Below are 56,185 nucleotides of genomic sequence, written 5' to 3'. Positions count from 1 at the left end.
ACAGGCCGAGGTTGCGCACCCCGGTGTCCGGGTCCTTGGTGTGGGTCAGGCCCAGGTTGAAGAAGGAGCCGCCGTCCTCGGGCCAGGTGAAGAGCGCGGGCAGCCGCTCCAGGTCCACGTCGTCGCCGGTGAGGACCACTTCCTGGACGGGCGCGTTCTCCGCCTTCACCTTCTTCGGCGGTACGTGCGTCATCGCGCCGAGCTTGCCGAACGCCTCGCGCACCCCGACGAAGCCGTGCGGCAGCTCCGGCTTGAGCAGGCCGCCGATCTTCTCGCTGATCTCGCCGTACGACTTCAGGCCGAGCGCCTTCAGTAGGCGGCGGTCCGTCCCGTACACGTTCATCGCCAGGGGCATCGCCGAGCCCTTGACGTTCTCGAAGAGGAGCGCGGGACCGCCGGACTTCTGCACCCGGTCGACGATCTCACCGACCTCCAGGTACGGGTCGACCTCGGCCTTGATGCGCTTGAGATCGCCCTCGCGCTCCAGTGCGCGGAGCAGGGAGCGAAGATCGTCGTAAGCCATGCGTTCCAGTATCCGGCACCGGTTACCCTGGCCCCGTCACCGGGGGGCTCGCACGCCTCCCGCCGTCGCCACTTGGGGGATCGCGCCACCATGCTCAGGTATCTGCCGTTCCTGCTGGTCCTGGCGGTGTGGATCTACGCCTTCATCGATGTCCTGAACACTCCGGAGAAGGACGTCAAGCATCTGCCCAAGGTGGTGTGGGTCATCATCGTGCTCCTCTTCGGCGAGGTGCTGCTCGGCCCGATCGCCTGGTTCGCCACCGGCAAGGTGCGGCACGCCTCCGGGGCGTCCGGCGGCGCGGGGCGCTCTCGCGGCCGCGCTCAGTGGGTGGCGCCCGACGACAACCCGGAGTTCCTGAAGTCCCTCAAGGACGAGGACCCCGACGACGACGGGAAGAAGCGGGACAAGGGGACCGAGGACTGACGGGCCGTGGAACTGCGGCTCCTCGTGACCTTCGAGAAGGTCGCCACCGTCCGCAGTTTCACCCGCGCCGCCACCGACCTGGCGTACGCGCAGTCCAGCGTCACCAGCCAGATCCGGGCCCTGGAGTCCTCCCTCGGCACGGAACTCTTCGACCGGCTCGGCAGCCGCATCCGGCCGACCGAGGCCGGGGAGCGGCTGCTGCCCTACGCCCGGCGGATCATCGGACTCACCGACGAGGCGCGCGCCGCGGTCGTCGGCGCCGAGGAACCGGCCGGGACCATCGCGGTCGGCACGATGGAGTCGCTGACCTCCTCCCGGCTGCCGCCGCTGCTCGAACTCCTCCACCACCGCTACCCGAAGGTGCGGCTCTCGCTGCGTCCGACGCTGGGCGACGAGACGCGGCAGGCGCTGCGGCAGGGGACGTACGCCGTGGGGTTCCTCATGGAGCCGGACACCGAGCACCAGGGCCTGGAGAGCACGATCCTCGCCCGGGAGCCGCTCGTCCTGGTCTGCGCCCCCGGCCATCCGCTGGCGGCAGGCGACGCGGACCGCCCCAGGGCCACCTTGAGACTGGCCTGGACGAGCCCGATGCAGCTTCGCGTACGCCGCGTACATCAGGACGTACATCAGCCCGGTGTGGATGACGCCGGGGCCGACGAGCCAGGCCCAGCGGCCGCCGATGCCGCTCATCGCGCCGAAGTCGGCGAAGGGCAGCAACAGCGGGTTGGCGACGAGGGCCTGGACCAGTGTGACCAGGTGGGGGCGTACGCCCGTGACGCGCTTGGTGACGAGCGTGGACAGGGCGTAGAGGACGGCCGCGAGGAGCACGAGGCCGATGCCGGCGGGCGAGCCGGTGCCGCCGGGGCGCACCCCGGAGACCAGCACGAGGCCCGTGAACGCGGCGGCGAGCTCTGCGTGGCATTCCCTGAGGTCATGCCAGGAACGTACGAGCGGGCGTACGCGCTGGTCCACGCGCTGCCGCGGTGTCCGCCCGATGGCTCCATCGGCACCGTCGACGAGGCCTGACCACAGCCTCGGGTGGGCACGATGGCAGGCATGAGCGACAGCGCGTCCCGCATCCCGACGGTCGATCTGCGGCCATGGCTGTCCGGCGACCCCGAGGCCCGCGCGCACGCGGCACGCACCGTGGACGCGGCCCTGCGCACCGCGGGGTTCCTGCTGGTGACCGGGCACGGCGTCGATCCGGCCCTGCGCGCGGCGATCAGGGAGTCGGCCCGCGGCTTCTTCCACCTGCCCGCGGAGGCGAAGCGCGCGTACGCGGTGAAGGTCGGCGGACGCGGCTGGCTGGGGCCCGGCGCCGAGGCCAACAGCTACGCGGAGGGGACCGCCGCGCCCCCGGACCTGAAGGAGTCCCTGTCCTTCGCGGCGGACGATCCGACGGGGGACGAGGCGGTGGACGCCGAGTGGTTCACGCCGAACACGTGGCCGCGGGAGACGCCCGGGCTGCGGGATCTCGTGGAGACGTACCTGCGGCGGATGCGGTCGCTCTCCGACCGCCTCCTCGAACTGCTCGGCGCCGCGCTCGGCGAGGAGGAGGACTTCTTCACCCGGCACACCGGCCACCCCACCTGGGGGTTCAACATCAACTGGTATCCGGGCAGGGAGCGCGTCGGCGAGCCGGCGCCGGGCCAGTTCCGCATCGGCCCGCACACCGACTTCGGCACGGTCACCGTCCTGGACCGGCAGGCGGGCCGGGGCGGGCTCCAGGTGTTCACGGAGGAGGGCGGCTGGGAGGACGCGCCGTTCGATCCGGCGGCGTTCACGGTCAACATCGGGGACCTGATGGAGCGTTGGACCGGCGGTCGCTGGCAGTCGGGCCGTCACCGCGTGCTGCCGCCGCCCGCCGACGCGCCCGCCGAGGAGCTGATGTCGCTCGTGTACTTCTACGAGTGCGATCCGGGCACGGACGTCAGGGGCCTGGACTCGCACACGTATCTGCGCGGCCAACTCGACGCGATCACGGTGGAGGCCGGGAATGAGTGACGCCCGCGACCGTACGTGGCTCGCGGCCGCCGTCGAGGAGGCCCGACTGGGCCTCGCCGAGGGCGGCGTCCCCATCGGCGCCGCGCATCTGGGACGCGGGCACAACAGGCGCGGGCAGGACGGCGACCCGGGCACGGACGTCAGGGGGCTGGACGCTCATACGTATCGGCGCCGCCGACTCGACACGATCACCGTGGAGGCCGGGAATGAGTGACGCCCGCGACCGTACGTGGCTCGCGGCCGCCGTCGAGGAGGCCCGACTGGGCCTCGCCGAGGGCGGCGTCCCCATCGGCGCCGTCCTCTACGCCGCCGACGGCACGCTGCTGGGGCGCGGGCGCAACCGCCGGGTGCAGGACGGCGATCCGTCGGCGCACGCGGAGACGGCGGCGTTCCGCGCGGCGGGGCGGCAGCGCGGTTACCGCGGGACGACGATGGTCACGACGCTCTCGCCCTGCTGGTACTGCAGCGGCCTGGTGCGGCAGTTCGGCATCTCGCGGGTCGTCGTGGGCGAGGCGCGGACCTTCCACGGCGGCCACGACTGGCTCGCGGAACACGGCGTGGAGGTCGTGGTGCTGGATGACGCGGGGTGCGTGGCGATGATGCGAGGGTTCATCGCGGAGCGCCCGGAGTTGTGGGCGGAGGACATCGGGGGCCTCGGGGCGTGAGGTTCCCCCGGTCCGCCGGGGTCAGTCCCCGCGCAGCACCAGGGCGAGCAGCCCCGGGAAGCGGGCCTCGAACTCCGCGCGGCGCAGGCGGTTGACGCGCCGGGCGCCCTCGTCGCGCTGCTCGACGAGGCCCGCCGCCCGCAGCGTCGCGAAGTGGTGGCTCAGGGCGGCCTTGCCGACGGAGACGTCGAAGCTGCCGCAGGCCCGGGTCCAGTCACCGGACGCGGCCAACTCCCGTACCAGGTAAAGCCGTACGGGGTCGGCGAGCGCCGCCAGCGCGGTCTGCACGGGGACGTCGTCGGGGTGCGTGTGCGCCGGTGCCGCGCGGTGACTCGCCATGCCTGCCCGTGCCCTTCCCGCCCTGCCGTCTTACCGCCTTGCCGAGTGTTCGATGAAAACCATACACTCCCAGGTGTTCGCTTTTGATTGAACACCCGATTCTCATCGAGCACCCGGCGGAGAGGTGGCACAACCATGCGCGCAGTCCAGTTCAAGGAGTACGGCGGGCCCGAGGTCCTGGAGGTGGTGGACGCCGCCGTCCCCGAACCGGGCCCCGGCCAGGTGACCGTCGACGTCGCCTACACCGGCGTGAACTTCGCCGACCTCAAGGCCCGCTCCGACGGCTACCGCGTGCCCGCCCTGCCCCACGTCCCCGGCATCGAGGTCTCCGGCCGTGTCCGCGCGGTCGGCGCGGACGTCACCGGGCTCCGGCCCGGCCAGGAGGTGGCCGCGCTCACCGCGGGCGGCGCCTACGCCGAGGTCGCCCTCGCCGACGCCGCCACCGTCTTCGCGATCCCCGAGGGCGTGGACCCGCGCACCGCGGCGACCCTGCCGACCGTGCTGCCGACCGCGCACGCCCTGGTCCACGAGGTGGGGCGCCTCACGGCCGGGGAGAGCGTGCTCGTGCAGGGAGCCGCAGGCGGCGTGGGCACGGTCGTCGGCCAGGTGGCGAAGGCGGTGGGCGCCACGGTGTACGGCGTGGTCTCCGGCCCGGCCAAGGCCGAGTACGCCCTGAAGCACGGCTACGACGAGGTGTTCGTCGGCGACGCCTTCGCGGCCGACGCACGCCGGGCGACCGGGGGCCGCGGCGTCGACCTCGCGCTCGACCCGGTCGGCGGCGACACCTTCCGGCAGTCGCTGGCCACCCTCGCGACCTTCGGGCGGCTGGTCTCCTTCGGCAACGCGAGCGGGGCCGAGCCGTGGCGGGTGGGCCAGCCCGAGCTGTTCCCCGGGGCGCACACGGTCTCGGCGTTCTCGATCCTCACCCTGGCCCAGAGCGGCCCCGAGGCGCTGCGCGAGCTGGCCGGGCGCGCGTTCCGCCTGGTCGCCGACGGCACGGTGACGCTGCCGGTGACCGCCGAGTTCCCGCTGGCCGAGGCGGCCGAGGCGCACCGCCTGATGGGCGGGCGGACCACGACGGGGAAGCTGCTGCTGCGGGTCAGTCCGTAGCGGCGTAGGTCTCACGCAGTTGCCGCCAGCGGTCGAGGTGCCACGTCGACCAGTCCTTGGGGCGGCCGGCGAGCGCGTCCACCAGGAACTCGAAGTGCTGGTGCCACCCCGCGAGGCAGTCGAGCCGCAGCGCCTCGTCGCCGTCGAACTCGTTGGTGAAGCGCAGCGTGGTACCGGAGTGTCCGGCCCCCGGTTCGAGGTGGAAGCGGCAGCGGCCGTGCAGGTCGATGGTGTACTCGGCGACGACGTCCGGGTCCCAGGCGGTGATGTGCCCGGAGTGCACGGCGTCGGCCTCGCCGTTGAGCCAGCGCAGCGCGACGGCGCCGCCGAGCCGGGGCTCGAACACGTCGGCGGCGGCCAGCCACCCCGGGAGCCCCTCGGGGGTGGCCACCGCCGCCCAGACGTTTTCCACAGGGTGGGGAAGGTTCAGCTCGTAGTGCAGGTGCTGGGTGGTGCCTTCGGTGCGGCTGGTGCCCTGCCCGATCGTCTCGGTCATGACACCAGCCTGGCCCGCGACGGGCCTTTCCGCACCCTTGGCGCGTACGGCGGGGTCAGACCCCGGCGTACGAGTGCTTGCCGGTGACGAAGATGTTGACGCCGTAGTAGTTGAACAGCCAGCAGCCGAAGGCGATCAGCGCGAGGTAGGCGGCCTTGCGGCCCTTCCAGCCGGCCGTCGCGCGGGCGTGCAGGTAGCAGGCGTAGGCGACCCAGGTGATGAAGGACCAGACCTCCTTGGGGTCCCAGCCCCAGTAGCGGCCCCAGGCGTCGCCCGCCCAGATGGCGCCCGCGATGATCGTGAACGTCCACAGCGGGAAGATCGCGGCGTTCAGGCGGTACGAGAACTTGTCGAGGGAGGCCGCGGCGGGCAGCCGCTCCATCACGGACGTGGCGAACTTGCCGGGCTGTCCGCCGTTCTGGAGCTTCGTCTCGTAGCTGTCGCGGAAGAGGTAGAGCATCGTCGCGACGAAGCCGACGTAGAAGACCGCGCCGCAGAAGATCGCCGTGGAGACGTGGATCCACAGCCAGTACGAGTGCAGGGCCGGGACCAGCTGGTCGCTGGAGGTGTACAGCACGGTGACGGCGAGCCCGAGGTCGAGCAGGACCGTCGTGACCAGGGGCAGGCCGAGCCAGGCGATGTTCTTCTTCAGCGCCATCAGCACCAGGTACACGCCGACGGCGACGGTGGAGAAGGTGATGGAGAACTCGTACATGTTGCCCCACGGCGCCCGCTGCACCGACAGGGCGCGGGTGAGGACACCGCCGAACTCCAGCAGGAACGCCAGCACGGTCAGGGAGACCGCGATGCGCCCGTACAGGTCGCCCTTCTCGTCGCCCGCCGCGGCGCCGGGACCGTCCGGCACGTCACGCGCGCCGGTGACGGAGCGCGTGACGACCTTCGGGCGCTCCAGGGTGGCGGTGCCGCCCTTGGCCTGAACGGTCACCGCGGGCGTCACGGCCGCGGTCTTGCTCGGGGTGAGCGCGGCGGCGGTGCGGGCGACCTTGCTGCGGCTGCCGAAGAGCCACTCCGCCATGTGCGCGAAGAAGGCCAGGAGGTAGACGGCCATCGCGGAGTAGATCAGCACATTGCTGATGTGCGCGAGGTCCTCGTTGGGTTCGGCGGCCAGGGTGGTGGCGAGATTCACTTCTCAGCCCCTTCGGCAGGTACGGCGTCGGGCTCGGAGTCGGAGGCGGCGCGGGCGCGGGCGCCCGGTTCGGGGTCGGGCGCGCTCGGCGCCTTCTCGTACAGGTGGGCGGCGAGGGCGGCCAGTTCCTCGGGGAGCTTCGCGGACTCGCTGCGGCCCAGGCCCGCCATCTCCACGACCGTGACGCCGTCGGCGCCCCTGACCGCCCGCACCCACACGCGGCGGCGCTGGATGAACAGCGAGCCGGCGAGGCCCGCGATCGCGGCGACCGCGCCCACCAGCGCCCACACGGAGCCGGGCTCCTGCGAGATCTGGAAGGTCGCCCACTCCTTGAGGTCCTTCTCGAAGGTGATCGAACCCGCGCCGTTCGGCAGCTTCATGGTCTCACCGGGCAGCAGCCGCTTCTTGAACAGCTCACCCTGGGAGTCCTTGAACTTCTGCATCTTCCGGGTGTCCAGCTGGTACACGTTCTGCGGGACACCGGAGTCGACGCCCAGGCTGCCGTGGTACGCGGACAGCGCGAGCACCGGGAAGTCGGGGGCGGGGAACTGCGAGAACATCTGGCCCTTGCCCTCGCCCGCGAAGGTCGGCACGAAGAAGGCGTTGAAGCCCAGCTGCTCCTTCACGCCGCTCTTGTTCTTGTAGCCGTCCAGGACCTTGATGGCGCCGGTCGCGGTGCCGTTCTGGTCGATGGGCAGCAGCGGCACGGCGGCCTCGTAGATCACCTTGCCCTTGGGGTCGCGGACGGTGACCTTGGGGGCGTAGCCGTGGCCGATGAGGTAGACCTTCGAGCCGTCGATCTCCAGCGGCTTGTTGACCTCGATGGACTTCTTCTTCTCGGGGCCGTCGGCGCCCTCGCTGTAGGTGACGTTCGCCCGGTAGGTGCGGGGCGTGCCGCGGTTGGGGCCCGACTTCTCGTACGTGCCCTTGAAGTCGTCGAGGATGAAGTGGAACGGCGCCAGGTCGTTGGTGTCGAAGAGGCTGCCGGACTTGAAGTCGTCGTACTGGGAGAGCGTGTTGGAGAAGCCGTCGCCCTCCATGACCAGCTTGCCGCCCTCGGACTTCAGGAGCTGTCCGGCGGCGAAGGCGATCAGCATCACGATCAACGCGATGTGGAAGATCAGATTCCCGGCCTCGCGCAGGTAGCCCTTCTCGGCGGCGACCGAACCGGCGGCGGTGTGCGCGCGGAAGCGGCGCTCCTTGAGCAGCGCGAGCGCGGCCTCGTGGACCTGCTCGGGCTCGGCGGCGGTGCGCCACGTCGTGTAGGCGGGCAGCCGCGTCAGCTTCTTGGGGGCGCCCGGCGGGCGGCCGCGGAGCTGGCCGACGAACTGCCAGGTGCGGGGCACGATGCAGCCGATGAGGGAGACGAACAGCAGGATGTAGATCGCGGAGAACCACACCGAGCTGTAGACGTCGAAGAGCTGGAGCTTGTCGTAGAGCGGCCCGAGCGTGGTGTGCCGGTCCATGAAGTCCTGGACCTTCAGCTCGTCGACGTTGCGCTGCGGGATCAGCGAGCCCGGGATCGCGCCGAGCGAGAGCAGCAGGAGCAGGATCAGCGCGACCCGCATCGAGGTGAGCTGCCGCCAGAACCAGCGCAGCCACCCGATGACGCCGAGGGAGGGGAGGTTCGGCGCGTCCTCCTTGGGGGCCGTCGAAAGCTGCTCGCCCGCGGCGCCGAGGTCGTCTCGCTGCTCGGGGGCTTCGGTCTTGCTCATGGATCAGATCCCCACGGAGTAACTGCTTGTCCAGACCTGCATCTGCTGCACCATGCTGTCCCACACACCGGTGACGAGCAGCAGGCCGGTCGCGATCATCATGATGCCGCCGACGCGCATCACCCACGCATAGTGCCGCTTGATCCACCCGAAGGCGCCGAGCGCCTTGCGGAAGGCGACGGCCGCGAGGATGAACGGGATACCGAGACCCAGGCTGTACGCGACTCCGAGGAGCGCGCCGCGCTGCGCGTTGCCGCTGTCGGCCGAGAGCGCGATGACCGAGGCGAGGGTCGGACCGACGCACGGCGTCCAGCCAACGGCGAAGAGAGCGCCGACGACCGGGGCACCGGCGAGTCCGATGGCCGGGCGCTTGTGGAAGCGGAACTCGCGCTGGGTGAGCCACGGCATGAGCCCCATGAAGAAGAGCCCGAGCACGATCATCACCACGCCGAGCACCGTGTTGATGGTGCTCTGGTGTTCCTTGAGCGTATGTCCCACTGCCCCGAAGAAGACGGTGGCGGAGACAAAGACCACGGTGAAGCCGGCCACGAACAGCGCGGCACCGGCCGCCATCCGGCCGCGCCGCGCGTCACCGAGATCCTGGCCGCTGACCCCGGTGACGTAGGACAGATACCCGGGTACGAGCGGCAGGACGCACGGGGAGAAGAAGGAGACGAGCCCGCCGAGCACGGCGACCGGGATCGCGAGGAGCAGCGCCCCGCTCATGACGGTCTGGTTCGGGCCGCTGATCGCCGCGAGCGTGAGCATCACTTCTCCGCCAGCACAGGGTCGATCATCTTCCGCAGCTTCGCTTCGTTGAGGGGCTGCTGCGTACGGGCCGCGATCTTCCCGTCCCGGTCGACGACGAGCGTGGAGGGGATGGCGTTCGGGTTGAGCGAGCCCTGGGGGAAGCGCAGCATCAGCTTGCCGGTCGGGTCGTACACGCTCGGATAGGGCACCTCGTGCGCCTTCTCGAACGCGATCGCTGGACCGCGCTCGGGGTCACGGGTGTTGATGCCGACGAACTCGACGCCCTTGGCCTTCTTCTCCTTGGCGACCTTCACGAAGTTCGGCGCCTCGGCCCGGCACGGCGCGCACCAGGAGCCCCAGACGTTGATGACGAGGACCTTGCCCTTGTACGCCTTGGTGAGGTTCAGCTGCTTGCCGTCGAGGGTCTCGCCGTCGAGCTCGGGGAGCGGCTTGCGGTCCGCCTTCGCGGCGGTGGCGATGCCGTCCTTCCCGGCCACGAAGTTGGTGTTGCCGCCTCCGCCCGAGGTGCCGCCGGAGCCGCAGGCCGCGAGCGTCAGCGCTCCGACCGCGGCCCCCGCGGCCAGCAGGGCGGCACGGCCGCGACCGCCTCGGCGGCGGCTACGGCTGCGGTTCGTGCTGTGGGGGGCGCGGCAGGCGGCACTCATGTGAAAAGTTTCGCATGTCTGTTTCGGGGATCTTCCGCACCCCCCGCGGTTGCGGAAAGTCCCATTTCAGGCGGCCTTTCCGAGCCCCTTCCAGCCACCTGCGGGCGCCTGGCCGACCTCAAGGCCCTGGAGCTGCTTCAGGACCTTCGGGTCCTGCACGTCGAGCCAGTCGACGAACTGCCGGAACGAGACGAGGCGTACGCCCTTCTTGCCGGCGATGTGCTTCAGGGCCTCCTCGACGGCGTCCATGTAGATGCCGCCGTTCCACTCCTCGAAGTGGTTGCCTATGAAGAACGGCGCGCGGTTGGACTCGTAGGCCCGCTTGAACCCGGCTATGTAGGCCTCGGTGGCCTGCTTGCGCCAGCCCGGGTAGTTGTGGGGCGGCGCCTTCGTGGAGTTCTGCGACTGGTTGGCGAGGATGTTGTAGTCCATCGACAGGACCTCGAAGGAGTGCCCGGGGAAGGGCACCGCCTGGAGCGGCAGGTCCCAGATGCCCAGCTTCTTCTCGGGCCAGCGCTGGCGGCCGCCCGGCGAGGACGCGTCGTAGCGCCAGCCGAGCTTCTTCGCGGTCGGCAGCAGGTTGTCCTGCCCGAGCAGACAGGGCGTGCGGCCGCCGACGAGTTCCTTGTCGTAGTCGAAGGGCAGCGGCGGCAGATCGCTCCAGCCGGTGTTCGTACGCCACTTCTTCACAAAGGACTTGGCCTGGTCGATCTCGTCCTGCCATTGCGCGGGCGTCCAGTTGGCGACCGACCCTGTGCCCGCGCAGAAGTGCCCGTTGAAGTGCGTGCCGATTTCATGACCCTCCAGCCATGCCTGGCGCACGTACTTCAGCGTGTCCTTGATGTGACCGTCGGTGAGATAACCGATGTCGGAGGCGCCGACCGCGTTGTTCGGCGGACGGTACAGGCGCTTCTTCGATTCCGGCAGGAGATAAAGCCCGGAGAGAAAGAACGTCATGTGCGCGCCGTGGTCCTCGGCGAGCTTCAAAAAGCGCGGGAACAGACCGTTGCCGACCTCGCCCGCGCCGTCCCAGGAGAAGATGACGAACTGCGGCGGCGTCTCGCCCGGCTCCAGCGGTACGGGCTTGCCGGGCTGGTGGGGCTGGGTGCCGGTGTAGGCGGTCGACCCGTCACCGATCGGCTTGGCCGGCACCTTGCCGCCGGCCTGCCCCTCCTTGGCCTTTCCCGCGGGCCCCGAGGAATCCCCGTCGGCCCCGGAGCCGCATGCCGCGAGTCCGAAAGCGGCCGCGGCACCTGCTCCCAGTCCGAGCATTCCCCTGCGGCTGATGTCGCGCATTACTTCCCCATTCGTCGCGCCCTTGGGTCCGCCTCCTGCCCGTATCCGGCTTGCAAGAGGGACGACCTGTTAGAGGGCGCGACGAACAGTGGGGTTCCTGCGCATCGCGGTTATTTGCCGCGCTTTACCCAAAAGGGACGTACAGTCGCGACGTGATCACATGACGTAAATAAAACGGAGCCCGCAGGCGGTAATCGGCGTCAGGCGCCGAAAGCCTTGCCCTTGCCCTTCACCGGCTTGGCGCCCGCGAGGAGATGCGCGGGGACGAGATCCCGGGCGGGCTCCGAATAACCCACCGAGACGATGCGGTCACCGCGGTAGGTGAACGTCGTCAGCGACGCGAGGGTGCACTGCCGCTTGCGCGGGTCGTGCCACAGCCGCCGCTTCTCCACGAAGCTGCGCACGATCCAGATCGGCAGCTGGTGGCTGACGCAGACCGCCTCGTGCCCGCGGGCCACGTCCTTCGCCGCGTCCAGGGCGCCCATCATCCGCACGACCTGCTCGATGTACGGCTCACCCCAGGACGGCTTGAAGGGGTTGACCAGATGCCGCCAGTTCTCGGGGTTCTTCAGCGCGCCGTCGCCGACCCCGAAGGTCTTGCCCTCGAAGACGTTCTCCGCCTCGATGAGCCGGGCGTCCGTCGCGAGCTCCAGGCCGTGCACCTTGGCGATCGGCGCGGCGGTCTCCTGGGCGCGCTCCAGCGGCGAGGCGACGACGTGGGTGACGTCGCGCTGGGCGAGGTGCTCGGCGACGCGGTCGGCCATCTGCCGGCCGAGCTCCGAGAGGTGGTAGTCGGGCAGCCGCCCGTACAGGATGCCGTCCGGGTTGTGCACCTCGCCGTGGCGCATCAGATGGACGACGGTCAGCTCGTCGCCCGCTGCGGTGCCGCTCATGCGGTGGCCTCCGTGGCTTCCGCGGCCGCGCGCGCGGCGCCCGGCAGGGCGGCGGCGATCCGCTCGACGGCCCGCTCGTCGTGGGCGGTGGACACGAACCAGGACTCGAAGGCGGAGGGCGGAAGGTAGACACCCTGCGACAGCATCGAGTGGAAGAAGGCGGTGAAGCGAAAGGACTCCTGCGCCTTGGCGTCGTCGTAGTTCTTCACTTCGTTCGCGGTGAAGAAGACGGAGAACATGTTGGAGGCGTTCTGCACGGTGTGCGCGACGCCCTCCTTGCTCAGCGCCTCACTCACCAGCCCCCGCAACCGCTCCGAGACCGCGTCGATCTTCTCGTACGCGGCGTCGTCCAGGAGCCGCAGCTGCGCGAGGCCCGCGGCCGTGGCGACCGGGTTCCCCGACAGCGTGCCCGCCTGGTAGACGGGCCGGCCGGGGCGAGGTGCGCCATGACGTCGGCGCGCCCGCCGAAGGCCGCGGCGGGGAAGCCGCCGCCCATGACCTTGCCGAAGGTCATCAGGTCGGGCCGCACGCCGTCGACGCCGAACCAGCCGGCCTTCGACGTACGGAAGCCGGTCATGACCTCGTCGGAGATGTACAGCGCGCCGTTCTCGCGGCACAGGTCCCCGAGCCCCTGGTTGAAGCCCTCACCGGGCGGTACGACGCCCATGTTGCCGGGCGAGGCCTCGGTGATGACGCAGGCGATCTGGCCCGCGTGCGCGGCGAAGGCGGCACGCACGGCGTCCAGGTCGTTGTAGGGGACGACGATGGTGTCGCCCGCCTGCGCGCCGGTGACGCCCGGGGTGTCGGGAAGCCCGAGGGTCGCCACGCCCGAACCGGCGGCGGCGAGCAGGGCGTCGACGTGGCCGTGGTAGCAGCCGGCGAACTTGAGGACCTTCGCGCGGCCGGTGAAGCCGCGGGCGAGCCGGATGGCGGACATGGTGGCCTCGGTGCCGCTGGAGACCAGCCGCACCTGCTCGACGGGCGCGATGCGGGCCACGATCTCCTCGGCGAGGGCGACCTCGCCCTCGCCGGGCGTACCGAAGGAGGTGCCGCGGGCGACGGCCTCCTGCACGGCGGCGGTCACCTCGGGGTGGGAATGCCCGAGGATCATCGGACCCCACGAACACACGAGGTCGACGTACTCGCGGCCGTCGGCGTCAGTCAGGTACGGACCGGTACCGGACACCATGAAACGGGGCGTACCACCCACAGCGCGGAACGCGCGCACGGGAGAGTTCACACCGCCGGGCGTCACGGCCGCCGCACGGTCGAAAAGAGTCTGCGAAACTGGGGCGCTATACGGGAAGCTCACACGAGCCATGGTCTCAGAGGGTCCGGACTTCCTGCGGACAGGTGTTTCGCTCCACGTTTTAGCGGGTGAACGTGGGGGAGGTCACTGACACGATGATCGGGTTGCGTGGCGGGGGCCGCGAGGCCTAGAAAAGACAGGGCCGTGCCGCCCTGGAAAAGCAGTCGGGTGGAGATATGCATCGCGGTGGCGGACTGGGCGAGGGGACCGACGGCCTGGACCCCCGGCGTGCCCGGCGGGGCAAGCACCGACGCGAGGCGGGGGCACAGCCCGCGCAGGCGCCCGACCAGGCGCGGGCCGAGGCCGTCGAATCCCGGCAGGACCGGGTGAGCAGCAGGAGTGGCGGGGTGGGGGTGACCTACAAGTACTTCGGGGCTCCGAACGGCGCGACCGCGGCCCGGGTACCCATCTCCATGCGGCCCGAGGAGCTCGGCGGCGACGAGCTCGGCATGGGCGGCATGTTCACGAAGATCAAGCCGGAGACGATGGCCGCGATGGTCCTGACCGGCATCGAGGGCATACCCCTGCACCAGGTCCCCCCGCTCGAACTGGTCGTCCTGCACCCCGACTACGCCGTGGTGAAGCTCCCCATGACCGTGGTCGACCCGCTGCGCGGCATCGGCGAGGAGTCGGTGGGCGCCGCGGCCTTCATCTGGTCCACGGTGCCGGACCGCGGCGGCCCGCGCGACGCGTTCAACGTCTACCAACTCCTGCACGAGTGGCAGGACTTCAGCCATCGGCTGCACGATGCGGGCCATCAGGCGTACTGCCTGGTGTGGCCCTGACGGCCCGTCACTGGGCGCGCTCGGGGGGCCGGGCTATCGGCGCGGTGGTGGAGATCTCGGCACCGCTGCCCCGCCTCGGCGCGCAGGTGTCAGACCTCGCCCTCACCGTGTCCGCATGGAGCGATCAGAGCAGCCGGACATCCGCTGGCACCCGTGGCCGGACGAGGGAGGCCCGGCACTCCTCACGCGTCTCAACACGCCCGGGATGACGGAGCACTTGGGCGGACCCGAGACCCCCGAGAAGCTCGCGGACCGGCACCGTCGCCATCTGCGGCTCGGCCGGGCCGAGGGCAAGGGGCGGATGTTCCGGATCACCCTGGACGGTGAGACGGCGGGCATCGGGTTCCGGTAGACGACCTGGCAGGGCGAGACGGTCTGGGAGACCGGATGGGGGGGTACTGCCCGAGTTCCAGGGCCGAGGCGACGCGGCGGGCGCGGCTGACCATCGCCGAGGCGAGGGCGGTACGCCTTGCCCGGGGCGTAGCCCCCGGCGGTATCCCCTGCCCCGCCGCTCCGCGGCGGATATCTCCCACCCACCGCCCGTTTACTCGGCGTCGAGATGTCGGGAGTAGGGGCGGGTGGGGGCGCTCGTCGCTCGGCGTCGAGAGGTCGGGGCAGGGGCGGGCGGAGGCGCCCGTTAACCAACGCCGAAACGTCGAGGCAGGAGCGGGCAGAGGTACCCGCTACCCGCCGTCCAGACGGCCCGGTAGGAGCAGAGGGACGGCGACGACGGTCCGCGGGCGCCAGGCGGCCCGAGGGGACGTGGGGGTATGTGCGCGCGGAGCACAGTGGTGGTCATGCCCAGCCGATGAGCAACCGCGGGCCGGCGCCAAGATAGCGAGCACGGACATACCCCCACGTCCCCGCCCCACAGACGAACCAAGGCGACCAGAGCCGCCAGAGCCGCCAGAGCCAACAGCGGCAAAACGCACCCCCATGCCACCCTGTCGTCCATGCTCATCGCCCGCTCCGCCGCCCTCTTCCTCCTCGCCGCCCTCTTCGAGATCGGCGGCGCCTGGCTCGTCTGGCAGGGCGTACGCGAGCACCGCGGCTGGGCCTGGATCGGCGCGGGCGTCATCGCCCTCGGCATCTACGGATTCGTGGCCACGCTCCAGCCCGACGCCGAGTTCGGCCGCATCCTCGCCGCGTACGGCGGGATCTTCGTCGCGGGCTCGATCGCCTGGGGCATGGTCGCGGACGGGTACCGCCCCGACCGCTGGGACGTCATCGGCGCCCTGATCTGCCTCGCGGGAATGGCCGTGATCATGTACGCGCCCCGTGGCCGCTGAACGGCCCACATATCCTGACCCGCAGACGACCGACCACCCTCACCCACCCAGCCCCCGAGGAGCGCCCCATGACCGCTGCTGCCGCCGCCGCCAAGCGCATCGCCATCGTCACCGGCGCGGGCAGCGGCATCGGTGCCGCCACCGCGCGCGGCCTGGCCACCGCCGGCTACCGCGTCGTCCTCACCGCGCGCCGCAAGGACCGCATCGAGGCGCTCGCCGCCGAGCTCACCGAGGCGGGGCACGATGCCATGGCGTACGCGCTCGACGTCACCGACCGCGCGGCGGTCGACACCTTCGCGACGGCGTTCAAGAAGATCGCGGTCCTGGTGAACAACGCGGGCGGCGCGCTCGGCGCGGACCCCGTCGCCACCAGCGACCCGGCCGACTGGCGCCAGATGTACGAGACGAACGTCCTCGGCACGCTGAACGTCACGCAGGCCCTGCTCCCCGCGCTCACCGCGAGCGGCGACGGCACGGTGGTCGTCCTCTCCTCGACCGCCGGGCACGGCACGTACGAGGGAGGCGGCGGCTACGTCGCCGCCAAGCACGCCGAGCACGTCCTCGCCGAGACCCTGCGCCTGGAGATCGTCGGCACCCCGGTCCGCGTCATCGAGATCGCGCCCGGCATGGTCAAGACGGACGAGTTCGCGCTGACCCGCTTCGGCGGCGACTCCGACAAGGCCGCGAAGGTCTACGCGGGCGTGGCCGAGCCGCTGACGGCCGAGGACGTGGCGGACACGATCACCTGGGCGGTGACCCGCCCGCCCCACGTCAACGTCGACCTCCTGGTGGTCCGCCCGCGCGCCCAGGCCTCCAACACCAAGGTCCACCGGGAGTCATGAGCATGCCCCTCCCCGGCGACGACCCCGGCACCCCCGCCTTCTCCGCCGACTCCCCGGACCCACTCGAACGCCTCACCCACGAGCACGAGACCCGCCGCCTCGCCGAGGAGAAGAAGAACGAGCGGATGGTGTGGTGGTACCTCGCGTACTTCCTCTTCGGCATCCACCTGGTCGCCTTCGTCATGATCTTCGCCATCAAGCACGCGAAGTAGAACGAAGTAAAACGAGGTCTGCGCCTCAGCCTTTCAGCCCTTCAGCCCTTCAGCCCTTCAGCCCTTCACACAGATGACCTGCTTCAGCTTCGCCACCACCTGGACGAGGTCCCGCTGCTGGTCCATGACCTGCTCGATCGGCTTGTACGCCGCCGGAATCTCGTCCACGACACCCGCGTCCTTGCGGCACTCGACGCCCCGCGTCTGCTCCGCCAGGTCCTGCGTCGAGAAGCGCCGCTTCGCCGCGTTCCGGCTCATGCGCCGGCCGGCGCCGTGCGAGGCGGAGTTGAAGGACGCCTCGTTGCCGAGGCCCTTCACGATGTACGAGCCCGTGCCCATCGAGCCCGGGATGATCCCGAAGTCACCGCTGCCCGCGCGGATCGCGCCCTTCCGGGTGACCAGCAGGTCCATCCCGTCGTACCGCTCCTCGCTGACGTAGTTGTGGTGGCAGGAGATCTCCTGCGCGAACGTCGGCTTCGCCTTCTTGAACTCCTTGCGGATCACGTCCTTGAAGAGGGCCATCATGAGCGCGCGGTTGTACTTCGCGTACTCCTGCGCCCAGTAGAGATCGTTCCTGTACGCCGCCATCTGCGGGGTGTCCGCGATGAACACCGCCAGGTCGCGGTCGACGAGCCCCTGGTTGTGCGGAAGGCCCTGGGCCACGCCGATGTGGTGGTCGGCCAGTTCCTTGCCGATGTTCCGGGAGCCAGAGTGCAGCATCAGCCACACCGAACCCGCCTCGTCGAGACAGAACTCGACGAAGTGGTTGCCCGAGCCAAGCGTCCCCATCTGCTTGACGGCCCGCCCCTCACGGAACTTCACCGCCTCCGCGACCCCGTCGAACCGCCCCCAGAAGTCGTCCCACCCCGCCGTCGCCATCCCATGGAAGCGCCCGGGCTCGACGGGGTCGTCATGCATGCCCCGCCCCACCGGAATCACCGCCTCGATCCGCGACCGCAGGTGGGACAGATCGCCCGGCAGGTCGTTCGCCGTCAGGGAGGTCTTCACCGCCGACATGCCGCAGCCGATGTCGACGCCGACCGCCGCCGGGCAGACCGCGCCCTGCATGGCGATCACGGAGCCGACTGTCGCGCCCTTGCCGAAGTGGACGTCCGGCATGACCGCCAGACCCTTGATCCACGGCAGCGTCGCCACGTTCTCCAGCTGCCGCATCGCGACGTCCTCGACCGACGCGGGGTCGGCCCACATCCGTATCGGCACCTTCGCACCGGGAACCTCTACATACGACATATCGTCCTCATTCCCCCGTAACCCACTACAAGTCTAGAAGCGCAAATACCGGAGCCAAGGTCGACGAAAGGGGCGACGGACCGGCGTCCACGGCAGCGCGTGCGATAGACATTGTGTCCACCGGTCGCCTGCCAGCGGCAACCGAATATCCCCACGAGAGGAGCCATCACGGTGCAGCGGAAGGTCTACGCACCCGGTGTCGCCGCGCTCCTCGCGGCACTGCTCGCCGGCTGCACCGGAGGCTCCGGCGACGGCGCCGGGTCCGAGGACTCCAAGCCTGGGGACGCCGGCAGCGCGGCCGCCCCCGCCGAGCCGGGCAAGTACCGCACGCTCCCCGAACCCTGCGGCGAGATCGAGCCCGGCACCCTCGACGCGATGCTCCCCGGCCTCAAGGAGATGGGGGAGGACGAGCAGCGCGAGAAGGCGTACGAGGGGACGCCCACGGTCACGTACGACACCGACCGGCGTGTGGGCTGCCGCTGGAAGGTCGAGTCGTCCGGCGCCTCCCACCACCTCCTCGTCGACTTCGAACGGGTCGTCTCCTACGACGGCACTGTCAGCGACGACGACCGCGCCGCCGAGGTCTACGCGACGAAACTGCGGGAGGCCGGCCTCCCGGCGCCCGCCGCCTCCGACAGCCAATCCCCGGACGCGGACGAGCACACGGACAAGAACAACGCGGACGACGACGCGGACGAGAAGGGCGACAAGGCCCAGGGCGGCAAGAAGGACCGCGGCGAGCCCGGCGACAACGACGCCGGCTCCACGACCGCGCCCGCCACCCCGCCCGCCGCCTGGAGCCCCGCTCCCTCGACGACCTCGGCGACGAGGCGTTCTTGAACGACGCCCTCACCACCGCCGCCTCGGCGACCCGACACCGCACCGTGACTGTGGTGTTCCGCACGTCGAACGTCATCGTCACCATCGAGTACGACGAGCAGCCCGGCCGCCGCACTGACGTCCCCGACAGCAAGGAAATGCAGGACAAGGCGGTGGAACTGGCCGACGGGCTCGCCGGGGAGTTCGACGAGTAGCCGTCGGACGGAGCGGGCGCGGGCAGGGGCCCCGCGTCGCCGAGGCGGAGCCACCCGCCGCCCCATACGCGTACCGTGGCCCCTCGGACCCGACGACGTCACGAGACGAACTGGACGTCACGAGACGAACTGAGTGAAGGAACCATGCACCGACCTGCACAGCGACAGCGCCAGCGTCTGAGCCGCATCCTCATCAGCGCGGCCGCCGTACCGGTGATCCTCGTCGCCTCCGGCTGCTCATCCGACTCCGACTCCGGCTCCGACGGGGCCAAGAAGGACACGGGCGGCGCCAAGGCGTCGGCCCCGAAGAAGGCCGGGGAGGAGACCCCGGCCGTCGAGAAGGCCGCGTACGGCAAGCTCCCCGAGCCCTGCGAGGTCCTGTCGAAGAAGACGCTCCAGGACCTGGTGCCGGAGGCCAAGGACAAGGGCAAGGCCGGTACGTCCACGGACACGGCGCTGCGCGGCAGCTGCTCCTGGGACAGCCTCGACAACAACGGCGTGGACGGTTCCCAGTTCCGCTGGCTGCGCGTCTCGCTGATGCGCTTCGACTCGGACGCCTCGCTCGGCAGTGGCGCGAAGCGCGCGCAGGACAACTTCGCCAAGCAGGTCGCGGACGCCCAGGCGACCAAGGACGCGAAGGGTGTCAAGGCGGAGCCGGTGCAGGGCGTCGGCGAGCAGGCGACGCTCGTGCGGTACGACCTGAAGAAGGACAAGGACACCTTCAAGCAGCAGACGTTCGTGACGCGCGTGGAGAACGCGGTCATCACGGTCGACTACAACGGCGCGGGCCTCGCGGGCGACAAGTCCCCCGACGCCGGTGAGCTGTCGAAGGACGCGCAGAAGGCGGCGAAGGAGGCCGCGGCCGCGGTCGTCTCCGCCAACGAGGGCGGCGGCAAGGCGTCATCCGGTTCCGGGGACAAGCCGAAGACGGACGACAAGCCCAAGACGGACGACAAGCCGAAGGCTGACGACGACGCGAAGAAGGACGGCGCCGCGAAGAAGAGCGACGCCACGTCGGACACCGACAACAGCGAGTCGGACACCAGCGAGTCGGACACCGGCAAGTCGAAGTCCAAGACCAAGTCCTGACCTTCTGACGGCTGTTCACGGAGCCCGGTCCCGCTGGGGCCGGGCTCCAGGCGTACCGGCGCGCACCCCCTCCGTACACATGTGCCAGGCTAGCGATCGCAACAAGCCGATCCAGGCTGAACAGGGAGGGGTTCGCGGGTGGCCGCGATGCAGCTGACACGCACGCACCGGATACTCATCGGGGTGGTCGTCGCCGGTGCGGTCGTCATCGCCGGAATCGGCTTCGCGGGGTCGTACGCGGCCGTGCGCGAACTCGCCGAGCAGAAGGGCTTCGGCGGCTTCTCGGCGGTCTTCCCGATCGGCATCGACGCGGGTATCTGCGTCCTGCTGGCCCTCGACCTCCTGTTGACCTGGATCCGCATCCCCTTCCCGCTGCTGCGGCAGACGGCATGGCTGCTGACGGCCGCGACGATCGCCTTCAACGGCGCGGCGGCCTGGCCCGACCCGCTCGGCACCGGCATGCACGCGGTGATCCCGGTGCTGTTCGTGGTCGCGGTCGAGGCGGCCCGGCACGCGATCGGGCGGATCGCGGACATCACCGCCGACAAGCACATGGAGGGCGTACGGCTCACCCGGTGGCTGCTCTCGCCGGTGCCGACGTTCCTGCTGTGGCGCCGGATGAAGCTGTGGGAGCTGCGCTCCTACGACCAGGTGATCAAGCTGGAGCAGGAACGCCTCGTCTACCAGGCCCGGCTGCGCTCCCGCTTCGGCCGTGCCTGGCGCCGCAAGGCCCCCGTCGAGTCCCTGATGCCGCTGCGCCTCGCCCGTTACGGCGTGCCGCTGGCGGAGACCGCCCCCGCGGGCCTGGCCGCCGCCGGCATCGAACCGGCCCTGCTCCCCCCGGCCCCGGCCGCCGCGCGGACCACGGTCTCCCAGCAGCCGCAGCTGCCGGCCCCGCGCCGCGAGACGCCCGCGGAGCCACCGTACGACTCCCAGCCGGAACCGGAGTCTGAAGCGGGGGCGGAGGCGGAGGCCGAAACGGAATCGGCGTCGGCGTCGGCGTCGGCGCCAGACCCTCAGCCGGAGGTCCTGCCGCACGAGAGCCCGTGGTTCGCGAAACACCCCGCCTCGTACGCCCCCGAGGAGCCGTACGACCAGTGGTACGAGGAGCAGGCGCCGTACGACAACGGGCAGTACGGCGGCGATGAGGCCCAGGAGACCGAGCCGGAGGCGAAGCCCCAGCCCGAGCCCGAGCCCGAGGCAGACATCCCCGGACTCCCCGGTCTCCCCGACGACGTCTCCCGCATGGACGCCTACTTCACGGCGTTCCGCAAGTACGTCAGCGAGATCGGCGACTACCCGAACGCCCGGCAGTTCAGCCTGTATCTGATGGACCTGTACGGCGTGACGGGCCAGGCGGGCGGGCCGCTCACGGAGAGCACGCTCCGCCCGTACCTGCGCGACTTCCGCTCCCGCTACCAGCAGGATCTGGACGCGGGCGCGGAACACATCGCGTGACCCGTCGGCGGCCCGGAGGCCTTCGGCGCGTCAGGAGACCTTCGGGGAACGAGCGTGACCTCGCGGCCGAGCTTCGCCGTCGTGTCGGCGTAGAGGCTGACCTCACCGTCGCTCCAGCGCACGATCAGGTCGTCGGGCAGGCCGCCCGCCGTATAGGCGCCCGCCGTCATCACCTTGGCGTGCTGCCACAGGGCGCCGGGCGCTCCCATGCGGGTCTTCGTGCCGGAGCCTGCGGTGCTCACGTCCTTGTGGACGGTGCGTTCGCCGTCGCTCCAGCGGACGAGGAGGTCCCACAGGCCGGTGCCGGCGAAGTCGCCGCCGGTGAGCAGGGCGGTGCGCTTCCACGTGGCGTTGGGCTTATGGAGCCTCGTCTTCTTCTTGAAGCCGCGGCCGTCCACGTCGCTGTACAGGATGACCTCGCCGTCGGTCCGGCGCACGACGACGTCATCGGTCTTGCCGCCGCCGCCGAAGCGGCCCGCCGTGAGCTGGGCGGCCTTCTTCCAGGTGGACCCCGCGGCGGCGAGCCTCGTCTCCTTGCCGAAGCCCGACGCGGACACGTCCTCGTAGAGGGTGACCTCGCCGTCGGACCAGCGCACCATCAGGTCGGAGAGGTCCGTGCCGGTGAAGTCGCCGCCCGTGACGGCGGTGGCGTGCTGCCACGTGGCGTTGGGCTTCTGGAGGCGCCGCTCGGCGGTGAACCCGCCCTTGCCGTTGCCGGGGTGGAGGGTGATCTCGCCGTCGGCCCACACCACGAGCAGATCGGCCTTGCCGTCACCGGTGTAGTCGCCGGTGGCCATCCGCTTGGCGTGCTGCCAGGTCTCGCCGGTGCCGAGGGTGGCGGGCAGCGGGGGCCGCTCGATCACGCCGGCGTTCCGCACGGCGTCGTCGTAGAGCTTGAACACCTCGTCGTCGTAGAAGGGCGCGTAGGAGACGGAGTCGGTGGCTCCGCCGCCGCCCGCGCCACCGAGGTTGCCGACGACCCTGCCCCGCTTGGTCCGCTCGTCGAAGTCCATCAGCCACGGACTGCCGGAGGTGCCGCCGTAGAACCCGCCGCACGCCATGCGCAGTTGCTTGTAGCCGGAGAGCCGGGTCGTCTTCACCCGGCACTTGATCGCCTGGTCCTTGGGGGCGTTCCTCGCCGAGGGGTAGCCGATGACGGTGACCGGCACCTGGTAACCGGGCGTGCGCGTCAGCGTGTTGGCGCCGGTGACCTTCTCGACCTGGCGGCCGAGCTTGTCGGGCTTGACGGTCGCGAAGGCGAAGTCGAGGTCCGAGCCGGGGCCGTAGTCGGTGCGCCGCGGGTCCTTGAAGACGCGGTCGACCGCCCAGATGCCGTTGGGCTGCTGCGCCGGGGTCTTGCCGGTGCGGTACTGGGGTACGAAGGCGTACTTGTCGCCGTTGCCGCAGTGTCCGGCGGTGAGGATGAGGTTGCCCTTGGGGCTGTGGACCACGCTGGCCGTGCAGTTGTGCGTGGCCATGCCCTTGTCGACGAAGTACAGCACGCCGATGGTCTTGGAGCCCTCGTAATCCGTCTGGGCCCTCGCCGCCGCCGCGTACGCCACCGGCCCGCGCCCGGCGGCCATGCCCGCCGGGGCCTGAGCCTCCCCGTGAGCCTTCCCCTGGCCCTTCCCCTGAGCCGTCAACGGCGTCGCCGATTCCATGCGATCGGCGGTCCAGAACCGCTCCGCCGCCACGACCCCCCACGCCGCGTCGCTCTTCTTCGGAACCGTCCTGCTGTCATCGGTGTCGGCGGGTGTCGCGGCGCCGGCGGTCGTGGTGACCGAAACGGCGAGGAATCCACCGCCCACCCCCATGGCCACGGCACGGGCCCAACGTGAAATGCGCACAACTGCCCTTCCGCTGGGTGCCCGAGGTCGAGCGGGCGCCCAGGCTCCCCCTGGATAAGATCCGGATAAGATCACCTTATGCCACACAAAACCGCCGCGACGGCCGGAGCGCTCGTCCTCGCCTTTTCCCTGGCAGGCATGACTAGCGCCGCCGCGCAGGCGGGTCGAGAGGGTGAACTCAGTGTCGCGCCCGGCTCGGTGAGGCCCGGTGAACGCGTCACGCTGTCCGTGCTGAATCCGGAACTGATGGACCAGATGGACGACGACCACCGCGTCACCGTCCGTTCCGACGCGTTCTCGGGGCCGGTGAAACTGGCCCCTTCCGGAAAGGTCTCCTGGCAGGGCCGGGCCACGGTCCGCTGCGACGCGAAACCGGGCGAGCACGCCCTCCGTTTCGACGAGCCGGTCCCGCCCGAGGAGGCCCGGACCAACGGCAAGGTGCGGGTCGAGGCGGGCGGCGCGGCCCCCGGCGCCGAGTGCGCCGCCAAGGCCGGGCCGGAGTCGGAGCCCGACGGCTGGACGCCGGTGACCCTCACCATCGCCGCCGCTTCGCTCGCCGCCCTGGCCGCACTGTTCTTCTTCGCGGTACGCCGCCAACGCCACCTGTAGCGCTCACGCGTCCGTAACGCCCACGCACCCATAGCTCTTCACGCCCGCCTCTTGCCCAGCTCCCCGTAGACGGCGAGCACGGCACCGGCGGCGAAGAGCGCCGCGTACAGGGGCGTGGGCACGTCCCACCACTGGTGCAGCAGCCCCCAGGGCCCGTCCCCGAAGAGACGGCCGGCGGCACCGAGGGCACCCTGGATTCCCGCGACCCATCCGACGATGGCGATGATTTCCTTCATGCGTCCACGGTCATCGAGGAAACAGGCCGTCGCCTCCTGCCTCAGGCGGATCCCCTGGTAGCCCAAAGGATGCAGACGCACGGCCGGGCGGGCGGGAGACGACAGTCCCCGCCCGCCCGGCCGGTCGCCGAACGCTACGCCCCCAACAGCTTCCGCACCCGGCCCGCCCCCACGGCCAGCAGCAGCGTGGGCAGGCGCGGCCCGGTCTCCCGGGTCACGAGCAGCCGGTACAGCAGCGCGAAGAACGTCCGCTGCGCCACCTTGATCTCCGGCGGCAGCTCCTTGGCCGTCGCGTCCGCCGAGAACCCGGCCCGCACCTTCGGCACGCCGTACACGAGGTGGGTGAGACCGTCCAGGGACCAGTGCGAGTCGAGGCCCTCCAGGAGCAGCCGCAGCGACTCGCGGCTCTCGTCGTCCAGCGAGGACAGCAGCTCGGTGTCGGGCTCGGCACGCACGACCGTGCGGGCCTCGGCCGGGACCTGGGTGGTGATCCAGTTCTCGGCGCGGTCGAGCCGCGGCCGGACCTCGTCGAGCGAGGCCAGCGGCGCCGACGGGTCGAGGTCGCTCAGGATGCGCAGCGTCTGGTCCTCGGCACCGGCGGTGATGTCCGCGACGGACGCCAGCGTCCGGTACGGCATCGGCCGCGGGGTGCGCGGCAGCTCACCAGCGGCGGTGCGCACGGCACGGGAGTGCGCGGACGCGTCGGCGGGCAGCGCGGCACCGTCGGCGACCTTGGCCTCCAGCTTGTCCCACTCGTCGTAGAGCCGCTGGATCTCCTGGTCGAAGGCGATCTTGAAGGACTGGTTGGGCTTGCGGCGCGCGTACAGCCAGCGCAGCAGCGGCGCCTCCATGATCTTCAGGGCGTCGGCCGGGGTCGGCACGCCGCCCTTCGAGGACGACATCTTCGCCATGCCCGAGATCCCCACGAAGGCGTACATGGGCCCGATGGGCTGCACGCCGTCGAAGATCTGCCGCACGATCTGCCCGCCGACGACGAACGACGAGCCGGGGGACGAGTGGTCCACACCGCTCGGCTCGAAGATGACGCCCTCGTAGGCCCAGCGCATGGGCCAGTCGACCTTCCAGACCAGCTTGCCGCGGTTGAACTCGCTCAGCTTCACGGTCTCGCCGAAGCCGCACGCCGTGCAGGTGTAGACCAGCTCGGTGGACTCGTCGTCGTACGAGACGACGGTCGTCAGGTCCTTCTCGCACTGCCCGCAGTAGGGCTTGTACGGGTAGTACCCGCCGCTGCCGCCGCTGCCGTCGTCCTCGGAGGCGGCGCCGGAGCCCTCGGCGGCCTCCAGCTCGGCCTCGTCGACCGGCTTCTGCTGCTTGGCACCGCCCTTGCCCGCCTGCCCGGCCTTGGCGGGGTCCTTCTTCGTGCGGTACTGGTCGAGGATCGCGTCGATGTCGCCGCGGTGCCTCATCGCGTGCAGGATCTGCTCGCGGTAGGCACCCGAGGTGTACTGCTCGGTCTGGCTGATGCCGTCGTACTCGACACCGAGCTCGGTGAGCGCCTCGGCCATGGCGGCCTTGAAGTGCTCGGCCCAGTTCGGGTACGCGGATCCGGCCGGGGCGGGCACCGAGGTGAGCGGCTTGCCGATGTGCTCGGCCCAGGACTCGTCGACTCCGGGGACGCCGGCCGGGACCTTGCGGTAGCGGTCGTAGTCGTCCCAGGAGATCAGGTGCCGGACCTCGTATCCGCGGCGGCGGATCTCGTCGGCGACGAGGTGCGGGGTCATGACCTCGCGGAGGTTGCCGAGGTGGATCGGCCCGGACGGGGAGAGACCCGAGGCGACGACGACCACCGGCGCGGCGGCGCCATCGTCTTTCGCGCCCGGGGCACGACGCTCCGACTCGGCGATGACCTCGTCCGCGTAGCGGGAGACCCAGTCGGTGGTATCAGTGCTCTGAGCCACGATCGGCACGCCTTTCTGCTTCATACGTTCATAGGTGAGTACCGCTGTACCGCTTGACGCAGCCATTCTCCCAGGTCGCCCCGTAACCGCGAAAACCGCTTTTCACCGCGTGGGATACTCGGTTTTCACAACTACGGCACGTCCAGGCTCCCGAGCAGAACGGCACCCCTTCATGGCCCCGGTCACGTCCCTCACCGCCTCCGTCCACCAGCGCCTCGCGGACGCCCTCTCGGCAGCCCTGCCGGAAGCGGGCGCCGCGGACCCGCTGCTGCGACGTAGCGACCGGGCCGACTTCCAGGCCAACGGCATCCTGGCGCTCGCCAAGAAGCTCAAGGGCAACCCGCGGGAGCTGGCCACGCAGGTCGTCGCCGGCATCACCGCCCCCGAGCTGTTCAAGGACATCGAGGTCTCCGGGCCCGGCTTTTTGAACATCACGGTCACCGACGAGGCGATCACGGAGAACCTCGCGGCGCGGGCGGCGGACGGCGAGCGGCTCGGTGTGCCGTACGCCGAGAACCGGGGCACGACGGTGATCGACTACGCCCAGCCGAACGTGGCCAAGGAGATGCACGTCGGCCACCTGCGCTCCGCCGTCATCGGCGACGCCCTGCGCCACATGCTGGACTTCACCGGCGAGAAGACGATCGGCCGCCACCACATCGGCGACTGGGGCACCCAGTTCGGGATGCTCATCCAGTACCTGATCGAGAACCCCGGCCAACTGGCCCCGGCCGACGAGGTCGACGGCGAGCAGGCGATGAGCAACCTCAACCGCGTCTACAAGGCCTCGCGCGCGGTCTTCGACGCCGACGAGGCGTTCAAGGAGCGGGCCCGCAAGCGGGTCGTCGCCCTCCAGTCCGGGGACAAGGAGACGCGCGAGCTCTGGCAGCGGTTCGTGGACGAGTCGAAGGTCTACTTCTACTCGGTCTTCGAGAAGCTGGACATGGAGGTCCGCGACGAGGAGATCGTCGGCGAGTCCGCGTACAACGACATGATGGCCGAGACGGCGCGGCTCCTGGAGGAGTCGGGTGTCGCGGTGCGCTCCGAGGGCGCGCTCGTCGTGTTCTTCGACGACATCAAGGGCAAGGACGACAAGCCGGTCCCGCTGATCGTCCAGAAGGCGGACGGCGGCTTCGGTTACGCGGCCTCCGACCTCTCGGCGATCCGCAACAGGGTCGTCGACCTGCACGCCACGACCCTGCTGTACGTGGTGGACGTCCGCCAGTCGCTGCACTTCAAGATGGTCTTCGAGGCGGCCCGCCGGATGGGCTGGCTGAACGACGAGGTCACCGCCCACAACATGGGCTACGGCACGGTGCTCGGCGCGGACGGCAAGCCGTTCAAGACGCGTGAGGGCGAGACGGTGCGCCTGGAGGACCTCCTCGACGAGGCGGTGCAGCGCGCCGCGGAGGTCGTCCGCGAGAAGGCGCGGGACCTCACCGAGGAGGAGATCCAGGAGCGGGCCTTCCAGGTCGGCATCGGCGCCGTGAAGTACGCGGACCTGTCGACGTCGGCCAACCGCGACTACAAGTTCGACCTCGACCAGATGGTCTCCCTGAACGGCGACACGTCGGTCTACCTCCAGTACGCGTACGCCCGTATCCAGTCGATCCTGCGCAAGGCGGGCGAGGTGCGGCCCGCGGCCCACCCGGAGCTGGCGCTCGACGCGGCGGAGCGGGCGCTGGGCCTGCACCTGGACGCGTTCGGCGCGACGGTCACGGAGGCCGCCGCGGAGTACGCGCCGCACAAGCTGGCCGCGTACCTCTACCAGCTGGCGTCGCTGTACACCTCGTTCTACGACAAGTGCCCGGTCCTGAAGGCGGACACCCCGGCGCACGTCGAGAACCGCCTGTTCCTGTGCGACATCACGGCCCGCACGCTGCACCAGGGCATGGCGCTGCTGGGCATCAGGACCCCCGAGCGCCTCTGACCGGCCCCGTCACGCCACCAGCGCGCCCCTGAGCCTCCGCAGTCCCTCGGCGATCTCGCCGGGGGACTGCGTCACGAAGCACAACCGCAGGGTGGATACGTCCGGCGCCCCCGCGAAGAACGGCGCCCCCGGCACGTACGCCACGTCGTGCGCGACGACACTCCGCAGCAGCTCCCCCGTGTCGTACCCCTCCGGCAGCTTCGCCCACACGAACATCCCGCCCTCGGGCCGAATCCAGCTCGCCCCCTCCGGCAACGCCTCCCCGAGACCGACCAGCATCGCGTCCCGCCGCTCCCGGTACACCCCCGCCACGCGGGCGACATGGGCGTCCAGGTCCGAGTCGGCGAGGTACCGCGCCGCCGCGAGCTGGTTGACGGTCGGCGTGTGCAGGTCCGCCGCCTGCTTGGCGACGACGCAGGCCCGCACCAGCGCCCCGGGCCCCCGCAGCCAGCCGAGCCGCAGGCCCGGCGCCATGACCTTGGAGAAGCTGCCGAGCAGGACCGTGCGGTCCTCGGCCCCCGGGTACGTGGCGATCCACGGCGCCCGCTCGCCCTCGAAGCGCAGCTCCCCGTACGGGTCGTCCTCCACGATCCACAGCCCGCGCCGCCCCGCGATCTCGGCGATCCGGGCGCGCCGCTCCGCCGGGAGAGTGCGGCCGGTCGGGTTCTGGAAGGTGGGGACGGTGTAGAGCAGCTTCGGCCGGTGCAGGGCCACGAGTTGGTCGAGGGCGGCGGGGTCGATGCCTGCCTCGTCGCACGGCACGGGCACCACGCGCGCGCCCGCGAAGGCGAAGGCCTGGAGCGCCGCGAGGTAGCAGGGGTTCTCGACGAGGACGGTGTCGCCCGGCTCGATCAGCGCGGTCGCGAGGAGCGAGAGCGCCTGCTGCGACCCGGTGGTGATCAGCACGTCGTCGGCGTCGGTCGCGAGGCCGCGCGCCGTGGTGCGCGCGGCGACGGCGGTACGCAGCGCGGGCTCGCCCTCGGTCGTCGAGTACTGGAGCGCCCGCTCCGGCGTCTCTTCGAGCACCGCGCGGAACGCGGCCGCGATGCCCTCCCTGTCGAAGAGGCCGGGGGCGGGCAGGCCGCCCGCGAAGTTGATGACCTCGGGCCGCGCGGTGACCGCGAGGATGTCCCGTACCGGCGAGCCCCCGACCGCGGCGGCGCGCGCGGCGAGCGGCGGCAGGGGGGCGGCGGTGCGGGCTGGCTCGGTGACGGTCACGGCGGTGACTCCTTCGGCTCGGACGACTGTGCCCGCACCCTAAACATGTACGTGCCGCTTACACCCGCCATTCCGGGATGCGGACGCGGTGCTCGCGCACATGCTCAACTGCCGAGCGGGACCCCCCACTTGGCGCCGCCGAGCGGCCAGGCGTACGTGGGGCGCCCTTCGTTGCCGCTGGTGCGGAACGGCTTGCCCTGGTCATCGATGCGGAGCACGTTGTGCCGTTTGCCGCTCGACCACTCCAGCTCCAGGTACCAGCGGACGTCGTGCGCCTCGGTGCTCGCCTTGACGTAGAACACCTCGGGATCGCTCTCGCTCACCTTGTACGGGAAGTTCCGCTGCCCCGCCTCGGGCGCGAGAGTCGGTGTCCCGTCGTCGAGGTCGACGGCGAACGACTTGGTGGAGACGTTGCCGCCGCAGCCGACGCCCATCTGGAAGTCGTTCCAGGCCAGCGGCGAACTGGTGCTCTGGACGCGGACGTGCATGCCCTGGAGTACGACGGTGTCCTTGCCCAGGCCCTGCACGGTGACCTCGACGAGCTGTTCGCCGGCCGAGACCGCGCCGAGGTCGGCGGCCCAGCCGGGGGCGTCCTGCTCGACGGCCGGCGGCTCGGGCACCTGGTTCGGCTTCCGGTTGACCAAGAAGCGCTGGCTGCACGGGCTTTCATATACGTACGGCCTGGTCCGGGCGGTGATCGGCGCCCCGAGGTCGTCGCTCCGGCCCTCGCCCGCCGCCGCGGCGCCCTTGCCGACGCCCTGGGAGGCGCGGGGCCGCTCGGGGCCGCCCTTGCCCTTGCCCTTGCCGGAGGGCGCGGAGGAGGGCTTGCCTTTCTTCTTCTCTCGGTCGTCGGCGGTGTCCTCGCGTCCGCCCTTGCCGGACGGGTCCCCCGGGGAGGCGCTCGGGCTGACCGGCGTAGAGGCGCCCGCGGTGCGCTTGTGCCCGCCGCCGTCGTCGTCGCCGTTCAGCGCGAGGGCGACGGAACCGGCACCGACGACGAGGGCGACGGCGGCACCGATGGCGACGACCCGGCGCCGCTTGCCTCGCTCGGCCTCCGGCGCCGGTTCCGGCTCTCGCGCTGGCGCCGGCTCCGGTTCTGGCTCCGGCTCCGGCCGCTCAAGTCCTGACGGCACGGCCCCGGGGGCTGCCGCCAACCCCTCCGGGCCCGCCTTACGCCCGCGCGCGGCGTCCGCCAGGATCCACCGCCGATGGACCTCGACCAGCTCCTCGGGCGAGGCCTTGCAGAGGCGCGCGAACCGCTCCACGGGCGCGAAGTCCACCGGCACCGCGTCGCCGTTGCAGTACCGGTGCAGCGTCGACGTACTCATGTGCAACCGCTTGGCCAACACCCCGTAGCTGAGCCCCGACCGCCCCTTGAGCTCCCGCAGCAGCTCCGCGAGCGAACCCATGTGCCGTCCTCCCCATTCCAGTACCGCGTTCCAGGGCGAGGTCATCCCCCCAGGTCAAAGCCGGTGCGGGTGTTCCAGCGTCCCCCGTTCCCCGCCGCCTCTGGCGACCGGGACACCCCGCCGCACAAGCTGAGGCCATCCAAGCACGCCGCTCCCGCCGACCGCCTAGGCGGACACGCCCCCGTCCGCACGACGCCAAGGACCCAGCCATGTCCCCCAGCACCGAGCCCCGTTCGGACCTCACCGTCCGCCTCATCGCCGCCACCGCGATCGTGCTCGCGACCCTGTCCGTGACGGCGTGCGCGAGCAGCGACGGCATCGGCCTCCGCGACGAGGGCACGGCGACCCCCGCCGGAGTCCGACCGGTTTCCGATTCTCGGGACGTCGGTGACGCTCCGTGGCCGTCATGGGGCTGTGCGCGCACCCGTGCACCGGATTCGTACGGGTCCGCACGAGTGCAATCCTGGACGCCAGAGGGGTGTTGACCGCCGCGCCGGAGAACACGCCGGAGTTCGGCCTGGTCCCGAGGTGGGCCGAGGAGTACATGGACCCGGAGCGTGAGGCCATCGCTCTGTCCTGGTACGACAACCAGGTGCTGCCTGGACTGGACCGCTGACCAGCTCACACACCAAAAGGTAAGTACCGCACCAATTAGGGAACCCCGGCCCAGGCAAGGGAGTTGGCGGAGCGGGCCGCCGCCCACGGCATCACGTACCTCGACGGCGGCATCATGGCCGTCCCGCAGATGATCGCGACACCCGCCGCGTACATCCTCCACAGCGGCACCGACGAGGAGGCGTACGAGACGCACCGCCCCACGTTGGCCGCCCTCGCGGACACCAAGTGGGTCGGCAAGGACCCGGGCGCCGCCGCGCTGTACGACCTCTCCCTGCTCACCGGCATGTACGGCCTGGTGATGGGCGTCGCCCAGGCGTACGCCCTGATCGGCAGCGGAGGCGTCCCCGCACGCGAGTTCGCGCCGCTGCTCAAGGACTGGGTCGGCGCCATGACGGAAGGGCTGGTGCCCGGCATGGCCGAGGCGGTCGACTCCGGGCAGCACCTGACGGACGTGTCGTCCCTGGCCATCAACCAGGCCGCGCTCCCCAACTTCCTGTCGGCCTTCGACCAACAGGGCCTGCGCGGTGACCTGTTCAAGCCGCTCCAGGACCTCCTGGACCGCTCGGTCGAGGAGGGGTACGCCACCGACGGCCTCTCCCGCCTCGTCACGCTGATCAGGAAGGACTGAGGAGGGGGACCGGTCCGACTGGATTTCTATTAACCCCAACGGGTGGCGCGAATTCAGATTGTCGGCCGCGGTCCACAACAATGGCGAACCTCACGGCCGTTGGAGGTCTCGTGTCCCGCCCCGTCTCACCCCCCTCGAACATGACCACGCTGGGGTGCGCGCTCTTCGCGACCCGCTGGCTCCAAGCGCCCCTGTATTTCGGCCTGGTGGCCGCGCAGGGCGTGTACGTCTACAAGTTCTTCAACGAGTTGTGGCACCTCATCCACCACGTCATCAGCGGACACGCGGACGAGACGCACGTCATGCTCGCCGTCCTCAAGCTCGTCGACGTGGTGATGATCGCCAATCTGCTGATCATGGTGATCGTCGGCGGGTACGAGACGTTCGTCTCGCGCATCGGTCTGCAAGGCCACCGCGACCAGCCCGAGTGGCTGTCGCACGTCAATTCCAACGTGCTGAAGGTCAAGCTGGCCACCGCCATCGTGGGCATCTCGTCGGTGCACCTGCTCCAGATGTTCGTCGACGTGCACCACACGCCCCGGCACGACCTGCTGTGGGGAACGGTCATCCACATGGCGTTCATCGCCTCCGCGGCGATCCTCGCCTACATGTCCGGCCCCATGGCGGCGCACGAGGCCAGGGCGCGCACCGTGAAGGAGGATCCCCCGGCCGTGGTCATCCCCGCCCAGCGGAGCCGCGGGGCGGCCGACGACGACGGGGAGGCGGCGGGGCCGAGGAGCGGCGCCGAGCAGCGCATCGCGGCCGCCGGGTTCCCGTCCCGGAAGCTCCTGGAGATGTTCGACGAGGGGCATCTGAGGGCGCCCGAACCCCAGGTGATCACCCGACTGGGGAAGGTCGACTTCGTCACCCGCAAAGCGAACGTGGTGCTCCTCGGCGGCCCCGGCACCGGCAAGACGCACCTGGCGGTCGCCCTCGGCGTACGGGCCTGCCAGGCCGGTCACCAGGTGCTGTTCGCGACCGCCGCCGAGTGGGGCACCCGGCTCGCGGCGGCCAAGGCCGCGGGGCGGCTGCGCGAGGAGCTGACCCGCCTCGACGCGTACCCGGTGCTCGTCGTGGACGAGGTCGGTTACGTGCCGTTCGAACCCGAGGCCGCCCGTCTCCTCTTCCAGCTCGTCTCGCACCGCTACGAACGCGCCTCGCTGATCGTCACCGGCAGCCTTCCGCTGGCCCGCTGGGACGAGGTCTTCGGCGACAGCGCGACGGCGTCCGCCACGGTGGACCGGCTGGCCCACCACGCGGACGTCATCACCCTCGACGCCGACAGCTACCGCACACGCCGCCTCGAAGGCGCCGCACCGCCCGCCTTCTGACACGGCCTAGGGGATGAGGACCACCTTGCCCGTGGTCTCCCGCCGCTCCATCGCCGCATGCGCCGCCGCCGCCCGCGCCAGCGGGAACGCCTGCCAGGAGGGCACCAACTCCCCCTTGGCGGCGGCTTCCAGAGCCTCCCGCTCCCGCGCGGGCCCCTCCTCGGGGCGCCCGATCAGCTCCATCAGGGCATTGACGTACGAGATGCCGCGCCCGGCGAGGACCTCCGGTGCCGGCTCGAACGCCTCCTGCGAGGCCCAGCCGATGACGATGTACCGCCCGCCCTCGCCGATCAACTCGAAGGCGGCGGCCGCTTTCTCGCCCCCGACGCCGTCCAGCACGGCGGTGACCGCGCGCCCGCCGAGCTGTGCACGGACCGAGTCGGCCCACCCCGGCACGTTGTAGTCCACGGCGACCGCCGCGCCGAGCGCCCGCACCGCATCGACCTTGCCGGGGCCGCCCGCCGCCCCGACGACCGTGGCGCCCAGGGCGTGCGCGTACTGCACGACGAGCCGCCCCACACCCCCGGCGGCCGACGTCACCAACACCACGTCGTCCGGCCGGAGTCGCGCGATGCCGAGCAGGCCCATGGTCGTGGCGCCCGTCATCACCATGGTCACGGCGCCCTCGAAGCCGAGCCCGTCCGGCACGGCGTGCAGCTCGCCGACGGGGGCGACCGCCAGCTCGGCGTACCCGCCGGGCGAACCGTGCGAGGTCACCACGGGCAGGCCGAGCCAGGACGCGTCGACGTCGGGGCCGACCGCGTCGACGACGCCCGCGACCTCGCCGCCGAAGACCGCGGGAAGCTCGGGCAGCGGCGGCGCCTTGTCGGAGGCCTCCCCCGCCCGCATCACGGTCTCGACGAAGTGCGCCCCGGCCGCGGCCACGGCGATCCGCACCTGGCCGGGGCCCGCGACGGGGTCCGGCCAGGTCTCGTACCGCAGATTCCCGGCGGGCCCGAACGCGTGCAGAACAACGGCGTGCATCTCGTCCTCCTCGGACGGGGCCCTCCCCGGGCCCCTCTGCACACCACCCTGCGACCTCAACTCCGGTTGAGGTCAAGGCGCTACAGCTGCCGCGCCACCTCGGTCGCCCAGTACGTGAGGATCATGTTCGCGCCCGCGCGCTTGATCCCCGTCAGCGACTCCATGATCGCCCGGTCGCGGTCGATCCAGCCCCGCTCGGCGGCGGCCTCGATCATCGCGTACTCGCCGCTGATCTGGTACGCCGCCACCGGCACGTCCACCGACTCGGCGACCTTCACGAGGATGTCGAGGTAGGGACCGGCCGGCTTGACCATCACCATGTCGGCGCCCTCCTCCAGGTCGAGCGCCAGCTCCCGCAGCGACTCACGGCTGTTGGCCGGGTCCTGCTGGTACGTCTTGCGGTCGCCCTTCAGGGACGACCCGACGGCCTCGCGGAACGGGCCGTAGAACGCCGAGGAGTACTTCGCGGTGTACGCGAGGATCGACACGTCCTCGTGGCCGACCTGGTCCAACGCGTCCCGGACGACGCCGACCTGACCGTCCATCATGCCGCTCGGGCCCACCACATGGGCGCCCGCGTCGGCCTGGACCTGCGCCATCTCCGCGTACCGCTCAAGCGTCGCGTCGTTGTCGACGCGGCCCTCGGCGTCCAGGACACCGCAGTGCCCGTGGTCGGTGGTCTCGTCCAGGCACAGGTCCGACATGACGATCAGCTCGTCGCCCACCTCGGCCCGCACGTCGCGGATCGCGACCTGGAGAATCCCGTCCGGGTCCGTGCCCGGCGTGCCCGCGGCGTCCTTCTTGGACTCCTCCGGCACACCGAAGAGCATGATCCCCGAGACCCCGGCCTCCAGCGCCTCGACGGCCGCCTTCTTCAGGGTGTCGCGCGTGTGCTGGACGACGCCGGGCATCGACCCGATCTCGACCGGGGCGCTGACCCCCTCGCGCACGAACGCGGGCAGGATCAGGTCGGCCGGATGCAGCCGCGTCTCGGCGACCATGCGCCGCATGGCCGGCGTCGTCCGCAGCCGCCGCGGCCGCGTCCCGGGGAAAGATCCGTACTTCGTCACTGACGTCACCTGGATTCGTGCGCTGCTGATGTCGTTGTGGGCGGACCCGGAGGCCCGCCCACAAGAACCTACGGCGCGGTGCGGCGCCGACGCGAACCGGGCCGCCGCTCACTCGGGCGTGTCACCGGGTCCCCGGCGTCCAGCGCCGCGGCCCGCCGCCGCGCACCGAAGTCCGCCAGCGCCTGCGCCAGCTGATGGACCGACGGCTCGGGAGCCATCACGTCCACCCGCAGCCCGTGCTCCTCCGCGGTCTTCGCCGTGGCGGGACCGATGCACGCGATCACCGTCACGTTGTGCGGCTTGCCCGCGATGCCGACGAGGTTGCGCACGGTGGAGGACGACGTGAACAGCACGGCGTCGAAGCCGCCGCCCTTGATCGCCTCCCGCGTCTCGGCCGGCGGCGGCGAGGCGCGCACGGTCCGGTAGGCGGTGACGTCGTCCACCTCCCAGCCCAGGTCGATCAGGCCCGCGACCAGCGTCTCGGTGGCGATGTCGGCCCGCGGCAGGAAGACGCGGTCGATCGGGTCGAAGACCGGGTCGTACGGCGGCCAGTCCTCCAGGAGCCCCGCGGCCGACTGCTCACCGCTCGGCACCAGGTCCGGCTTCACACCGAAGGCGATCAGCGCGGCGGCGGTCTGCTCACCGACGGCCGCGACCTTGATACCGGCGAAGGCGCGCGCGTCGAGCCCGTACTCCTCGAACTTCTCCCGCACCGCCTTGACGGCGTTGACGGACGTGAAGGCGATCCACTCGTACCGCCCGGTGACCAGGCCCTTGACCGCGCGCTCCATCTGCTGGGGCGTGCGCGGCGGCTCGACGGCGATGGTCGGCACCTCGTGCGGCACCGCGCCGTAGGAGCGCAGCTGGTCGGAGAGCGAGGCCGCCTGCTCCTTCGTCCGCGGTACGAGCACCCGCCAGCCGAAGAGGGGCTTCGACTCGAACCACGACAGCTGGTCGCGCTGGGCGGCGGCGGAACGCTCGCCGACCACGGCTATGACGGGCCGGCCCCCGTCGGGCGAGGGCAGCACCTTCGCCTGCTTGAGGACCTGCGCGATGGTGCCGAGCGTCGCGTTCCAGGTGCGCTGGCGCGTCGTCGTACCGGCGACGGTCACGGTCATCGGGGTGTCCGGCTTGCGGCCGGCGGCCACCAGCTCGCCCGCGGCCGCCGCGACGGAGTCCAGCGACGTGGAGACCACCGCGGTGCCGTCGGACGCGCCGACCTCGCTCCAGCAGCGGTCCGACGCCGAGCGGGCGTCGATGAAACGGACGTCCGCGCCCTGCGCGTCACGCAGCGGCACACCGGCGTACGCGGGCACACCGACCGCCGCCGCGACGCCCGGCACGACCTCGAAGGAGATCCCCTCGGCGGCGCAGGCGAGCATCTCCTCCGCCGCGTGCGTGTCGAGGCCGGGGTCGCCGCTGACCGCGCGCACGACCCGCCTGCCACCCCTCGCGGCCTCCATGACAAGATTGGTGGCGACTCGGAAAGTCGCCGTGTCCGCGGTCGTTGACGCCTCGTCAGCGCCCGTCGGCCCAGGTGTGTCCACACCTCCCCTGGCATGCACACGGACGACGTCGAGTACATCCGGCTCGGCGATCAGCACATCCGCTCGGGCCAGCGCCTCGACGGCGCGCAGGGTCAGCAGTCCCGGATCTCCGGGTCCGGCACCGAGGAAGGTGACGTGCCCGTGTGCGGGAGTGCCGGGAAGGTTCGAGGTGGGGCTCAAAGTGCTCGCTCCCCCATCAGACCGGCCGCGCCCTTGGCGAGCATCTCGACCGCGAGTTCGCGGCCCAGCGCCATGGCTTGGGTCTCCGTCTCGGGCACGGGACCGGTGGTGGACAGCTGCACCAGCGTCGAGCCGTCGGGCGTACCGACGACACCGCGCAGGCGCATCTCCTTGACAATCTGCCCGTCGGCCAGCAAGTCGGCCAGCGCGCCCACGGGCGCGCTGCAACCGGCTTCCAGGGCGGCGAGCAGGGACCGCTCGGCGGTGACGGCGACCCGGGTGAACGGGTCGTCGAGCTCGGCGAGCGCGGCGGCGAGTGACGCGTTGTGCGCGGCACACTCGATCGCCAGTGCCCCCTGGCCGGGGGCGGGCAGAACGGTGTCGACCGACAGGAAGTCGGTCACCTCGCCGGTCCGGCCGATGCGGCTCAGTCCGGCGGCGGCGAGCACGACGGCGTCGAGCTCCCCCTTGTGCACGTATCCGATGCGGGTGTCGATGTTCCCCCGGATCGGCACGGTCTGGATGGCCATGCCGTGGCTGCGCGCGTAGGCGTTCAGCTGCGCCATGCGGCGCGGCGAACCGGTGCCGACGCGGGCGCCCTCGGGGAGCCCGGCGAAGGTCAGTCCGTCGCGTGCGATCAGCACGTCGCGGGGATCCTCGCGCTTGGGCACCGCGGCGAGCACCAGCTCGGCGGGGTGCGCCGTGGGCAGGTCCTTGAGCGAGTGCACGGCGAAGTCCACCTCGTCACGGACCAGCGCCTCGCGCAGGGCGGCGACGAAGACGCCGGTGCCGCCGATCTGCGCCAGGTGCTCGCGCGAGGTGTCGCCGTACGTCGTGATCTCCACGAGCTCGACGGGGCGGCCGGTCAACTGCCGTACCGCTTCAGCGACTTGGCCCGACTGGGCCATGGCCAGCTTGCTGCGCCTGGTCCCGAGCCTCAGAGCCCTCTCGGTCATGCCCGGCCTCTATTCGGTTCGTGGTTCTCGTGGTTCGTGTCGTTCGCGTTGTTCTTGCTGTTCGCGTTGTTCGCGTTGTTCAAGTGGTCGGCACGGCTGACCGACGCGACCGTCTGCGGGTCGAGGTCGAAGAGCGTGCGCAGCGCGTCCGCGTACCCGGCGCCGCCCGGCTCGCCGGCCAGCTGCTTGACCCGCACCGTCGGCGCGTGCAGCAGCTTGTCCACGACGCGGCGCACGGTCTGCGTGATCTCCGCGCGTTGCTTGTCCTCAAGCCCCGGCAGCCGTCCGTCGAGCCGCGCGATCTCGCTCGCCACCACGTCGGCGGCCATGGTGCGCAGGGCGACCACGGTCGGCGTGATGTGCGCGGCCCGCTGCGCGGCGCCGAAGGCGGCGACCTCGTCGGAGACTATGCCGCGCACCTGCTCGACGTCCGCGGCCATGGGCGCGTCGGCGGAGGCCTCGGCCAGCGACTCGATGTCGACCAGCCGTACGCCGGGGACGCGGTGCACGGCGGCGTCGATGTCACGGGGCATGGCCAGGTCGAGCAGCGCGAGCACGGCCGGGCGGGCCGCACCCGCCGAGGACACGGGCTTGCGCCGCTCCGGCAGGCGTCCGGTGACGCGCGCGGCGGCCACCAGCGCGGCGATGGCGTCCGCCTCGGCCCGCGGATCGACCGGCTTGTGGTGGACTTCGCGCCGCTCGGCCGGGGCGTTGTCCACCCACGCGGCGTGCTGCTCCAGGGACGCGGCGTCCATGCCGGCGACGGCGGCCTCGCCCGCGACGGAGAAGCCACGCGGGGCGGTGAGGTCGACGGGGCAGCCGTCGTCGGCCGCGGCGGGCTGCGCGGCCTGCACGGCGGAACCGCTCCTGGTCTGCGCCGGTACGTCACCGGGGCGGCCGTCCGCGGGGACGCGCCCCTCGACGGCCGCCACGACGGAGTCCGCCGTCAGCACGAGACCGGTCGCGCCGGTGCAGGACACCGCCACATCGGCACGTGTCAGTTCGTGGGCCACCTGATCCATCGGTACGGCCCGCGCGCTCACGCCCGTGCCGCCCTGCTCGCCCAGGATCTCCGCCAGCCGCTCGGCACGCTCCAGCGTGCGGTTGGCGACCACGATCTCCTCGACCCCGGCCCGCGCGAGCGTCGCCGCGGCGAGCGAGGACATGGAGCCCGCGCCGATCACCAGGGCGCGCTTGCCCTTGGCCCAGGTCTCGACGGACATACGTACGGCGAGCTGTTCGAGGCCGAAGGTGACGAGCGACTGCCCCGCCCGGTCGATGCCGGTCTCGGAGTGCGCGCGCTTGCCGACCCTCAGGGCCTGCTGGAACAAGTCGTTGAGGAGACGGCCCGCGGTGTGCAGCTCTTGGGCGCGCGCGAGGGCGTCCTTGATCTGCCCGAGGATCTGCCCCTCGCCGACCACCATCGAGTCGAGCCCGCACGCCACCGAGAAGAGGTGGTGGACGGCGCGGTCCTCGTAGTGCACGTACAGATAAGGGGTGAGCTCTTCCAGGCCCACGCCGCTGTGCTGCGCGAGCAGCGTCGACAGCTCGGCGACACCGGCGTGGAACTTGTCGACGTCGGCGTACAGCTCGATGCGGTTGCACGTGGCGAGCACGGCCGCCTCGGCGGCGGGCTCGGCGGCGACGCTGTCGTGCAGCAGCTTGGCCTGCGCGTCCGCGGGCAGCGCGGCCCGCTCCAGGACGCTCACCGGAGCGCTGCGATGGCTCAGCCCTACGACCAGGAGGCTCATGCCGGCATCACGGCGGGAACGTCCCCGTCGGGTCCCTTGCGGTGCGGCTTGGCGGCGGCGGGCGGCACGACGTCGTCGGCGGCGGCCTCCTCACCGGCCTTGCGCTGCTCGTGGAAGGCGAGGATCTGCAACTCGATGGAGAGATCGACCTTGCGCACGTCGACGCCGTCCGGCACGGAGAGCACGGTCGGCGCGAAGTTCAGGATCGAGGTCACACCGGCGGCGACGAGCCGCTCGCAGACCTGCTGGGCGGCGCCGGCCGGGGTGGCGATGACGCCGATGGAGACGCCGTTGTCCTCGATGATCCGCTCAAGGTCGTCGGTGTGCTGCACGGGCATCCCGGCGACAGGCTTTCCGGCCATTGCCGGATCGGCGTCGATGAGCGCCGCGACCCGGAAACCACGCGAGGCGAACCCGCCGTAGTTGGCCAGCGCGGCCCCGAGGTTACCGATGCCGACGATGACAACCGGCCAGTCCTGGGTCAGACCCAGTTCACGGGAGATCTGGTAGACGAGATACTCGACGTCATAGCCGACGCCTCGCGTCCCGTACGAACCGAGGTACGAGAAGTCCTTGCGCAGCTTCGCGGAGTTGACTCCCGCGGCGGCCGCGAGCTCCTCGGAGGAGACCGTGGGCACCGAGCGCTCCGACAGTGCGGTGAGGGCTCGGAGGTACAGCGGAAGCCTGGCGACGGTGGCCTCGGGAATCCCTCGGCTGCGGGTCGCCGGTCGGTGAGTTCGGCCAGTTGCCACGGTGCTCCTGCGGGTAGAGCGGGGCTGTAGGCGGTCACTCGTCCCCAGACCGCCCCGTCGAATGCAGGCTATGTCTTTGTGAACGCGTGCACAAAGATTGTGTCCGATTTGCCCGGCCAACGTGACCGGGGTCACGCGCCCCCGGCGCACGATCGTGGAACCGATACGCGGGCGGCGCCGTTGCTCACTGGATGGGGGCAAAACCGCACACTCTCCTCACGATCATCGCCCCCGAGACCAAAACCGCCCCAAAGCGTAAACGACTTCGCGTCCACTTTGGACTACCTGGTCAGTAGCTTCGGCCGCGTCAGCGGATCCCGGGGTGCCCGGTCAGCCGGTCAGCTCACGCCGCAGCCGCTCCTCGTCCACGCGCCAGAAGGTGTGCTGCTCCCCGTCCACCAGGACCACCGGGATCTGCTCCCAGTAGGTCCGGTGCAACTCCTCGTCCTGCGTGATGTCCTTCTTCTCCCATGCGGCACCCACCTCCGCGCAGACCTTCTCGATCACCAGCTGTGCGTCATCACACAGATGACAGCCCGGCTTCCCGATCAGGGTGACCGTGCGATCCGCGGGGTTCTTCTTCTCCGTACGACGAAAAATCGGGCTCATGCCCCTATTCTCGCCCCGCCGACGCGCCCGGCGGAGACCCCAGGCCGACGCCGTTCGAGGGGTCGGCGGCGAAGAGTTCACCAGGCCTCACCTCCCCGACATCCCGCCGACTCCGGAACCACCGAACGAACTAGCTATGCTCACGGCATGGCCGCTCTCGGATGGCTCACACCCCGTAGGCGCTCCGCCACGGCGCGGAGCGTGTTGGCAGGCGAGGCCTCGGCCGAGGCCGCCCGCAAGTCCTCCCAGGAGCTGGCGGCGCTCGCCGGACCGGCCACGCCCGAGGAAGGTCCGGGCGAGCCGGAGTTCCCCGTCGTCGGCGATGTGGAGGCCGCCGCCTTCTTCGACCTCGACAACACCGTGATGCAGGGCGCCGCGATCTTCCACTTCGGCCGCGGCCTCTACAAGCGGAAGTTCTTCGAGCGCCAGGAACTGGTCCGCTTCGCCTGGCAGCAGGCGTGGTTCCGGCTCGCCGGGGTCGAGGACCCCGAGCACATGCAGGACGCCCGCGACAGCGCCCTGTCCATCGTCAAGGGCCACCGCGTCACCGAGCTGATGACCATCGGCGAGGAGATCTACGACGAGTACATGGCCGAGCGCATCTGGCCGGGCACCCGCGCCCTGGCCCAGGCCCACCTCGACGCGGGCCAGAAGGTCTGGCTGGTCACCGCCGCCCCGGTGGAGATCGCCACGGTCATCGCCCGCCGCCTCGGCCTGACCGGCGCCCTCGGCACCGTCGCCGAGTCCGTCGACGGCGTCTACACCGGCAAGCTCGTCGGGGAGCCCCTGCACGGCCCCGCGAAGGCCGAGGCCGTGCGCGCCCTCGCCGCCGCCGAGGGCCTGGACCTGGCCCGCTGCGCCGCGTACAGCGACTCGCACAACGACATCCCGATGCTCTCGCTCGTCGGGCATCCCTACGCGATCAACCCCGACGCCAAGCTGCGCAAGCACGCCCGCGAGCGGGACTGGCGGCTGCGCGACTACCGCACGGGCCGCAAGGCCGCGAAGGTCGGCATCCCCGCCGCAGCCGGCGTCGGCGCGCTCGCGGGCGGCACGGCCGCGGCCATCGCCCTGCACCGCCGCCGCCACTGACCCACCGCCGCCGCCACCGACCCGGCCGCCGCGGGCCAAGGCCGCCGGTCAGCGCACATTCCCCCGGTCCTACCCCGCCCGGCCCACGGCCAGTCCCGGTGGTTGAACTCGGCCACAACACGCCCCGCGCGGCGACGGAATGTGAACCGTTCCGATCAACAACCACTCACTCTCTGGTACTTGATCCGACTCCGTTCAGTAACAGAAACGACGTAATCGGTGATTTGAGCAACTGGGTGTAGCGCTGCCTGTACGAAGCGTTATTCTCCTCAGACGCATATCGGACCCCACACGTCGCTACGACGAGTGAAAGGTTCCGTACTGCACGTGATGGAAGCTCTGCCTCTGGGAGTCCCGTGTACCCACACGTCGGGGTTGACGCCTCGGGCCTGGCTACGCTGCGCGCAACGGTCATCGACCGCTTGCGCGGCTTCGTCCCCACCGCGTACGCCGTCCCAGCCGTCCCCGCCTTCGCCGTCCCGGCACCCGCCGGGCCGTGCTATGCCCTGGCGGACGGCGGTGCGGCAGTCAGCAGACGGGCCCGCTCCGGCGCCGCCGCCGCCACCTCCACGCCCACCCACCGCCGTCCCGCCGCGGACAGCGACAGCGCCCGCATGATGGACCTCGTCGAACGCGCCCAGGCCGGCGAGTCCGACGCCTTCGGCCGCCTCTACGACCAGTACAGCGACACGGTCTACCGCTACATCTACTACCGCGTCGGCGGCAAGGCGACCGCCGAGGACCTCACCAGTGAGACCTTTCTGCGCGCCCTGCGCCGTATCGGTACCTTCACCTGGCAGGGCCGCGACTTCGGCGCCTGGCTGGTCACGATCGCCCGCAATCTGGTCGCCGACCACTTCAAATCGAGCCGATTCCGCCTCGAAGTGACCACCGGTGAAATGCTCGACGCCAACGAAGTCGAGCGCAGCCCCGAGGACTCCGTCCTGGAGTCCCTCTCGAACGCGGCACTGCTCGAAGCCGTCCGCCGCCTCAACCCCCAGCAGCAGGAGTGCGTGACCCTGCGCTTCCTCCAGGGCCTCTCCGTCGCCGAGACCGCGCGCGTCATGGGCAAGAACGAAGGCGCGATCAAGACCCTCCAGTACCGCGCGGTGCGCACCCTCGCCCGCCTCCTCCCGGACGACGCGCGCTGACCCACCGGCGCGACAGCGCTGCGTAGCGCCCAACTCACCGTCCGTGGCGGCCAGATGGCCGCCACGGCCCTTCGTCGATTCTTCGCGGTCCGATCATCCGCCGTCCGTAACCCAAGTGCCGCGACGCTCGTTGTGCGGGATGCAGGCTCCCTGTGGTCGCACCTGACGCTCCTCCGACTCGCCCTGAGCGGGGGACACCTCACTCGCTCACCCGATCGTGTGGACGTGGTCAGGACACGCAACCCTCAGGACCCCCTGGGGAGTCGACCGTCTTGACGAGAGGAGGTGCCGCCAGTGATCGCGAACGTATCGGCCCACCGGCGGGCGAACGCCTTCGCCCAGGCCCTGGAGGAGCATTCCGACCAGGACCCGGCGGCCGAGCAGTCCGAGGACTCCGCGTCCACCGCGCCCGCGGCCGCGTCCGTGGAGTCCCCCGAAACCACCGCGGCCCGCGCCGAGCCGACCGAGCAGAGCCGCTTGCTGGCCCTGGCGGACGGTCTCGACGCGCTGCCCAAACCAGCCCTCGACCCCGAGGTCAAGGTCGTCCAGCGCGCCCAGCTCGTGGCCGCGATGGAAGCCATGTTCCTTGAGAGCGGCGGCAGTGCCCCGGTGCCCGAACAGCGCTCCCGCAAGGGCGCCCACCGCGCGGGTCCGCTGCACAAGCTGCGGCCCCGCTCCCGGCTGTCCAAAGGCATCGCCGCCGGCGGTCTCACCGTCGGCGTCGCCGCGGGTGCCTTCGGCGGTGTCGCCGCCGCCAGCTCCGACGCCCTGCCGGGCGATTCGCTGTACGGCCTCAAGCGCGGCATGGAGGACCTCAAGCTCGGCATGGCCGACGGCGACGTCGACCGGGGCCAGATCTACCTCGACCAGGCCTCCACCCGGCTCAACGAAGCACGCAGGCTCATGGAGCGCGACCGCGCCGGCTCCCTGGACCACGAGTCCGTCGGCGAGATCAGGCGCGCCCTCTCCGGCATGCGGCACGACGCGACCGAGGGCCACCGCCTGCTCCTGGAGGCGTACGAACGCGACGGGGCGCTCGGCCCCATCCAGGCGCTGTCCGCGTTCTCCCGCTCGCACCGCCAGAGCTGGAGCGACCTCCAGGGCCGCCTGCCGGTCCAACTGGGTGACGTGGGCAAACAGGTCGACTCCGTCTTCGACGCCATAGACGAAGAGGTCGAGCCGCTGCGCTCCCTGCTGCCCCGCACCCCCGAGCAGGGCGGCAAGCCCGGCCGGGCCCCCGAGGGCCCCACGGGCTCCCAGGGCACGGACGGGCGCTCCGCCACCCCCTCGGGCAGCGGCAGCGGCGGCGGGCACGGCGGCGACCCCCGCCGCGGCGACAGCAAACCAAGGCCCTCCTCGCCGCACAGCCCGGGCGACGACGTTCTCGGTGGCAGCGTGGGCGGTCTCCTCGACCCGCCGGACGACAAGAAGGCGACGCCGCCCCCGTCGGACGGCAGGAGCAGGCCCGGCAAGGACGGCCCCTCGGCCAAGCCGGACGTCACCCTGCCCCCGCTCCTGCCCGGCCTGCTCCCGGAGCTCGGCATCGACGAGGAGGACGCGAAGTAATCCTCACCAGTACGTCATCGGGGCGCCCTCCACACAGGAGGGCGCCCCGATGACGTACGTACGCGAACGAACCGGCGCTCAGCAACGACCGGCGCTCAGAAGAACACCGACCGCCGCTGCACCAGCAGCTTGTACAGCGAATGCTGGATCTGCTCGCGCACCTGGTCCGTCAGGTTGAACATCAGCATCGGGTCCTCCGCCGCCTCCGGCGGGTGACCGTCCGTCGGGATCGGCTCGCCGAACTGGATCGTCCACTTCGTCGGCAGCGGCACCGCGCCCAGCGGGCCGAGCCACGGGAACGTCGGCGTGATCGGGAAGTACGGGAAGCCGAGCACCCGCGCCACCGTCTTGGCGTTGCCGATCATCGGGTAGATCTCCTCCGCCCCGACGATCGAGCACGGCACGATCGGGGTCCCCGTGCGCAGCGCCGTCGAGACGAAGCCGCCGCGGCCGAACCGCTGGAGCTTGTACCGCTCGCTGAACGGCTTCCCGATGCCCTTGAAGCCCTCCGGCATCACCCCGACCAGCTCGCCCCGCTCCAGGAGCCGCTCCGCGTCCTCCGCGCACGCGAGCGTGTGCCCGGCCTTGCGGGCCAGTTCGTTGATGACCGGCAGCATGAAGACGAGGTCGGCGGCGAGCAGCCGCAGGTGGCGGCCCTGCGGGTGGTGGTCGTGCACCGCGACCTGCATCATCAGGCCGTCCAGCGGCAGCGTGCCGGAGTGGTTGGCGACGATCAGCGCCCCGCCCTGTGCGGGGATGTTCTCGACGCCCTTCACCTCCACCCGGAAGTACTTCTCGTAGAACGGGCGGAGCAGCGACATCAGGACCTGGTCGGTGAGCTCCTCGTCGTAGCCGAAGTCGTCGACCTCGTACTCGCCGGTCAGCCGTCGCCGCAGGAAGGCGAGGCCGCCCGCGATACGCCGGTCCCAGGCGCCGCCGCGCGCCTCCTGAGCCCGATCCCCGGATTCCGGGCGCGGGACCGGGGGCGGTGGCTCCTCGGCGGTCTGCTGGCCCGGGAGCGCCATGACCTCGCTCACGGCCCCGGGCTCGCCCGTGCGCCGCGGCGCGGGCCTGCGGCGCGGCGTGCGCTGCGCACCCGCCCGCGCGCGGTCGTCGTCGAACGGAATGACCTTGGCGTCCGCCATCGTTGACGCTCTCCTCAGTTGGCGCATCGGGGGCCGCCCGCGAAGGGCAGCGCGGCGATCCGGTCGACTGCCCCGGCGAGGGCAGCGGGCGGCAGCAGTCCGGGACCACGGCTGCGTACGAAGTCCGCGAAGGTCTCCGCGGTCGTGTACTTCGGCCTGAACCCCAGAGTCTCGCGCATCTGCCGGGTGGCCACGACCCTGCCGTGCGTGAGCAGGCGGATCTGCTCCGGCGAGAAGTCCGTCACGCCGAGCGTGCGCAGCGCCGAGCCGACCCAGGTGACGGCCGGCAGGAGCACCGGCACGGTCGGCCGGCCGAGCCGCCGCGAGCACTGCGAGAGCAGCAGCTGGCCATCGCCCGCGATGTTGAACGTGCCGCTGTTGAGCGTGCCGCGCCGCGGTTCGTGCGAGCCCAGGCGCAGCACCTCGACCGCGTCGTCCTCGTGGACGAACTGCAGGCGCGGGTCATAGCCGAAGACGGTCGGCAGGACCGGCAGCGAGAAGTACTCGGCGAGCGGCGACTCCGCGGCGGGCCCCAGGATGTTCGCGAAGCGCAGCACGCACACCGCGACGTCGGGGCGGCGCCGCGCGAAGCCCCGCACGTATCCCTCGACCTCGACGATGTCCTTGGCGAAGCCGCCGCTGGGCAGGGATTTGGGCGGCGTCGTCTCGGTGAAGACCGCCGGGTCCTTGGGCGCGGAGCCGTACACGCTCGTACTGGACTTCACCACGAGCCGCTTGACCGTCGGCGACTTCTGGCAGGCGCCGAGCAGCTGCATGGTGCCGATGACGTTGGTCTCCTTGACCGAGCCGCGGCCGCCCCGGCCGAGCGCGGTCGCCGTGACGTCCATGTGGACGACCGTGTCCACGTCGTACTCGGCGAGCACCTTGGCGATCGCGGGCTGCCGGATGTCGGCCTGGACGAAGTCGGCGCCGCCCAGATGGTGCTCGGGCGGGACCGCGTCGACGGCGATCACCCTCTCGACCTCGGGGTCGCGCTGGATCCGCCGGACGAACCGTCCGCCCAGCTGCCGGGCCACTCCGGTCACGAGCACGACCTTGCCCAAGATCAGCGCCTGCCTTTCCCCAACCTCGCCGCACACGTCGACTGTGTCCTGGCCCACGCTAGCGGGTCGGTATGGCGCTGTGACGACCGCGCGCTGCGGGAAGTGACGACGGACACAGGGGTACGTACGGACCAAGCCCGCGGTTCTCAAGTACCGCGATGAGCGCCCACGAGTACCGGGACGGGGGGCCCACAAACCCGTCCCGCCGGGCCCCGGAAATGCCGAAGCCCTCCCACCGATGGCGGGAGGGCTTCGAGACGCGCTGTGCAGCGATCGCCTACTTCTTGTTGCGACGCTGAACGCGAGTGCGCTTCAGCAGCTTGCGGTGCTTCTTCTTGGCCATCCGCTTACGCCGCTTCTTGATAACAGAGCCCACGACTACCCTCGCTCACTTCTCTTCACTCGGTGCGGGGCAGCAGACTGGGCCCACACGACCTACGTCGGCCTAGCCTACCCGTACCTGCGTGAGGGACGTAATCGAGGGCCAAGCATCCCGCGCGGCCCCTGCTACGAGGGGCCCGCGAGCCCTTCGCTCAGCCTGCCTCGACCCCCACATACGACTCGCGGAGGTACTCGTGAACCGCCTGCTCGGGGACCCGGAAGGACCTTCCGACCCGAATGGCGGGCAGATGACCGCTGTGCACCAAGCGGTACACGGTCATCTTGGACACTCGCATCACCGAGGCGACTTCCGCCACGGTCAGGAACTGAACCTCGTTCAGCGGCCTCTGGTTATCAGCCATGACACCCCACCTGAACCTTCCGCACATGACGGGCACCGGCTTCCCCTTCCGGTGACTCTTCGTCGCTGCGCGCTCACTCCCCAGACTAGGGGCGGATGATGCGAGTGGGGAAGAGGAGCAGCCATCGGCCGCCTACTGTGACAGACACGCTCGATTGAGTACATAGCGAGTAAGCGGCCGGTAGTAATCAGACCGCACAGCGTCATCAAGCGGAACGACGACGGACACCTGCCCCTCGGCCTCTCCGACGAACAGCGCGGGATCGTCCGTATCGGCCAGACCGATGGCCTCGAACCCCAGCTGACCTGCCCCGCAGACCCAACCGTGGTCTCCGACGACAAGCTCGGGAAGGGGCCCGCCGGCCTGTGCCGCGGCCCCCAGAACAGCCCGAACAGGGAGCGGTGAGTGGGTGTGTGCGCCGGTCTCACTCCCGGGGGCACGCACGCCGGGTTCGCGCACCAGCGCGACTCCTTGTACGTAGTCAAGGTTGTACGTGCGTAGGCCGAACCGGGTCGTTATGTCGACACTGTGACCCTGCGCGGGGGTGAGGACGGTGCATCCGGCCGCCGACAAGGCGTCCGCCAACGCGGCGTAGAACCCCAGCAGTCGGTGCGGGTGACCGGTCCCGAAGAGTACGGGAAGCCGCCTCCGCGCCGCCTCCCCGAGCCGTTCCGCGAACGTGTCGAGCGCCCTCAGCGTCCGTTCCGGATCGATGACGTCGGTCCCCGTGGTGTGCCGGGGGTCGGCGGACACCCCGCACTTGTCGGCCATCAGCCGCAGGAGATCCGCGGGCCCCCAGCTCCACTCCGGGTCGAGCCCCAGCAGCATCCGGGGGTCCCGGGCCGCGAAGAGCCGGTAACTGCGCAGACTCCTCTCCCTGGTCGTGGCCACGGACCCGGCCAGCCGAGCCGCCAACAGATGCGCACGTAGGGCGCCGGTGGTCAACACGGTGCGATGCTGGCGCATACCGCCCCCGGCCTCCCCGAAAACCCGGAAAACACCGCACAGTTGGCGTAACAGCCGTATTCTCCCTGCGGGGGGGCTGGGGTCCGGGGCAGGTGGTCTGGGCGGGTGAGGCCAGGTGACTGCGGTCAGGGCCGGTGGAGTCTGGGCAGCCGAGGCCAAGGCGGCCGAGGGCAGGCCGGCCGAAGCCACGGCAGCGAGATCAAGGCAGCCGAACCAAGGCGGCTGAGGTCAAAGCGACCGAAGGCAAGGCGACCGAGGCCAGGGCAACCGAGGTCAAGGCGCCGAGGTCAAGGCAGCTGCGACCAAGGCAGCCAAGCCAGGGCCGCCGAAGCCAGGGCCGCCGAAGCCAGGGCCGCCGAAGTCAGGGCAGCAAGCCCCGCAGCGGGTACGCCGCCCGTCGGGCCGCGAGCACCGCCTGGTCGAGCCGGTCGGCCGGGTCGTACCCCGCCTCCCACTCCTGCCACTCCACCGGCCACCGCCCGTCCGTCATCCGCCCCGGCGCCAACTGCCGCGTACGGGCGAACACTTCCTGCCGCCAGGCCTCCGGGACCGCCGCCGTCGGCTCCACGGGCCGCCCCGCGGCGATGCCCACCAGATGCGTCCAGGACCGCGGCACCACGTCCACCACGGCGTATCCCCCGCCTCCCAGAGCGACCCACCGCCCCTCGGCGTATTCGTGGGCCAGCTCATGGCAGGCCATCTGCACCGCCCGCTGCGCGTCCAGCGAGACGGCGAGATGCGCGAGGGGATCCTCGAAGTGCGTGTCGGCCCCGTGCTGCGTCACGAGCACCTGCGGCCGGAACTGTGCGAGCAGTTCGGGCACCACGGCGTGGAAGGCTCGCATCCACCCCGCGTCACCGGTCCCGGCCGGCAGCGCCACGTTCACGGCGGAACCTTCGGCCGCCCCCGCCGCCCCGGTCTCCTCCGGCCACCCGGTCTGCGGGAAGAGCGTCCGAGGGTGCTCGTGCAGCGAGATCGTCAGGACCCGCGGGTCCTCCCAGAAAGCGGCCTGCACCCCGTCCCCGTGATGCACGTCGACATCCACATACGCGACCCGCTCGGCGCCCAGCTCCAGGAGCCGCGCGATCGCCAGCGCCGCGTCGTTGTAGATGCAGAACCCCGAGGCTCCCCCGGGCATGGCATGGTGCAACCCGCCCGAGAAGTTCACCGCGTGCAGGGCCTCACCGCGCCACACGGCCTCGGCGGCCCCGACGGACTGCCCGGCGATCAGCGCCGACACCTCGTGCATCCCCGCGAACGCCGGGTCGTCCTCGGTACCGAGGCCGTACTCCCCCGCGCGGACGCAGGATCGACGGAGGCCGCCCTGACCGCCGCCACATAGTCCTCGCGGTGCACGAGCCGCAGCGTCGAGTCCCCGGCACGCTTGGCCGCCACCACGTCCAGCTCCTTGTCGAGCCCGAAGGCAGCGACAAGACTTCGGGTCAGCCCGAGCCTGACCGGGTCCATGGGGTGACCCGGGCCGAAGTCATAGCCCGTTACTGCCTCGTCCCACATCAGCTGTGCGCGGCCGCTCATGCCCGTCACCGTATCGGTCCGCTCCCGGGGCGAAGGAACGGGCGTACCACAAGGTCACGAGCACCAACACCGGAGGAACGAGCATCGCCCCGCGGTAGTTCCAGACACTCCCGAGTCCACCCACCAACGCCGAACCGATCAAAAACCCCACATAGTTGAAGACATTCAGTCGCGCGACGGCCGCATCCGAAGCCCCCGGACCATGCGCCTCGAAGGCCCGCCTCCCCGCCGCGGCAAAGGTCTGCGGGACGATCACGGACAACCCCGGACCCAGCACCGTGAACCCCGCGATCCCGGCCCACGCCCCCGGCACCACCGCCACGACCGCGAACCCGAACGCCGCCACCACCGCTCCGGTCCGCACCACGGCCACCTCCCCCAGCCGCCGCACGCCCAGATCCCTCCTGCACGTACTTGGCACTCCAGTTGGAGACCGTCGAGTCCCCGATGTACGCGAACGTCATCACCAGACACAGCGGCAGCAGCAGCCCGAAGGAGACGGCACCGCCCTTCCCGGCCGCCCCACCACCCTCGCCGCGCCCGCATCGACGTACCCCCGGCTCCCCACCAGCACCGCCGGCAACAGCACGCCCACCACCGGCAGATACGACACGAACTACGACAGGTCCCAGTACGCCCCCGCCAACGCGAGGGAGGCCCCCACGATCCCGCCCTGGACCAGGAAGGCGAACGCCAGCGAGGCCCTGCCGCGCCGCAGCTCATGACTCATGGCCGCAGAGCGTAGGGCCCCGCACTACCCGTGGGCAGATCAATCACTCAGGTCGTGCCCCGCTCCTGGAGCTCGGCTCCGACCATCTTCTCCATGGGCCCGATGACCACCGCCCCGCTGACGACGACGGTCAGCGTGAAAGTGACCGACACGATCACGGTGCCCGCCCACACCATGGTGTCCACAGGCAGCGTGTACGCCCCCACGACTCTCAGCACCGCCTCCGCGAACAGCGCCACGCCCCACATCACCGAGAACGTCCGCTCCAGCCGCGCGAACCGCCCGCGCCCCGCGCTCAGCCGCTCCCAGGCCGCGAGCCGCCCCGCGTTCCCCTTGGCCACCCAGGGCTGGAGCGCGACGGTCATGAGCGGCCGGCCCACGCACACCGACACCAGGACGGCGATCCCCACGGTCGCGGTGATGCCGCTGTCCTTGGCCAGCATGAGCCGAGCGTCCCCGCTGACCAGCCCGAGCAGCAACCCGACGACGTTGGCGGTCAGAATCAGCGCGGCGAGCCCGTTCACCCGCCGCTCCTTGACCAACCCCCAGGCCGTACGTCCCGCCGGCACGACACTGCTCCAGGCCAGAGCACCCAGCGCCCCTATCCCGAAGCCCTTGCTGAGCAGGTAATACAGGGCGGTCGGCAGCAGCGCGTCCAGCACGAGCGGCTTCAACGACTCGACGCGGGCCTTGCGCACGTCACCATCGGCGGCGGATGCCGAGGGGCCCGTGGCAGTGGTCTCGGTGGCGAGCTGGCTCATGGTCGGGTTCCTCCGTCGTCACTGCGTGCGTCCGTGCTTTTCGCGACACCCATAGCTTCGCCGCCGCCCCCGGTGCGCCGACAGAAACGATCGTCCGGACCTGACCATGACACATGTCAGCTACGCGCCCCACCACGGGTCACGCCAGCATCCGCACCAACTCGCGCATGTCCCCGAAGAGTTCGGTGGCCCCCGAAAGCCGTTCGGCGGGCGTCATCGCGGTGAACCCATAGACGTCCATGCCCGCGGCCACGGCGGCCTCCACTCCCAAGGGACTGTCCTCCACGACGACACACTTCTCGGGTGCCACACCCATCCGCTCGGCCGCGTACAGAAAAAGGTCGGGCGCCGGCTTCCCCCGCCCCACGTCCTGCGAACTGAAGACCCGCTTCTCGTCGAACCACGTGTCGAGCCCCGCCGCACGATGCCCGACCCGAATCCGCTCATGGCTCCCGGAAGAGGCGAGACAGTAGGCAACCCCACCCCCGTCCAGCATCTCCAACACTTCGACAGCTCCGTCCACAGGCTTCAACTCACGCTCGAAGGCAGAAAAGACCCGCCCATGAAAGACATCATCGAAGTCCAGGGGGAGCCGCTGCCCACTCCGCTCAAGAACCAGATCGTGTACGCGATGGACGGCGCCGCCCATGTAATCCCGCAGGGAATCCTCGTACGAGGTGGGGTGCCCGAGCTCGGTCAGGTACGCGGCGAGGATCTCATTGGAGATCGGCTCACTGTCCACGAGGACGCCGTCGTTGTCGAAGATGACCAGGTCGTATCGCATATCCCGACCCTAAACGTTCCACCATCTCCCCTGAAGACAAAGAACCCTGGAACGCAGAAAACCCCCGCACCATAAGGTGCGGGGGTTTCCCGTTCAAAATTAGTTCGGCGGCGTCCTACTCTCCCACAGGGTCCCCCCTGCAGTACCATCGGCGCTGTGAGGCTTAGCTTCCGGGTTCGGAATGTAACCGGGCGTTTCCCTCACGCTATGACCACCGAAACACTATGAAACTGACAACCGCACCATGCGTGACCACACATGGGGTTGTTCGTGGTTTCAGAACCAACACAGTGGACGCGAGCAACTGAGGACAAGCCCTCGGCCTATTAGTACCAGTCACCTCCACCCGTTACCGGGCTTCCAGATCTGGCCTATCAACCCAGTCGTCTACTGGGAGCCTTAACCCCTCAAAGGGGGTGGGAATACTCATCTCGAAGCAGGCTTCCCGCTTAGATGCTTTCAGCGGTTATCCTTTCCGAACGTAGCCAACCAGCCATGCCCTTGGCAGGACAACTGGCACACCAGAGGTTCGTCCGTCCCGGTCCTCTCGTACTAGGGACAGCCCTTCTCAATATTCCTACGCGCACAGAGGATAGGGACCGAACTGTCTCACGACGTTCTAAACCCAGCTCGCGTACCGCTTTAATGGGCGAACAGCCCAACCCTTGGGACCGACTCCAGCCCCAGGATGCGACGAGCCGACATCGAGGTGCCAAACCATCCCGTCGATATGGACTCTTGGGGAAGATCAGCCTGTTATCCCCGGGGTACCTTTTATCCGTTGAGCGACGGCGCTTCCACAAGCCACCGCCGGATCACTAGTCCCGACTTTCGTCCCTGCTCGACCCGTCGGTCTCACAGTCAAGCTCCCTTGTGCACTTACACTCAACACCTGATTACCAACCAGGCTGAGGGAACCTTTGGGCGCCTCCGTTACTCTTTGGGAGGCAACCGCCCCAGTTAAACTACCCATCAGACACTGTCCCTGATCCGGATCACGGACCGAGGTTAGACATCCAGCACGACCAGAGTGGTATTTCAACGGCGACTCCACACACACTGGCGTGCATGCTTCACAGTCTCCCACCTATCCTACACAAGCCGAACCGAACACCAATATCAAACTGTAGTAAAGGTCCCGGGGTCTTTCCGTCCTTCTGCGCGAAACGAGCATCTTTACTCGTAGTGCAATTTCACCGGGCCTATGGTTGAGACAGTCGAGAAGTCGTTACGCCATTCGTGCAGGTCGGAACTTACCCGACAAGGAATTTCGCTACCTTAGGATGGTTATAGTTACCACCGCCGTTTACTGGCGCTTAAGTTCTCAGCTTCGCACACCCGAAAGTGCACTAACCGGTCCCCTTAACGTTCCAGCACCGGGCAGGCGTCAGTCCGTATACATCGCCTTACGGCTTCGCACGGACCTGTGTTTTTAGTAAACAGTCGCTTCTCGCTGGTCTCTGCGGCCACCCCCAGCTCAGAGTGCAAGACTCATCACCGGTGATGGCCCCCCTTCTCCCGAAGTTACGGGGGCATTTTGCCGAGTTCCTTAACCATAGTTCACCCGAACGCCTCGGTATTCTCTACCTGACCACCTGAGTCGGTTTAGGGTACGGGCCGCCATGAAACTCGCTAGAGGCTTTTCTCGACAGCATAGGATCATCCACTTCACCACAATCGGCTCGGCATCAGGTCTCAGCCTTATGTGCGACGGATTTACCTACCGCACGGCCTACACCCTTACCCGGGACAACCACCGCCCGGGCTGGACTACCTTCCTGCGTCACCCCATCACTCACCTACTACAAGTCTGGTCCGTCGGCTCCACCACTTTCCATTCCCCGAAGGGTCCGGAACGGCTTCACGGACTTAGCATCGCCTGATTCAATGTTTGACGCTTCACAGCGGGTACCGGAATATCAACCGGTTATCCATCGACTACGCCTGTCGGCCTCGCCTTAGGTCCCGACTTACCCTGGGCAGATCAGCTTGACCCAGGAACCCTTAGTCAATCGGCGCACACGTTTCTCACGTATGTATCGCTACTCATGCCTGCATTCTCACTCGTGAACCGTCCACCACTGCCTTCCGGCGCAGCTTCACCCGGCACACGACGCTCCCCTACCCATCCCAGCGGGCGTTGGCCCTCATGCTGAAATGACACGACTTCGGCGGTACGCTTGAGCCCCGCTACATTGTCGGCGCGGAATCACTAGACCAGTGAGCTATTACGCACTCTTTCAAGGGTGGCTGCTTCTAAGCCAACCTCCTGGTTGTCTGTGCGACTCCACATCCTTTCCCACTTAGCGTACGCTTAGGGGCCTTAGTCGATGCTCTGGGCTGTTTCCCTCTCGACCATGGAGCTTATCCCCCACAGTCTCACTGCCGCGCTCTCACTTACCGGCATTCGGAGTTTGGCTAAGGTCAGTAACCCGGTAGGGCCCATCGCCTATCCAGTGCTCTACCTCCGGCAAGAAACACACGACGCTGCACCTAAATGCATTTCGGGGAGAACCAGCTATCACGGAGTTTGATTGGCCTTTCACCCCTAACCACAGGTCATCCCCCAGGTTTTCAACCCTGGTGGGTTCGGTCCTCCACGACCTCTTACAGCCGCTTCAACCTGCCCATGGCTAGATCACTCCGCTTCGGGTCTTGAGCGCGCTACTGAATCGCCCTATTCGGACTCGCTTTCGCTACGGCTTCCCCACACGGGTTAACCTCGCAACACACCGCAAACTCGCAGGCTCATTCTTCAAAAGGCACGCAGTCACGAGGATGGAGCAAGCTCCATCCCGACGCTCCCACGGCTTGTAGGCACACGGTTTCAGGTACTATTTCACTCCGCTCCCGCGGTACTTTTCACCATTCCCTCACGGTACTATCCGCTATCGGTCACCAGGGAATATTTAGGCTTAACGGGTGGTCCCGCCAGATTCACACGGGATTTCTCGGGCCCCGTGCTACTTGGGTGTCTCTCAAACGAGCCGCTGATGTTTCGACTACGGGGGTCTTACCCTCTACGCCGGACCTTTCGCATGTCCTTCGCCTACATCAACGGTTTCTGACTCGTCTCACAGCCGGCAGACTGTGAAAGAGAGATCCCACAACCCCCACGACGCAACCCCTGCCGGGTCTCACACGTCGTAGGTTTGGCCTCATCCGGTTTCGCTCGCCACTACTCCCGGAATCACGGTTGTTTTCTCTTCCTGCGGGTACTGAGATGTTTCACTTCCCCGCGTTCCCTCCACACTGCCTATGTGTTCAGCAGCGGGTGACAGCCCATGACGACTGCCGGGTTTCCCCATTCGGAAACCCCCGGATCAAAGCCTGGTTGACGACTCCCCGGGGACTATCGTGGCCTCCCACGTCCTTCATCGGTTCCTGGTGCCAAGGCATCCACCGTGCGCCCTTAAAAACTTGGCCACAGATGCTCGCGTCCACTGTGCAGTTCTCAAACAACGACCAACCACCCATCACAGCCCGCAAAAGCGAACCTACACTGGGGTCGGCATTGAGGTCGGGAACAAGCCCGTACCCTCAGATACCCAACAGCGTGCCCGACCAGTCCCCGTCCGAAGATCATGCTTTCCACGCCCTTACGAGCAGTACTTGCAGCCTCCGACCCGAGAAACAGGCCGAGTAGTCAACGTTCCACCCATGAGCAACCAGCATCAGACATTCGCCGATGTACTGGCCTCTGACCTCACCCCGAAGGGATCGGTAAGAAGTGCTCCTTAGAAAGGAGGTGATCCAGC

Annotated in this window: 49 protein-coding genes, 3 rRNA genes and 6 pseudogenes (2 of these 58 only partly in view); 22 read left to right on the top strand and 36 right to left on the bottom strand. The window is 70.0% G+C overall.

The window, feature by feature from the left end:
- Nucleotides 1-523, bottom strand: the beginning of a protein-coding gene (locus tag ACOBQB_RS31350) for a menaquinone biosynthesis decarboxylase (protein ID WP_423596474.1). The gene continues 935 nt to the left of window position 1, outside the view; only the first 523 of its 1,458 coding nucleotides appear in the window; its start codon is at nucleotides 521-523; its stop codon lies off the left edge, out of view.
- A 90-nt stretch (nucleotides 524-613) separates the two neighbouring features.
- Here ACOBQB_RS31350 and ACOBQB_RS31345 point away from each other — a divergent pair, with 90 nt between their 5' ends.
- Together ACOBQB_RS31345 and ACOBQB_RS31340 are read left to right on the top strand one after the other, a co-directional pair.
- Nucleotides 614-946: a PLD nuclease N-terminal domain-containing protein gene (locus tag ACOBQB_RS31345; RefSeq protein WP_423596472.1), complete on the top strand. Its 333-nt coding sequence runs from the start codon at nucleotides 614-616 to the stop codon at nucleotides 944-946.
- 6 nt (nucleotides 947-952) lie between these two features.
- Nucleotides 953-1,522 (top strand): annotated as a pseudogene (locus ACOBQB_RS31340) (LysR family transcriptional regulator); the annotation flags it as partial.
- Nucleotides 1,523-1,600: 78 nt separating this feature from the next.
- Here the strand turns inward: ACOBQB_RS31340 and ACOBQB_RS31335 are convergent.
- Nucleotides 1,601-1,774: pseudogene (locus ACOBQB_RS31335) on the bottom strand (EamA family transporter); the annotation flags it as partial.
- 228 nt (nucleotides 1,775-2,002) lie between these two features.
- Between ACOBQB_RS31335 and ACOBQB_RS31330 the strand changes: the two are divergent.
- From ACOBQB_RS31330 to ACOBQB_RS31320, 3 genes are read left to right on the top strand one after another with little or no spacing between them, the layout of a single operon-like run.
- Nucleotides 2,003-2,950: an isopenicillin N synthase family dioxygenase gene (locus ACOBQB_RS31330; protein WP_423596470.1), complete on the top strand. Its 948-nt coding sequence runs from the start codon at nucleotides 2,003-2,005 to the stop codon at nucleotides 2,948-2,950.
- The gene (locus ACOBQB_RS31325) at nucleotides 2,943-3,164 is read left to right on the top strand and encodes a hypothetical protein (RefSeq protein WP_423596468.1); all 222 of its coding nucleotides are present in this window, start codon (nucleotides 2,943-2,945) and stop codon (nucleotides 3,162-3,164) included. The genes ACOBQB_RS31330 and ACOBQB_RS31325 overlap by 8 nt, the downstream gene beginning before the upstream one ends.
- Nucleotides 3,157-3,615, top strand: coding sequence for a nucleoside deaminase (locus ACOBQB_RS31320; protein ID WP_423596466.1), 459 nt, complete (start codon nucleotides 3,157-3,159; stop codon nucleotides 3,613-3,615). Before ACOBQB_RS31325 ends, ACOBQB_RS31320 begins: the two co-directional genes overlap by 8 nt.
- A 21-nt stretch (nucleotides 3,616-3,636) precedes the next feature.
- Here ACOBQB_RS31320 and ACOBQB_RS31315 read toward each other — a convergent pair whose 3' ends face one another.
- Nucleotides 3,637-3,954, bottom strand: a complete 318-nt coding sequence (locus ACOBQB_RS31315) for an ArsR/SmtB family transcription factor (protein WP_423596464.1) — start codon at nucleotides 3,952-3,954, stop codon at nucleotides 3,637-3,639.
- 135 nt (nucleotides 3,955-4,089) lie between these two features.
- On the opposite strand from ACOBQB_RS31315, the gene ACOBQB_RS31310 reads away from it, so the two are divergent.
- Complete coding sequence (locus tag ACOBQB_RS31310; RefSeq protein WP_423596462.1) at nucleotides 4,090-5,064, top strand: quinone oxidoreductase family protein; 975 nt, start codon at nucleotides 4,090-4,092, stop codon at nucleotides 5,062-5,064.
- On the opposite strand, the gene ACOBQB_RS31305 is transcribed toward ACOBQB_RS31310, so the two are convergent.
- From ACOBQB_RS31305 to hemL, 8 genes and pseudogenes are all read right to left on the bottom strand, one after another.
- A complete protein-coding gene (locus tag ACOBQB_RS31305; protein ID WP_423596460.1) occupies nucleotides 5,054-5,560 on the bottom strand; it encodes an SRPBCC domain-containing protein in 507 nt (168 codons plus the stop codon). The genes ACOBQB_RS31310 and ACOBQB_RS31305 overlap by 11 nt on opposite strands.
- A 55-nt stretch (nucleotides 5,561-5,615) precedes the next feature.
- Nucleotides 5,616-6,707, bottom strand: a complete 1,092-nt coding sequence (gene ccsB, locus ACOBQB_RS31300; protein ID WP_423596458.1) for a c-type cytochrome biogenesis protein CcsB — start codon at nucleotides 6,705-6,707, stop codon at nucleotides 5,616-5,618.
- Entirely contained in the window at nucleotides 6,704-8,422 is a 1,719-nt protein-coding gene (resB, locus tag ACOBQB_RS31295) for a cytochrome c biogenesis protein ResB (RefSeq protein ID WP_423596456.1), read from the bottom strand. Before resB ends, ccsB begins: the two co-directional genes overlap by 4 nt.
- A gap of 3 nt (nucleotides 8,423-8,425) precedes the next feature.
- On the bottom strand, nucleotides 8,426-9,190 hold the full coding sequence (locus ACOBQB_RS31290; protein WP_423596454.1) for a cytochrome c biogenesis CcdA family protein: 765 nt from the start codon (nucleotides 9,188-9,190) through the stop codon (nucleotides 8,426-8,428).
- The gene (locus ACOBQB_RS31285; protein ID WP_423596452.1) at nucleotides 9,190-9,837 is read right to left on the bottom strand and encodes a TlpA family protein disulfide reductase; all 648 of its coding nucleotides are present in this window, start codon (nucleotides 9,835-9,837) and stop codon (nucleotides 9,190-9,192) included. Before ACOBQB_RS31285 ends, ACOBQB_RS31290 begins: the two co-directional genes overlap by 1 nt.
- A 66-nt stretch (nucleotides 9,838-9,903) precedes the next feature.
- Nucleotides 9,904-11,133: a hypothetical protein gene (locus tag ACOBQB_RS31280; protein ID WP_423596450.1), complete on the bottom strand. Its 1,230-nt coding sequence runs from the start codon at nucleotides 11,131-11,133 to the stop codon at nucleotides 9,904-9,906.
- 200 nt (nucleotides 11,134-11,333) lie between these two features.
- Nucleotides 11,334-12,026, bottom strand: coding sequence for a histidine phosphatase family protein (locus tag ACOBQB_RS31275; RefSeq protein ID WP_423596449.1), 693 nt, complete (start codon nucleotides 12,024-12,026; stop codon nucleotides 11,334-11,336).
- Nucleotides 12,023-13,347 (bottom strand): annotated as a pseudogene (gene hemL / locus ACOBQB_RS31270) (glutamate-1-semialdehyde 2,1-aminomutase). The gene ACOBQB_RS31275 and the pseudogene hemL overlap by 4 nt, the downstream one beginning before the upstream one ends.
- 164 nt (nucleotides 13,348-13,511) lie before the next feature.
- On the opposite strand from hemL, the gene ACOBQB_RS31265 reads away from it, so the two are divergent.
- From ACOBQB_RS31265 to ACOBQB_RS31245, 5 genes are all read left to right on the top strand, one after another.
- Entirely contained in the window at nucleotides 13,512-14,120 is a 609-nt protein-coding gene (locus tag ACOBQB_RS31265; RefSeq protein ID WP_423596447.1) for a hypothetical protein, read from the top strand.
- Between the two features lie 115 nt (nucleotides 14,121-14,235).
- Nucleotides 14,236-14,472: a hypothetical protein gene (locus ACOBQB_RS31260; RefSeq protein WP_423596445.1), complete on the top strand. Its 237-nt coding sequence runs from the start codon at nucleotides 14,236-14,238 to the stop codon at nucleotides 14,470-14,472.
- Between the two features lie 601 nt (nucleotides 14,473-15,073).
- On the top strand, nucleotides 15,074-15,409 hold the full coding sequence (locus tag ACOBQB_RS31255) for a YnfA family protein (protein ID WP_423596443.1): 336 nt from the start codon (nucleotides 15,074-15,076) through the stop codon (nucleotides 15,407-15,409).
- A gap of 68 nt (nucleotides 15,410-15,477) precedes the next feature.
- Nucleotides 15,478-16,251, top strand: coding sequence for an SDR family NAD(P)-dependent oxidoreductase (locus tag ACOBQB_RS31250; protein WP_423596441.1), 774 nt, complete (start codon nucleotides 15,478-15,480; stop codon nucleotides 16,249-16,251).
- Nucleotides 16,248-16,463, top strand: a complete 216-nt coding sequence (locus ACOBQB_RS31245; protein WP_423596439.1) for a hypothetical protein — start codon at nucleotides 16,248-16,250, stop codon at nucleotides 16,461-16,463. Before ACOBQB_RS31250 ends, ACOBQB_RS31245 begins: the two co-directional genes overlap by 4 nt.
- Nucleotides 16,464-16,520: 57 nt before the next feature.
- Here ACOBQB_RS31245 and ACOBQB_RS31240 read toward each other — a convergent pair whose 3' ends face one another.
- Entirely contained in the window at nucleotides 16,521-17,714 is a 1,194-nt protein-coding gene (locus tag ACOBQB_RS31240) for an RtcB family protein (RefSeq protein WP_423596437.1), read from the bottom strand.
- Nucleotides 17,715-17,885: 171 nt separating this feature from the next.
- Between ACOBQB_RS31240 and ACOBQB_RS31235 the strand changes: the two are divergent.
- The 3 genes and pseudogenes from ACOBQB_RS31235 (at nucleotide 17,886) to ACOBQB_RS31225 (ending at nucleotide 21,295) form a co-directional block, all read left to right on the top strand.
- Nucleotides 17,886-18,748, top strand: a pseudogene (locus tag ACOBQB_RS31235) (DUF3558 domain-containing protein).
- Nucleotides 18,749-18,892: 144 nt separating this feature from the next.
- Nucleotides 18,893-19,837: a DUF3558 domain-containing protein gene (locus tag ACOBQB_RS31230; protein WP_423596435.1), complete on the top strand. Its 945-nt coding sequence runs from the start codon at nucleotides 18,893-18,895 to the stop codon at nucleotides 19,835-19,837.
- Between the two features lie 147 nt (nucleotides 19,838-19,984).
- The gene (locus ACOBQB_RS31225; RefSeq protein WP_423596433.1) at nucleotides 19,985-21,295 is read left to right on the top strand and encodes a DUF2637 domain-containing protein; all 1,311 of its coding nucleotides are present in this window, start codon (nucleotides 19,985-19,987) and stop codon (nucleotides 21,293-21,295) included.
- Here ACOBQB_RS31225 and ACOBQB_RS31220 read toward each other — a convergent pair.
- Entirely contained in the window at nucleotides 21,253-23,142 is a 1,890-nt protein-coding gene (locus tag ACOBQB_RS31220) for a trypsin-like serine peptidase (RefSeq protein WP_423596431.1), read from the bottom strand. The two genes, ACOBQB_RS31225 and ACOBQB_RS31220, sit on opposite strands and share 43 nt — an antisense overlap.
- Before the next feature lie 138 nt (nucleotides 23,143-23,280).
- Here ACOBQB_RS31220 and ACOBQB_RS31215 point away from each other — a divergent pair, with 138 nt between their 5' ends.
- Nucleotides 23,281-23,751, top strand: a complete 471-nt coding sequence (locus tag ACOBQB_RS31215; RefSeq protein ID WP_423596429.1) for a hypothetical protein — start codon at nucleotides 23,281-23,283, stop codon at nucleotides 23,749-23,751.
- A 38-nt stretch (nucleotides 23,752-23,789) separates the two neighbouring features.
- On the opposite strand, the gene ACOBQB_RS31210 is transcribed toward ACOBQB_RS31215, so the two are convergent.
- Nucleotides 23,790-23,987 (bottom strand): hypothetical protein, encoded by a 198-nt coding sequence (locus tag ACOBQB_RS31210; RefSeq protein WP_423596427.1) that lies wholly within the window; start codon nucleotides 23,985-23,987, stop codon nucleotides 23,790-23,792.
- A 134-nt stretch (nucleotides 23,988-24,121) separates the two neighbouring features.
- On the bottom strand, nucleotides 24,122-25,915 hold the full coding sequence (gene lysS, locus ACOBQB_RS31205) for a lysine--tRNA ligase (RefSeq protein WP_423598880.1): 1,794 nt from the start codon (nucleotides 25,913-25,915) through the stop codon (nucleotides 24,122-24,124).
- Nucleotides 25,916-26,078: 163 nt separating this feature from the next.
- Here lysS and argS point away from each other — a divergent pair, with 163 nt between their 5' ends.
- A complete protein-coding gene (gene argS / locus ACOBQB_RS31200) occupies nucleotides 26,079-27,836 on the top strand; it encodes an arginine--tRNA ligase (protein WP_423596425.1) in 1,758 nt (585 codons plus the stop codon).
- A 9-nt stretch (nucleotides 27,837-27,845) separates the two neighbouring features.
- Here argS and ACOBQB_RS31195 read toward each other — a convergent pair whose 3' ends face one another.
- Both ACOBQB_RS31195 and ACOBQB_RS31190 read right to left on the bottom strand, forming a co-directional pair.
- Nucleotides 27,846-29,054 carry a PLP-dependent aminotransferase family protein gene (locus ACOBQB_RS31195; RefSeq protein WP_423596423.1) on the bottom strand — a complete coding sequence of 403 codons (1,209 nt, stop codon included), beginning with the start codon at nucleotides 29,052-29,054 and terminating at the stop codon, nucleotides 27,846-27,848.
- Nucleotides 29,055-29,158: 104 nt separating this feature from the next.
- Nucleotides 29,159-30,463, bottom strand: a complete 1,305-nt coding sequence (locus ACOBQB_RS31190; protein WP_423596421.1) for a helix-turn-helix domain-containing protein — start codon at nucleotides 30,461-30,463, stop codon at nucleotides 29,159-29,161.
- Between the two features lie 397 nt (nucleotides 30,464-30,860).
- Here ACOBQB_RS31190 and ACOBQB_RS31185 point away from each other — a divergent pair, with 397 nt between their 5' ends.
- The 3 genes from ACOBQB_RS31185 to istB all read left to right on the top strand — a co-directional run bounded on the left by ACOBQB_RS31185 (nucleotide 30,861) and on the right by istB (nucleotide 33,040).
- Entirely contained in the window at nucleotides 30,861-31,079 is a 219-nt protein-coding gene (locus ACOBQB_RS31185) for a hypothetical protein (protein WP_423596419.1), read from the top strand.
- A gap of 63 nt (nucleotides 31,080-31,142) precedes the next feature.
- Nucleotides 31,143-31,709, top strand: a complete 567-nt coding sequence (locus tag ACOBQB_RS31180; protein WP_423596417.1) for a hypothetical protein — start codon at nucleotides 31,143-31,145, stop codon at nucleotides 31,707-31,709.
- Between the two features lie 140 nt (nucleotides 31,710-31,849).
- A complete protein-coding gene (gene istB / locus ACOBQB_RS31175; protein ID WP_423596415.1) occupies nucleotides 31,850-33,040 on the top strand; it encodes an IS21-like element helper ATPase IstB in 1,191 nt (396 codons plus the stop codon).
- 6 nt (nucleotides 33,041-33,046) lie between these two features.
- Here istB and ACOBQB_RS31170 read toward each other — a convergent pair whose 3' ends face one another.
- From ACOBQB_RS31170 to ACOBQB_RS31140, 7 genes are all read right to left on the bottom strand, one after another.
- On the bottom strand, nucleotides 33,047-34,024 hold the full coding sequence (locus tag ACOBQB_RS31170) for a zinc-binding dehydrogenase (protein WP_423596413.1): 978 nt from the start codon (nucleotides 34,022-34,024) through the stop codon (nucleotides 33,047-33,049).
- Between the two features lie 80 nt (nucleotides 34,025-34,104).
- The gene (gene hemB / locus ACOBQB_RS31165) at nucleotides 34,105-35,094 is read right to left on the bottom strand and encodes a porphobilinogen synthase (protein WP_423596411.1); all 990 of its coding nucleotides are present in this window, start codon (nucleotides 35,092-35,094) and stop codon (nucleotides 34,105-34,107) included.
- Between the two features lie 68 nt (nucleotides 35,095-35,162).
- Nucleotides 35,163-36,821, bottom strand: a complete 1,659-nt coding sequence (locus ACOBQB_RS31160; RefSeq protein WP_423596409.1) for a uroporphyrinogen-III synthase — start codon at nucleotides 36,819-36,821, stop codon at nucleotides 35,163-35,165.
- Nucleotides 36,818-37,777, bottom strand: coding sequence for a hydroxymethylbilane synthase (gene hemC, locus ACOBQB_RS31155; RefSeq protein WP_423596407.1), 960 nt, complete (start codon nucleotides 37,775-37,777; stop codon nucleotides 36,818-36,820). The genes ACOBQB_RS31160 and hemC overlap by 4 nt, the downstream gene beginning before the upstream one ends.
- Nucleotides 37,774-39,528: a glutamyl-tRNA reductase gene (locus ACOBQB_RS31150; RefSeq protein ID WP_423596405.1), complete on the bottom strand. Its 1,755-nt coding sequence runs from the start codon at nucleotides 39,526-39,528 to the stop codon at nucleotides 37,774-37,776. The genes hemC and ACOBQB_RS31150 overlap by 4 nt, the downstream gene beginning before the upstream one ends.
- Nucleotides 39,525-40,280, bottom strand: a complete 756-nt coding sequence (locus tag ACOBQB_RS31145; RefSeq protein ID WP_423596403.1) for a redox-sensing transcriptional repressor Rex — start codon at nucleotides 40,278-40,280, stop codon at nucleotides 39,525-39,527. The genes ACOBQB_RS31150 and ACOBQB_RS31145 overlap by 4 nt, the downstream gene beginning before the upstream one ends.
- A 330-nt stretch (nucleotides 40,281-40,610) precedes the next feature.
- Nucleotides 40,611-40,889, bottom strand: a complete 279-nt coding sequence (locus ACOBQB_RS31140; protein ID WP_423596401.1) for a glutaredoxin family protein — start codon at nucleotides 40,887-40,889, stop codon at nucleotides 40,611-40,613.
- A gap of 147 nt (nucleotides 40,890-41,036) precedes the next feature.
- Between ACOBQB_RS31140 and ACOBQB_RS31135 the strand changes: the two genes are divergently transcribed.
- The 3 genes from ACOBQB_RS31135 (at nucleotide 41,037) to ACOBQB_RS31125 (ending at nucleotide 44,698) form a co-directional block, all read left to right on the top strand.
- Nucleotides 41,037-41,981, top strand: a complete 945-nt coding sequence (locus ACOBQB_RS31135; protein ID WP_423596399.1) for an HAD family hydrolase — start codon at nucleotides 41,037-41,039, stop codon at nucleotides 41,979-41,981.
- Nucleotides 41,982-42,337: 356 nt separating this feature from the next.
- Nucleotides 42,338-43,132, top strand: a complete 795-nt coding sequence (locus ACOBQB_RS31130; RefSeq protein WP_127909244.1) for an ECF subfamily RNA polymerase sigma factor, BldN family — start codon at nucleotides 42,338-42,340, stop codon at nucleotides 43,130-43,132.
- 294 nt (nucleotides 43,133-43,426) lie between these two features.
- Complete coding sequence (locus ACOBQB_RS31125) at nucleotides 43,427-44,698, top strand: DUF5667 domain-containing protein (protein WP_423596397.1); 1,272 nt, start codon at nucleotides 43,427-43,429, stop codon at nucleotides 44,696-44,698.
- A 95-nt stretch (nucleotides 44,699-44,793) separates the two neighbouring features.
- On the opposite strand, the gene ACOBQB_RS31120 is transcribed toward ACOBQB_RS31125, so the two are convergent.
- The 12 genes and pseudogenes from ACOBQB_RS31120 to ACOBQB_RS31065 all read right to left on the bottom strand — a co-directional run.
- Complete coding sequence (locus ACOBQB_RS31120) at nucleotides 44,794-45,843, bottom strand: lysophospholipid acyltransferase family protein (RefSeq protein WP_423596395.1); 1,050 nt, start codon at nucleotides 45,841-45,843, stop codon at nucleotides 44,794-44,796.
- Nucleotides 45,844-45,857: 14 nt separating this feature from the next.
- Nucleotides 45,858-46,907: an NAD-dependent epimerase/dehydratase family protein gene (locus tag ACOBQB_RS31115; protein ID WP_423596393.1), complete on the bottom strand. Its 1,050-nt coding sequence runs from the start codon at nucleotides 46,905-46,907 to the stop codon at nucleotides 45,858-45,860.
- Nucleotides 46,908-47,184: 277 nt separating this feature from the next.
- Entirely contained in the window at nucleotides 47,185-47,283 is a 99-nt protein-coding gene (locus ACOBQB_RS31110) for a 30S ribosomal protein bS22 (RefSeq protein ID WP_003948845.1), read from the bottom strand.
- Between the two features lie 157 nt (nucleotides 47,284-47,440).
- The gene (locus ACOBQB_RS31105) at nucleotides 47,441-47,650 is read right to left on the bottom strand and encodes a helix-turn-helix domain-containing protein (RefSeq protein ID WP_157996488.1); all 210 of its coding nucleotides are present in this window, start codon (nucleotides 47,648-47,650) and stop codon (nucleotides 47,441-47,443) included.
- Between the two features lie 132 nt (nucleotides 47,651-47,782).
- Nucleotides 47,783-48,598 (bottom strand): phosphatase, encoded by an 816-nt coding sequence (locus tag ACOBQB_RS31100; RefSeq protein WP_423596390.1) that lies wholly within the window; start codon nucleotides 48,596-48,598, stop codon nucleotides 47,783-47,785.
- A 379-nt stretch (nucleotides 48,599-48,977) separates the two neighbouring features.
- Nucleotides 48,978-50,152: pseudogene (locus ACOBQB_RS31095) on the bottom strand (acetoin utilization protein AcuC).
- Nucleotides 50,103-50,825, bottom strand: a pseudogene (locus ACOBQB_RS31090) (MFS transporter); the annotation flags it as partial. The pseudogenes ACOBQB_RS31090 and ACOBQB_RS31095, both read right to left, overlap by 50 nt.
- Nucleotides 50,826-50,929: 104 nt before the next feature.
- Entirely contained in the window at nucleotides 50,930-51,643 is a 714-nt protein-coding gene (locus ACOBQB_RS31085; protein ID WP_423596388.1) for a VC0807 family protein, read from the bottom strand.
- A gap of 139 nt (nucleotides 51,644-51,782) precedes the next feature.
- Entirely contained in the window at nucleotides 51,783-52,427 is a 645-nt protein-coding gene (locus ACOBQB_RS31080; protein ID WP_423596386.1) for an HAD family hydrolase, read from the bottom strand.
- Between the two features lie 102 nt (nucleotides 52,428-52,529).
- Nucleotides 52,530-52,646, bottom strand: a 5S ribosomal RNA gene (rrf, locus tag ACOBQB_RS31075).
- 87 nt (nucleotides 52,647-52,733) lie between these two features.
- Nucleotides 52,734-55,853 (bottom strand): 23S ribosomal RNA (locus ACOBQB_RS31070).
- A 315-nt stretch (nucleotides 55,854-56,168) separates the two neighbouring features.
- Nucleotides 56,169-56,185, bottom strand: a 16S ribosomal RNA gene (locus tag ACOBQB_RS31065); it runs 1,509 nt beyond the window's last position.
- The 16S, 23S and 5S rRNA genes sit together here, the layout of an rRNA operon.

It is taken from the genome of Streptomyces sp. G5(2025) (assembly GCF_049542075.1).
In the GTDB taxonomy this organism is placed as follows: Bacteria; Actinomycetota; Actinomycetes; order Streptomycetales; family Streptomycetaceae; genus Streptomyces.
This window is presented reverse-complemented; position numbering and strand designations above follow the sequence as displayed.

Excerpts from the sequence above, each read along its gene's own strand:
- ACOBQB_RS31230 (WP_423596435.1), top strand. The coding sequence starts at position 18,893 with ATGCACCGACCTGCACAGCGACAGCGCCAGCGTCTGAGCCGCATCCTC.
- ACOBQB_RS31135 (WP_423596399.1), top strand. The coding sequence starts at position 41,037 with ATGGCCGCTCTCGGATGGCTCACACCCCGTAGGCGCTCCGCCACGGCG.
- ACOBQB_RS31225 (WP_423596433.1), top strand. The coding sequence starts at position 19,985 with ATGCAGCTGACACGCACGCACCGGATACTCATCGGGGTGGTCGTCGCC.
- ACOBQB_RS31170 (WP_423596413.1), bottom strand. The coding sequence starts at position 34,024 with ATGCACGCCGTTGTTCTGCACGCGTTCGGGCCCGCCGGGAATCTGCGG.
- ACOBQB_RS31315 (WP_423596464.1), bottom strand. The coding sequence starts at position 3,954 with ATGGCGAGTCACCGCGCGGCACCGGCGCACACGCACCCCGACGACGTC.
- istB (WP_423596415.1), top strand. The coding sequence starts at position 31,850 with ATGACCACGCTGGGGTGCGCGCTCTTCGCGACCCGCTGGCTCCAAGCG.
- resB (WP_423596456.1), bottom strand. The coding sequence starts at position 8,422 with ATGAGCAAGACCGAAGCCCCCGAGCAGCGAGACGACCTCGGCGCCGCG.
- ACOBQB_RS31305 (WP_423596460.1), bottom strand. The coding sequence starts at position 5,560 with ATGACCGAGACGATCGGGCAGGGCACCAGCCGCACCGAAGGCACCACC.
- ACOBQB_RS31260 (WP_423596445.1), top strand. The coding sequence starts at position 14,236 with ATGGAGCGATCAGAGCAGCCGGACATCCGCTGGCACCCGTGGCCGGAC.
- ACOBQB_RS31250 (WP_423596441.1), top strand. The coding sequence starts at position 15,478 with ATGACCGCTGCTGCCGCCGCCGCCAAGCGCATCGCCATCGTCACCGGC.
- ACOBQB_RS31255 (WP_423596443.1), top strand. The coding sequence starts at position 15,074 with ATGCTCATCGCCCGCTCCGCCGCCCTCTTCCTCCTCGCCGCCCTCTTC.
- ACOBQB_RS31345 (WP_423596472.1), top strand. The coding sequence starts at position 614 with ATGCTCAGGTATCTGCCGTTCCTGCTGGTCCTGGCGGTGTGGATCTAC.
- ACOBQB_RS31330 (WP_423596470.1), top strand. The coding sequence starts at position 2,003 with ATGAGCGACAGCGCGTCCCGCATCCCGACGGTCGATCTGCGGCCATGG.
- ACOBQB_RS31080 (WP_423596386.1), bottom strand. The coding sequence starts at position 52,427 with ATGCGATACGACCTGGTCATCTTCGACAACGACGGCGTCCTCGTGGAC.
- argS (WP_423596425.1), top strand. The coding sequence starts at position 26,079 with ATGGCCCCGGTCACGTCCCTCACCGCCTCCGTCCACCAGCGCCTCGCG.
- ACOBQB_RS31320 (WP_423596466.1), top strand. The coding sequence starts at position 3,157 with ATGAGTGACGCCCGCGACCGTACGTGGCTCGCGGCCGCCGTCGAGGAG.
- ACOBQB_RS31120 (WP_423596395.1), bottom strand. The coding sequence starts at position 45,843 with ATGGCGGACGCCAAGGTCATTCCGTTCGACGACGACCGCGCGCGGGCG.
- ACOBQB_RS31265 (WP_423596447.1), top strand. The coding sequence starts at position 13,512 with ATGCATCGCGGTGGCGGACTGGGCGAGGGGACCGACGGCCTGGACCCC.
- hemC (WP_423596407.1), bottom strand. The coding sequence starts at position 37,777 with ATGACCGAGAGGGCTCTGAGGCTCGGGACCAGGCGCAGCAAGCTGGCC.
- ACOBQB_RS31325 (WP_423596468.1), top strand. The coding sequence starts at position 2,943 with ATGAGTGACGCCCGCGACCGTACGTGGCTCGCGGCCGCCGTCGAGGAG.
- ACOBQB_RS31275 (WP_423596449.1), bottom strand. The coding sequence starts at position 12,026 with ATGAGCGGCACCGCAGCGGGCGACGAGCTGACCGTCGTCCATCTGATG.
- ACOBQB_RS31285 (WP_423596452.1), bottom strand. The coding sequence starts at position 9,837 with ATGAGTGCCGCCTGCCGCGCCCCCCACAGCACGAACCGCAGCCGTAGC.
- ACOBQB_RS31150 (WP_423596405.1), bottom strand. The coding sequence starts at position 39,528 with ATGAGCCTCCTGGTCGTAGGGCTGAGCCATCGCAGCGCTCCGGTGAGC.
- ACOBQB_RS31140 (WP_423596401.1), bottom strand. The coding sequence starts at position 40,889 with ATGAGCCCGATTTTTCGTCGTACGGAGAAGAAGAACCCCGCGGATCGC.
- ACOBQB_RS31190 (WP_423596421.1), bottom strand. The coding sequence starts at position 30,463 with ATGGGTTCGCTCGCGGAGCTGCTGCGGGAGCTCAAGGGGCGGTCGGGG.
- ACOBQB_RS31280 (WP_423596450.1), bottom strand. The coding sequence starts at position 11,133 with ATGCGCGACATCAGCCGCAGGGGAATGCTCGGACTGGGAGCAGGTGCC.
- ACOBQB_RS31310 (WP_423596462.1), top strand. The coding sequence starts at position 4,090 with ATGCGCGCAGTCCAGTTCAAGGAGTACGGCGGGCCCGAGGTCCTGGAG.
- ACOBQB_RS31240 (WP_423596437.1), bottom strand. The coding sequence starts at position 17,714 with ATGTCGTATGTAGAGGTTCCCGGTGCGAAGGTGCCGATACGGATGTGG.
- ACOBQB_RS31245 (WP_423596439.1), top strand. The coding sequence starts at position 16,248 with ATGAGCATGCCCCTCCCCGGCGACGACCCCGGCACCCCCGCCTTCTCC.
- ACOBQB_RS31210 (WP_423596427.1), bottom strand. The coding sequence starts at position 23,987 with ATGAAGGAAATCATCGCCATCGTCGGATGGGTCGCGGGAATCCAGGGT.
- ACOBQB_RS31215 (WP_423596429.1), top strand. The coding sequence starts at position 23,281 with ATGACTAGCGCCGCCGCGCAGGCGGGTCGAGAGGGTGAACTCAGTGTC.
- ACOBQB_RS31105 (WP_157996488.1), bottom strand. The coding sequence starts at position 47,650 with ATGGCTGATAACCAGAGGCCGCTGAACGAGGTTCAGTTCCTGACCGTG.
- ACOBQB_RS31085 (WP_423596388.1), bottom strand. The coding sequence starts at position 51,643 with ATGAGCCAGCTCGCCACCGAGACCACTGCCACGGGCCCCTCGGCATCC.
- ACOBQB_RS31290 (WP_423596454.1), bottom strand. The coding sequence starts at position 9,190 with ATGCTCACGCTCGCGGCGATCAGCGGCCCGAACCAGACCGTCATGAGC.